This is a genomic window from Streptomyces sp. NPDC047971 (assembly GCF_040653355.1).
Lineage (GTDB): Bacteria > Actinomycetota > Actinomycetes > Streptomycetales > Streptomycetaceae > Streptomyces.
Genome location: NZ_JBEZNW010000050.1, coordinates 1 through 46068 on the forward strand (window position 1 = coordinate 1; position 46068 = coordinate 46068).

At 69.3% G+C, this 46068-nt stretch carries 53 protein-coding genes and 2 pseudogenes; 22 read left to right on the forward strand and 33 right to left on the reverse strand.

Annotated features, from left to right (window positions below):
- Window positions 1-178: 178 nt before the first annotated feature.
- The gene (locus tag AB0D99_RS31565; RefSeq protein WP_362370065.1) at window positions 179-967 is read right to left on the reverse strand and encodes an SGNH/GDSL hydrolase family protein; all 789 of its coding nucleotides are present in this window, start codon (window positions 965-967) and stop codon (window positions 179-181) included.
- A 158-nt stretch (window positions 968-1125) separates the two neighbouring features.
- Here AB0D99_RS31565 and AB0D99_RS31570 point away from each other — a divergent pair, with 158 nt between their 5' ends.
- Window positions 1126-1791 (forward strand): class I SAM-dependent methyltransferase, encoded by a 666-nt coding sequence (locus tag AB0D99_RS31570; protein WP_362370068.1) that lies wholly within the window; start codon window positions 1126-1128, stop codon window positions 1789-1791.
- 17 nt (window positions 1792-1808) lie between these two features.
- Here AB0D99_RS31570 and AB0D99_RS31575 read toward each other — a convergent pair whose 3' ends face one another.
- The 3 genes from AB0D99_RS31575 to AB0D99_RS31585 all read right to left on the reverse strand — a co-directional run bounded on the left by AB0D99_RS31575 (window position 1809) and on the right by AB0D99_RS31585 (window position 3150).
- Window positions 1809-2306, reverse strand: coding sequence for an NUDIX domain-containing protein (locus AB0D99_RS31575; protein ID WP_362370071.1), 498 nt, complete (start codon window positions 2304-2306; stop codon window positions 1809-1811).
- A gap of 89 nt (window positions 2307-2395) precedes the next feature.
- Window positions 2396-2647 (reverse strand): DUF3817 domain-containing protein, encoded by a 252-nt coding sequence (locus AB0D99_RS31580; protein ID WP_362370216.1) that lies wholly within the window; start codon window positions 2645-2647, stop codon window positions 2396-2398.
- 5 nt (window positions 2648-2652) lie between these two features.
- Window positions 2653-3150, reverse strand: coding sequence for a hypothetical protein (locus tag AB0D99_RS31585; protein ID WP_362370074.1), 498 nt, complete (start codon window positions 3148-3150; stop codon window positions 2653-2655).
- 80 nt (window positions 3151-3230) lie between these two features.
- On the opposite strand from AB0D99_RS31585, the gene AB0D99_RS31590 reads away from it, so the two are divergent.
- The 3 genes from AB0D99_RS31590 to AB0D99_RS31600 all read left to right on the forward strand — a co-directional run bounded on the left by AB0D99_RS31590 (window position 3231) and on the right by AB0D99_RS31600 (window position 4728).
- Window positions 3231-3572, forward strand: coding sequence for a helix-turn-helix transcriptional regulator (locus AB0D99_RS31590; RefSeq protein WP_362370077.1), 342 nt, complete (start codon window positions 3231-3233; stop codon window positions 3570-3572).
- Window positions 3569-4216, forward strand: a complete 648-nt coding sequence (locus tag AB0D99_RS31595) for a permease prefix domain 1-containing protein (protein ID WP_362370080.1) — start codon at window positions 3569-3571, stop codon at window positions 4214-4216. Before AB0D99_RS31590 ends, AB0D99_RS31595 begins: the two co-directional genes overlap by 4 nt.
- 188 nt (window positions 4217-4404) lie before the next feature.
- On the forward strand, window positions 4405-4728 hold the full coding sequence (locus AB0D99_RS31600) for a hypothetical protein (protein WP_362370083.1): 324 nt from the start codon (window positions 4405-4407) through the stop codon (window positions 4726-4728).
- Between the two features lie 9 nt (window positions 4729-4737).
- Here AB0D99_RS31600 and AB0D99_RS31605 read toward each other — a convergent pair whose 3' ends face one another.
- From AB0D99_RS31605 to AB0D99_RS31630, 6 genes and pseudogenes are all read right to left on the reverse strand, one after another.
- Window positions 4738-5328, reverse strand: a complete 591-nt coding sequence (locus AB0D99_RS31605; protein ID WP_362370086.1) for an SMI1/KNR4 family protein — start codon at window positions 5326-5328, stop codon at window positions 4738-4740.
- Between the two features lie 79 nt (window positions 5329-5407).
- A complete protein-coding gene (locus tag AB0D99_RS31610; RefSeq protein WP_362370089.1) occupies window positions 5408-6286 on the reverse strand; it encodes a hypothetical protein in 879 nt (292 codons plus the stop codon).
- A 143-nt stretch (window positions 6287-6429) separates the two neighbouring features.
- Window positions 6430-7770: a cytochrome P450 gene (locus AB0D99_RS31615; protein ID WP_362370092.1), complete on the reverse strand. Its 1341-nt coding sequence runs from the start codon at window positions 7768-7770 to the stop codon at window positions 6430-6432.
- Window positions 7771-8015: 245 nt separating this feature from the next.
- Window positions 8016-8240, reverse strand: a complete 225-nt coding sequence (locus tag AB0D99_RS31620) for a ferredoxin (protein WP_362370095.1) — start codon at window positions 8238-8240, stop codon at window positions 8016-8018.
- A 4-nt stretch (window positions 8241-8244) separates the two neighbouring features.
- Window positions 8245-8412 (reverse strand): annotated as a pseudogene (locus AB0D99_RS31625) (cytochrome P450); the annotation flags it as partial.
- Complete coding sequence (locus tag AB0D99_RS31630; RefSeq protein WP_362370098.1) at window positions 8413-9024, reverse strand: hypothetical protein; 612 nt, start codon at window positions 9022-9024, stop codon at window positions 8413-8415.
- 99 nt (window positions 9025-9123) lie between these two features.
- Here AB0D99_RS31630 and AB0D99_RS31635 point away from each other — a divergent pair, with 99 nt between their 5' ends.
- Complete coding sequence (locus AB0D99_RS31635) at window positions 9124-9453, forward strand: hypothetical protein (protein WP_362370101.1); 330 nt, start codon at window positions 9124-9126, stop codon at window positions 9451-9453.
- A 526-nt stretch (window positions 9454-9979) separates the two neighbouring features.
- On the opposite strand, the gene AB0D99_RS31640 is transcribed toward AB0D99_RS31635, so the two are convergent.
- Window positions 9980-10618 (reverse strand): hypothetical protein, encoded by a 639-nt coding sequence (locus AB0D99_RS31640; RefSeq protein WP_362370104.1) that lies wholly within the window; start codon window positions 10616-10618, stop codon window positions 9980-9982.
- Window positions 10619-10986: 368 nt separating this feature from the next.
- On the opposite strand from AB0D99_RS31640, the gene AB0D99_RS31645 reads away from it, so the two are divergent.
- Window positions 10987-12414, forward strand: a complete 1428-nt coding sequence (locus AB0D99_RS31645) for a TerD family protein (protein ID WP_362370107.1) — start codon at window positions 10987-10989, stop codon at window positions 12412-12414.
- Between the two features lie 1123 nt (window positions 12415-13537).
- Window positions 13538-14374, forward strand: a complete 837-nt coding sequence (locus tag AB0D99_RS31650) for a YihY/virulence factor BrkB family protein (RefSeq protein ID WP_362370219.1) — start codon at window positions 13538-13540, stop codon at window positions 14372-14374.
- A gap of 143 nt (window positions 14375-14517) precedes the next feature.
- Here AB0D99_RS31650 and AB0D99_RS31655 read toward each other — a convergent pair whose 3' ends face one another.
- On the reverse strand, window positions 14518-15150 hold the full coding sequence (locus AB0D99_RS31655) for a helix-turn-helix domain-containing protein (protein ID WP_362370110.1): 633 nt from the start codon (window positions 15148-15150) through the stop codon (window positions 14518-14520).
- 183 nt (window positions 15151-15333) lie between these two features.
- Between AB0D99_RS31655 and AB0D99_RS31660 the strand changes: the two genes are divergently transcribed.
- On the forward strand, window positions 15334-16671 hold the full coding sequence (locus AB0D99_RS31660) for an MFS transporter (protein ID WP_362370113.1): 1338 nt from the start codon (window positions 15334-15336) through the stop codon (window positions 16669-16671).
- Window positions 16672-17113: 442 nt separating this feature from the next.
- Here AB0D99_RS31660 and AB0D99_RS31665 read toward each other — a convergent pair whose 3' ends face one another.
- Together AB0D99_RS31665 and AB0D99_RS31670 are read right to left on the reverse strand one after the other, a co-directional pair.
- Window positions 17114-17719, reverse strand: a complete 606-nt coding sequence (locus tag AB0D99_RS31665; protein WP_362370116.1) for a hypothetical protein — start codon at window positions 17717-17719, stop codon at window positions 17114-17116.
- 619 nt (window positions 17720-18338) lie between these two features.
- Window positions 18339-18770, reverse strand: coding sequence for a hypothetical protein (locus AB0D99_RS31670; RefSeq protein WP_362370119.1), 432 nt, complete (start codon window positions 18768-18770; stop codon window positions 18339-18341).
- Window positions 18771-19123: 353 nt separating this feature from the next.
- Here AB0D99_RS31670 and AB0D99_RS31675 point away from each other — a divergent pair, with 353 nt between their 5' ends.
- Window positions 19124-19327: a DUF5708 family protein gene (locus AB0D99_RS31675; RefSeq protein WP_362370122.1), complete on the forward strand. Its 204-nt coding sequence runs from the start codon at window positions 19124-19126 to the stop codon at window positions 19325-19327.
- A 432-nt stretch (window positions 19328-19759) separates the two neighbouring features.
- On the opposite strand, the gene AB0D99_RS31680 is transcribed toward AB0D99_RS31675, so the two are convergent.
- The 6 genes and pseudogenes from AB0D99_RS31680 to AB0D99_RS31705 all read right to left on the reverse strand — a co-directional run bounded on the left by AB0D99_RS31680 (window position 19760) and on the right by AB0D99_RS31705 (window position 22760).
- The gene (locus tag AB0D99_RS31680) at window positions 19760-19900 is read right to left on the reverse strand and encodes a DUF2716 domain-containing protein (RefSeq protein ID WP_362370125.1); all 141 of its coding nucleotides are present in this window, start codon (window positions 19898-19900) and stop codon (window positions 19760-19762) included.
- Window positions 19901-20235: 335 nt separating this feature from the next.
- Window positions 20236-21072 carry an alpha/beta hydrolase gene (locus tag AB0D99_RS31685; RefSeq protein WP_362370128.1) on the reverse strand — a complete coding sequence of 279 codons (837 nt, stop codon included), beginning with the start codon at window positions 21070-21072 and terminating at the stop codon, window positions 20236-20238.
- Window positions 21069-21659, reverse strand: coding sequence for a TetR/AcrR family transcriptional regulator (locus AB0D99_RS31690; RefSeq protein WP_362370131.1), 591 nt, complete (start codon window positions 21657-21659; stop codon window positions 21069-21071). Before AB0D99_RS31690 ends, AB0D99_RS31685 begins: the two co-directional genes overlap by 4 nt.
- A gap of 259 nt (window positions 21660-21918) precedes the next feature.
- Window positions 21919-22093, reverse strand: a pseudogene (locus AB0D99_RS31695) (FMN-binding glutamate synthase family protein); the annotation flags it as partial.
- A 251-nt stretch (window positions 22094-22344) separates the two neighbouring features.
- The gene (locus AB0D99_RS31700) at window positions 22345-22554 is read right to left on the reverse strand and encodes a hypothetical protein (RefSeq protein ID WP_362370134.1); all 210 of its coding nucleotides are present in this window, start codon (window positions 22552-22554) and stop codon (window positions 22345-22347) included.
- Window positions 22551-22760 (reverse strand): hypothetical protein, encoded by a 210-nt coding sequence (locus tag AB0D99_RS31705; RefSeq protein ID WP_362370137.1) that lies wholly within the window; start codon window positions 22758-22760, stop codon window positions 22551-22553. The genes AB0D99_RS31700 and AB0D99_RS31705 overlap by 4 nt, the downstream gene beginning before the upstream one ends.
- 252 nt (window positions 22761-23012) lie before the next feature.
- Here AB0D99_RS31705 and AB0D99_RS31710 point away from each other — a divergent pair, with 252 nt between their 5' ends.
- The 3 genes from AB0D99_RS31710 (at window position 23013) to AB0D99_RS31720 (ending at window position 25662) form a co-directional block, all read left to right on the forward strand.
- Window positions 23013-23618 carry a dihydrofolate reductase family protein gene (locus tag AB0D99_RS31710; RefSeq protein ID WP_362370140.1) on the forward strand — a complete coding sequence of 202 codons (606 nt, stop codon included), beginning with the start codon at window positions 23013-23015 and terminating at the stop codon, window positions 23616-23618.
- 280 nt (window positions 23619-23898) lie between these two features.
- Window positions 23899-24297, forward strand: a complete 399-nt coding sequence (locus tag AB0D99_RS31715) for a hypothetical protein (RefSeq protein ID WP_362370143.1) — start codon at window positions 23899-23901, stop codon at window positions 24295-24297.
- A gap of 1020 nt (window positions 24298-25317) precedes the next feature.
- The gene (locus AB0D99_RS31720) at window positions 25318-25662 is read left to right on the forward strand and encodes a hypothetical protein (protein WP_362370146.1); all 345 of its coding nucleotides are present in this window, start codon (window positions 25318-25320) and stop codon (window positions 25660-25662) included.
- On the opposite strand, the gene AB0D99_RS31725 is transcribed toward AB0D99_RS31720, so the two are convergent.
- Window positions 25618-25863 carry a hypothetical protein gene (locus AB0D99_RS31725; RefSeq protein WP_362370148.1) on the reverse strand — a complete coding sequence of 82 codons (246 nt, stop codon included), beginning with the start codon at window positions 25861-25863 and terminating at the stop codon, window positions 25618-25620. The two genes, AB0D99_RS31720 and AB0D99_RS31725, sit on opposite strands and share 45 nt — an antisense overlap.
- A 107-nt stretch (window positions 25864-25970) precedes the next feature.
- On the opposite strand from AB0D99_RS31725, the gene AB0D99_RS31730 reads away from it, so the two are divergent.
- Window positions 25971-28595, forward strand: a complete 2625-nt coding sequence (locus tag AB0D99_RS31730; protein ID WP_362370151.1) for a helix-turn-helix domain-containing protein — start codon at window positions 25971-25973, stop codon at window positions 28593-28595.
- Window positions 28596-29143: 548 nt separating this feature from the next.
- Here the strand turns inward: AB0D99_RS31730 and AB0D99_RS31735 are convergent.
- A complete protein-coding gene (locus AB0D99_RS31735) occupies window positions 29144-29722 on the reverse strand; it encodes a TetR/AcrR family transcriptional regulator (RefSeq protein ID WP_362370154.1) in 579 nt (192 codons plus the stop codon).
- A gap of 51 nt (window positions 29723-29773) precedes the next feature.
- Window positions 29774-30178, reverse strand: a complete 405-nt coding sequence (locus tag AB0D99_RS31740) for a RidA family protein (protein ID WP_362370157.1) — start codon at window positions 30176-30178, stop codon at window positions 29774-29776.
- A 353-nt stretch (window positions 30179-30531) separates the two neighbouring features.
- Here AB0D99_RS31740 and AB0D99_RS31745 point away from each other — a divergent pair, with 353 nt between their 5' ends.
- Window positions 30532-30930, forward strand: coding sequence for a hypothetical protein (locus AB0D99_RS31745; protein ID WP_362370160.1), 399 nt, complete (start codon window positions 30532-30534; stop codon window positions 30928-30930).
- A 471-nt stretch (window positions 30931-31401) separates the two neighbouring features.
- Here the strand turns inward: AB0D99_RS31745 and AB0D99_RS31750 are convergent, their stop codons facing one another.
- The 5 genes from AB0D99_RS31750 to AB0D99_RS31770 all read right to left on the reverse strand — a co-directional run bounded on the left by AB0D99_RS31750 (window position 31402) and on the right by AB0D99_RS31770 (window position 35576).
- Window positions 31402-31743 carry a hypothetical protein gene (locus tag AB0D99_RS31750; RefSeq protein ID WP_362370163.1) on the reverse strand — a complete coding sequence of 114 codons (342 nt, stop codon included), beginning with the start codon at window positions 31741-31743 and terminating at the stop codon, window positions 31402-31404.
- Between the two features lie 12 nt (window positions 31744-31755).
- Window positions 31756-32100 carry a hypothetical protein gene (locus tag AB0D99_RS31755; protein WP_362370166.1) on the reverse strand — a complete coding sequence of 115 codons (345 nt, stop codon included), beginning with the start codon at window positions 32098-32100 and terminating at the stop codon, window positions 31756-31758.
- A 151-nt stretch (window positions 32101-32251) separates the two neighbouring features.
- Window positions 32252-33223 (reverse strand): AraC family transcriptional regulator, encoded by a 972-nt coding sequence (locus AB0D99_RS31760; RefSeq protein WP_362370169.1) that lies wholly within the window; start codon window positions 33221-33223, stop codon window positions 32252-32254.
- A 785-nt stretch (window positions 33224-34008) separates the two neighbouring features.
- Complete coding sequence (locus AB0D99_RS31765; RefSeq protein ID WP_362370172.1) at window positions 34009-34881, reverse strand: NAD(P)-binding domain-containing protein; 873 nt, start codon at window positions 34879-34881, stop codon at window positions 34009-34011.
- Between the two features lie 527 nt (window positions 34882-35408).
- On the reverse strand, window positions 35409-35576 hold the full coding sequence (locus tag AB0D99_RS31770; protein WP_362370175.1) for a hypothetical protein: 168 nt from the start codon (window positions 35574-35576) through the stop codon (window positions 35409-35411).
- Between the two features lie 399 nt (window positions 35577-35975).
- Here AB0D99_RS31770 and AB0D99_RS31775 point away from each other — a divergent pair, with 399 nt between their 5' ends.
- The 5 genes from AB0D99_RS31775 (at window position 35976) to AB0D99_RS31795 (ending at window position 39481) form a co-directional block, all read left to right on the forward strand.
- On the forward strand, window positions 35976-37349 hold the full coding sequence (locus tag AB0D99_RS31775) for an MBL fold metallo-hydrolase (protein WP_362370178.1): 1374 nt from the start codon (window positions 35976-35978) through the stop codon (window positions 37347-37349).
- Window positions 37350-37392: 43 nt separating this feature from the next.
- Window positions 37393-37755: a rhodanese-like domain-containing protein gene (locus AB0D99_RS31780; protein WP_362370181.1), complete on the forward strand. Its 363-nt coding sequence runs from the start codon at window positions 37393-37395 to the stop codon at window positions 37753-37755.
- The gene (locus AB0D99_RS31785) at window positions 37752-38498 is read left to right on the forward strand and encodes a sulfite exporter TauE/SafE family protein (RefSeq protein WP_362370184.1); all 747 of its coding nucleotides are present in this window, start codon (window positions 37752-37754) and stop codon (window positions 38496-38498) included. The genes AB0D99_RS31780 and AB0D99_RS31785 overlap by 4 nt, the downstream gene beginning before the upstream one ends.
- 79 nt (window positions 38499-38577) lie before the next feature.
- Entirely contained in the window at window positions 38578-39150 is a 573-nt protein-coding gene (locus AB0D99_RS31790) for a rhodanese-like domain-containing protein (protein ID WP_362370187.1), read from the forward strand.
- 31 nt (window positions 39151-39181) lie between these two features.
- On the forward strand, window positions 39182-39481 hold the full coding sequence (locus tag AB0D99_RS31795) for a metal-sensitive transcriptional regulator (protein WP_362370190.1): 300 nt from the start codon (window positions 39182-39184) through the stop codon (window positions 39479-39481).
- Window positions 39482-39669: 188 nt separating this feature from the next.
- Here the strand turns inward: AB0D99_RS31795 and AB0D99_RS31800 are convergent, their stop codons facing one another.
- The 4 genes from AB0D99_RS31800 to AB0D99_RS31815 all read right to left on the reverse strand — a co-directional run bounded on the left by AB0D99_RS31800 (window position 39670) and on the right by AB0D99_RS31815 (window position 42317).
- The gene (locus AB0D99_RS31800) at window positions 39670-40623 is read right to left on the reverse strand and encodes a hypothetical protein (RefSeq protein ID WP_362370193.1); all 954 of its coding nucleotides are present in this window, start codon (window positions 40621-40623) and stop codon (window positions 39670-39672) included.
- A 195-nt stretch (window positions 40624-40818) separates the two neighbouring features.
- Window positions 40819-41304 carry a DUF1772 domain-containing protein gene (locus tag AB0D99_RS31805; protein ID WP_362370196.1) on the reverse strand — a complete coding sequence of 162 codons (486 nt, stop codon included), beginning with the start codon at window positions 41302-41304 and terminating at the stop codon, window positions 40819-40821.
- Window positions 41305-41352: 48 nt separating this feature from the next.
- Window positions 41353-41778: a DUF4267 domain-containing protein gene (locus AB0D99_RS31810; protein WP_362370199.1), complete on the reverse strand. Its 426-nt coding sequence runs from the start codon at window positions 41776-41778 to the stop codon at window positions 41353-41355.
- A gap of 92 nt (window positions 41779-41870) precedes the next feature.
- The gene (locus AB0D99_RS31815) at window positions 41871-42317 is read right to left on the reverse strand and encodes a DUF1772 domain-containing protein (protein WP_362370202.1); all 447 of its coding nucleotides are present in this window, start codon (window positions 42315-42317) and stop codon (window positions 41871-41873) included.
- Window positions 42318-42405: 88 nt separating this feature from the next.
- Between AB0D99_RS31815 and AB0D99_RS31820 the strand changes: the two genes are divergently transcribed.
- Both AB0D99_RS31820 and AB0D99_RS31825 read left to right on the forward strand, forming a co-directional pair.
- Window positions 42406-42984: a TetR/AcrR family transcriptional regulator gene (locus AB0D99_RS31820; RefSeq protein WP_362370205.1), complete on the forward strand. Its 579-nt coding sequence runs from the start codon at window positions 42406-42408 to the stop codon at window positions 42982-42984.
- Between the two features lie 406 nt (window positions 42985-43390).
- Window positions 43391-43813: a hypothetical protein gene (locus AB0D99_RS31825; RefSeq protein WP_362370208.1), complete on the forward strand. Its 423-nt coding sequence runs from the start codon at window positions 43391-43393 to the stop codon at window positions 43811-43813.
- Window positions 43814-44223: 410 nt separating this feature from the next.
- Here the strand turns inward: AB0D99_RS31825 and AB0D99_RS31830 are convergent, their stop codons facing one another.
- Window positions 44224-45135 carry a LysR family transcriptional regulator gene (locus tag AB0D99_RS31830; RefSeq protein ID WP_362370211.1) on the reverse strand — a complete coding sequence of 304 codons (912 nt, stop codon included), beginning with the start codon at window positions 45133-45135 and terminating at the stop codon, window positions 44224-44226.
- A 105-nt stretch (window positions 45136-45240) separates the two neighbouring features.
- Between AB0D99_RS31830 and AB0D99_RS31835 the strand changes: the two genes are divergently transcribed.
- Window positions 45241-45597, forward strand: a complete 357-nt coding sequence (locus AB0D99_RS31835; protein WP_362370213.1) for a DoxX family protein — start codon at window positions 45241-45243, stop codon at window positions 45595-45597.
- Window positions 45598-46068 lie beyond the last annotated feature (471 nt).

The window sequence follows — 46068 nt, forward strand, 5'->3', positions numbered from 1 at the left end:
TCCCCCGTTCGGCCGCCTCGCCGCACCGTTGGGGCTCCTCCCCGGGTGCCGGTGCGCCCCCCCCCCGCCGCTGGGCGCCCCCCGCCCCACACCGCCGGCCGGACGTCTCGTTCCCGGGGGTGTCACGCCGCCGATGAGTGCACCGGCGTCGGCTCGGGGCGCTTCGTTCCCGGGGGTGTCACGCCGCCGAGTGCACCGGCGTCGGCTCGGGGCGCTTGGCCGTGCGGCCCTCCCCGGAGGAGCGGCCCCGGAGCCGACGGCCGAGCCACGGGCCCAGGAAGGACCCGACCCACCGCAACTCGTCGACCGCCGCCCGCGCGCCGGACCGTGGCGGGCCGGGACGCGCCGGGAGCGGGCGGGTCCACGCGTCGCTGCTGCCGGGCAGCTCCAGCGCGTCGGCGACCGCGGCGGCGATGCGTTCATGACCCAGCGGGCTGGCGTGGAGCCGGTCCGGGCTCCACAGGCGCGAGTCCGTGACGACGGGGTGTGGGTAGGTCTCGGCGACCGCGACGCCGTGCCGCCCGGCCGCCTCCCGGATACCGGCGTTGAGCGCGGTGACGCGGGCGGTCAGGGGCCGGGCCATCGGGATCATGCGCGCGGTGTCCGGGAACGTCACCGTGGCCACCCTCGCGCCCTGGGCGGTGAGTTCGGCGAACATCGCCTCCAGATGGCCGACCACCTCGTCGACGTCGAAGCGGGGCCGGAGCAGGTCGTTCATCCCCGCCACCACGGTGGCCACGTCCGGACGCAGCGCCAGGGCCGGTCCGAGCTGCTCGGCCCGCACCTGCCCGGCCAGCTTCCCGCGCACGGCCAGATTGGCGTAGGTCAGTCCGGGGCTGGTCTCGGCGATCAGCTCCGCGAGCCGGTCGGCGCAGCCGCGCAGCCCGGTGGTGTCGTCGCCGTCCCCGAGCCCCTCGGACTGGCTGTCGCCCAGCGCGACGTAACGCGTGTACGGACCGTTGTACATGGACGCTTCGCTCCTCCGTGACCCGCGTGTCCCGTCCGACGCCGCCGCGCCACGCGGTCGCGTCGAATGCAACACGTTTGTTATTCAACTCGTTGAATATAGCGTGAGGGGGGCGTCGAGCGGGACGCCGTGTCAGTGGCTGGTGCCAGCATCGTGAGATGACTGTCAGCCCCGCATCGATCAGCACCTACTGGGACGCCGCCGCCGCGGCCTTCGACGACGAACCGGACCACGGCCTGCGGGCCGCCGGCACCCGTGCCGCCTGGGCCCGGCGGCTGGGCGACTGGATGCCGCCCGGCCCGGCCGACGTCCTCGACATCGGCTGCGGTACGGGATCGCTCTCCCTGCTCCTGGCCGAGGCGGGGCATCGCGTGACCGGCGTCGACCTGGCGCCGAAGATGGTGGAGCGGGCCCAAGCGAAACTTGCTGCCGCCCGTCTCCCGGCGGGCTTTCTGACCGGCGACGCCATGGCGCCGCCGACCGGGGAGCGGCGCTTCGACGTCGCGCTGTCCCGCCACCTGCTCTGGACCCTCCCTGATCCGGTGGCCGCGCTGCGCGAGTGGATCGGCCGGCTCCGGCCGCGGGGTCGGCTGGTCCTCGTCGAGGGCCGCTGGCGGGAGTCGGGGCAGGGCGGCGCGTACGTCGCCGGGCCCGAGACGCTTCCGTGGTGTGGAGGGATCGGGGCCGAGGAGCTGGCCGAGACGGTCCGCCCCCTCGTCTCCCGGCTGCGCGTCGAGCGGCTGGACGGCGAGGGGGACGACGACCTGTGGGGCAAGCGGGTGGACGACGAGCGGTACGCCGTGATCGCCGAGGTCCGAGGGTGAGGTACCCGGACCGCGGGTCAGCGTGACGGTGTCACGCGGTAGCGGTGGAACGGGGCCTCGGTGAGGGGGAGTTCGGGGCGCCAGATCCTCAGAGCCTGGGCGGAGGGGGTGAACAGCTCCGCGGGGAGACGGTCGGTCGGGGTCCACTCCCAGCGACGGATCTTGTCCGGCTCCGCCACGGCCGGGGTCCCTTCGAAGGCCCGTACGACGGCCACCGCCGTCATCCGGGTCGGCTCCGTCGAGGTGAGCGTGTCGAGCAGGAACCCGATGACCTCGACGTCGGCGGCGGCGGCCATGAGCGTGGTCTCCTCGGCGAGTTCACGGACCGCCGCCTCCTCGATGGACTCCCCGGGGTCCACCTTGCCGCCCGGCAGCTCCCACGAACCCGTGGGGTGCAGCCCCAGGGGGACCCGCCCGCGCTCGTCGGTCACCACGACGCCCGCGCCCAGGGAAGCCTGCGCGGCCGGAGGGCGGGTGTTGCGGTGGGGCGCGGGCGGCTGCTCGGCGGCGGGCATGGCGGCTCCTCGTACGGACCGGGACGGATGTTCCTCCTCAGCCAACACCATCCGGTGCCGCCCGAGGCCGCCGAGGGGATCCGGTGCGCCTACCTCCCCTCCGTCCGCAGCCGTCGCAGAGCGAGCAGTCCGCCCACTCCGGGGACGACGGCGGCCCGACGGGTGCCCGGCGTACCGGCGTCGGACACCTGCCAGGCGGCCGCGATGACCACGAGATACGCGGTGCCGTGCAGCGGGCCGACGAGGCTCGACACGGCGGGCGTGTGCGCGGTGAGGAGGTTGACCAGCAGGGCCACGAGGGAGAACGCCTCGACCCCGGCGGCGATGCGCAGCGTACGCATGGTCGTCACGCTCCCGTGGTCGAACCGGGACGGACGATCATGAGGACGACGACGACCGCCCACAGGAGGTTGAACACCCCCGTGAGCATGGCCAGTCGCGCCGCGAGCGCCCGGGGCGCGCCGTCGGCGGCCATCTCCGGCCCTCCCACGAGCATGCGCTGCTGACGGGGCAGGATGGTGAGGGCGAGGATCGCCGCGGCGAGCGCCGTCAGTACCAGTGACGTGATCAGCCAGGCGTCGGTGAGCACACCGAGCTGAAGGGCGGTCGCGAGCCCGAAGACCGGAACGGCGACACCCACGACGGCGTAGCCGCGGCAGATCCGGTGCAGGATCGCGGCGACGGACGAGGCGCGGGTCCGTTCGCCGGGGGCATCGGTGCCGGCGTCCGTGCCGCTGGGCGCTGCCTCTCGCGCGAACCGGGGGAACATCGAGGCGGCCACGGCGATCGGTCCGACCGCCAGAATCGCCGCGATGACGTGTATGGACAGCAGCAACTTGGTCATGGGGGCCCTCCGGCCGTTCTCGATATGTTGGCTGCCAATAGATAGCACGTCTACTCTTCCAGTGTGTAGGCTGCCTACCTATGAGGGCGGATGCGGTGCGAGGGCACCTGGACGGACTCCTGCTGGCCGTGCTGGAGCAGGGGCCACTGCACGGATACGCGATCATCACCGCGGTCCAGCAGCGCAGCGGAGGCGCGCTCGATCTGCGGACCGGCACGATCTATCCGGCGCTCAACCGGCTGGAGCGGATCGGGCTGCTGAGCAGCAGCTGGGACTCGGTCGGCGAACGCCGACGGCGCTGCTACGCGCTCACCGACGCGGGCCGCGGCGCCCTCGCGGACGAACGGACCGCCTGGCGCGAGTTCACGGCGGCGATCGGCTCCGTCCTCAACCCCGCCGCCTCTCCCCGGCCCGCCACATGAGCGCCGCCGGTCGCCCCGGCGACCTCGTCGAGGCGTACGCCGCCGATCTGGCGGTCGCGCTGCACGGCCCGGCCCGGGCCAAGGCGCGACTGATCGAGGAACTGCGCGACGGGCTCGCCGACACGGCGGAGGCGTACACCCGTGAGGGAACGCCCTATGAGGAGGCGGTCCGTCGGGCGGTGCGGGAGTTCGGCACACCGGACGAGCTCGCGCCCGGGTGCCAGCGCGAACTGACGATCGCCCAGGCCCGGCACACCGCCCGGTCCGTCGTCCTCACCGCGCCCTTCCTCCTCGCCTGTTGGTACACGCTCTTCAGCAGCGGAACGGGAGCCGGCCAGCTCCTCGCGGTCTCGCTGGCCGGCGTCGCGGGCGTCGCGGCACTCCTCGCCGCGGCCATGCTGGCGGCCTCCGGCACCCTGGCCCGACGGCTCCCCACGCCGCACCGGCTGCCTCTCGTCGTCGCGTGGACCGGCACCACCGCGAGCATCGCGATGGCCCTGGCCACCCTGACGCTCGCCGTGGCGGCGATCCTGGCCGCCAACTGGCCCCTGATCGCGCTGGCCTGCGCACTGGCAGCGGCATCGCACGCCCTGACGGCCCCCTCGGCCCGCCAATGCCGCCGATGCGCCCGGCTGCCCGCCTGAGGGGTCGTCTCATGTGCTGCTGCTGGGTGGATTCCTTGACACGAGCACAGCGAGCTGGCGCAGTCGACGGCAGTACTGGGCTCCCAGAGGGTTGGTGTCGCCCTTGCCGGCATCGCCTGCACCCTCATCTGCTACCGCAGGCTCCATACGACTCCGGGCGTTTGGGAAGCTGCGCCATGATGGTCCGCGTGAGCGAAGAAACTGCGGTTGAGGCCGTATCACGCCTGTACCAAGAGTTCATGGAGTTGCCGTTTCCTCCCGGACTGGCTGGAGCGGACCGGGCTGGCTTCGACCTGGTGATGCTGGACTCGGACACCGCAGGCTGTGTTTTCACGTGGATCAAGAACGGCGGCGAGCTCGAAGCAAGGGGGAGAAGCACTCTGCTTCGCTGCATCGCCCGCCTAGACCGGGTCGTACCTCTCCTTGGCGAAGCGGACGCCCCTGAATACTGGCATCGCCTGAGCGTGATGGCTCAACTTGTCGCAGATTCCCCACACGTAGCCTCCGAATGAGATGACCTCTCATTCGTCCGCGAACCAGGAGCGGCCCTGAGCCCAGTGGGTCACCCAGCCCGTGAAGCCGGGGATGCCGGGCATCAGGGCGTCGGGCGTTTCGGGGCCGAAAGGCATCGCGCCCTCGCCGGCGATCTGCCAGACGTGACCACGATGCGGGCCGGTGACGATCAAGTGCCAATACATGCCGCAGCCGTCGGTGCCCAGCAGCAACGAGCCGTGGTCGAACACGGGGTCCGTCCGCGCCTCGAACTCCTCCACCGACAGCGCCTCCTCGTGGTCGTCCGCCTCCCACAGCCAGGCCGCGGTGAGCGGAAAGGGCTCGGCGAGCAGGCGGTCAGGGCGATCGGAGCCCCAGTCCGGCGGCGTCTGCGCGAGAGGCAGGAGGCCGTAGTAGGGCGGCCCGGCGCGCAGTCCGTCGCAGACCTCTGCCACGAACGTGCGGTACGGCTCCGGAAGCACGATGCCGTGCTCCACCTCGAAGGACCGCACCGCCTCCCAGCCGGCCGGCGGCGCGGCCTCGGGGTGGGACGCGCAGATCTGGCGCAGGGCGGCCAGCTCGACCGGGTCGCAGGTTTCCGTGTTCATGCCGGCCATCATGCAAGATCCCCCAGCGACGACCGTACGGTGGCTGGCAGATCCGCCCGAGCCGGTCACTCCTGCCGGCAGCCCCCATCCCCTACCGGCGGCTCTCGGTGACCACCGCCTCGACGAAGCGCTTCAGGCCCTCCGGGTTCGTCCCCAGGAACAGGTACGGTTCGATGAGCTCCAACTCCATGATCACGGGAACTCTCGACGAGTCGAGCGCCAGGTCCACGCGGGCGACCAGCGGCGTCTCTCCGCCCGGGACCACGGCCAACGCTTCCAGCGCCGTACGGAGTTCGGCATCGGTGGGCTGGTACGGAACGACGTCCGGATGCGGCGTCCGGGCGTTGTCGATCACGTTGGGCTCGGTCAGCACCTGCCCCTTGCGGATGGCGTGACTGAAGGCACCGGCGAAGAAGACCAGGGCGCGCTCTCCCTCCGCCACCAGCGGGAGGTACGGCTGGACCATGACGGCCCGTCCCTGGTCGAGCAGCATCCGGGCATGGGCGATGGCGTCCGCCTCCCGCCCGGGCTCGTAGCGCGCGGTGTCACGGGCGCCCAAGGAGACCGTCGGCTTCACCACGACCCCTTCGGGGGCATCGACGTACGCGGAGGGCACCTGCTCGCCGGGTTCGACGAACCGCGTGGGCACCACGGACACGCCGCGCTCCGCCAGCGCCGCCAGATACCGCTTGTCGCTGCTCCAGCGAACGACCCCCGCGGCGTTGTGCAGCCGGGTCGCGCGGCCCGTCGCCTCGGCCCACGACACGAAGTCGGCGAGCCGGTCCGCGTAGTTCCACGTCGACCGGATGACGGCCAGGTCGAAGCCGCCCCAGTCCACGGTGTCGTCCTCCCAGGACACCGCCTCCGCGGCGAGGCCGTCGGCCCGCAGCGCGTCCACGATCAGCGGAAGCTCCTCGTCGAGGTTCGCGTACTCCTGGCTCGTCACGATCGCGATCCTGGCAGCGCCCACGTGTTTCTCCCACCCGTCATGTCAGGTCCGTCCCTATGGGACACCAGTGTCATGGAGCCCTGTGCCGCCGGGCAAGATCCGACGGCGCGGCGGGACGGCGGCCCACGCCGAGGAACGCGCGTGTCACACCGAGGCGCACGGCCTCACGGGGAGACCGGGACCCTGAGCGGGGCGCGGAACGACAGCAGGTCGAGGACCGGTGGGGGAGGGGCGTCGGGGGTGAGGCGAAGGCCGGGGAAGCGGCGGGCCGCCGCGCGGAGGGCGACGGCCGCCTCCGTACGGGCCAGAGAGGCGCCCGGGCAGCGGTGACGGCCCACACCGAACGCCAGATGGTGACGGGCGTTGGCGCGGTACGGCCGCATCTCCTCCGGGGCGTCGAAGACCGCGGGGTCGGAGCCGCTGCCCATGAGCATCAGCAGGAGTTCCGCGCCGGCGGGGAGCCGTACTCCGCCGAGCTCCACCGACCGTTCGGTGACACGGCGCCAGGTGGTGACGGGAGGCTCACGGCGCAGCACCTCCTCGACCCACGCCCGCGCGAGCCCCTCCTCGTGTGCGGCGCGTTGCCAGATGCCCGACTCCTCGAGCGCGCCGCGCAGGACGGTGGCGATGAGCTGGCCGGTCGTCGACTGCCCGGCCACGAACACGAAGAAGCACGCGCCGACCGCCGTCTGCACGTCGAGCAGCTTCCCGTCGGGCAGCCTGTGGCGGACCAGCGCGCCGACGAAACTGTCCTCGGGTGCCGTCCGGTCGCTCACGACCGCGGTGAGCCACCGATGGAACTCGGCGACCAGAGTGGAGAGTTCGAGCTGGCGCTCGGGAGTCGGACGCCCCCAGAACAGTTCGAGCGAAGCGTCGCTCCAGCGGACCAGGGTCGCGGTGTCGAGTCCGTCGATGCCGAGCAGCTCCATCATGACCCGGCAGGGCAGGGTGTGGGCGAACGCGCCGAAGAGGTCGCTGCCGCCGTCTGCGTCGATCTCGGTCCCCACCGTGTCGAGCAGCTCGTCGGCGACCCGTTCGATCACGGGGACGGCCGCGGCGACCCGCTGGGCGTTGAAGAACCGGGTGACCACGCGGCGCAGGCCGGCGTGGGTCTCGCTGCCGTTGTTGGCGAGTGCGGGGCGGACCCGGAACCCCGCTCGGGCGAGCAGCCGGAGCGCCGGAACACCCAGCGGGGTGATGGCGTGCTGCGCGTTGTCGGGACGGAAGACCGCCGGGTCCAGCAGGACCCGGCGGATGTCGTCGTACCGGCTGACGAGCCACAGCCCGGTCGCCGGGTCGTGGTGGACGGGGGCCTCGGCCCGCAGCGTGTCGAGCCAGGGGTAGGGGTCGCGGACGAAACCCGTGCCGAACAGGTCGAGCGCCCCGAGCTCGCCGGTCGCCTCGTGCGGCGGGAGGAGCGAAGCGCCGGTCGTCCGACCGTACGGGCAGGCTCCGGCCGGATCGGTGGGGGACGCGGGCCCGGGCCCGCCGAAGGCGGCTGTCACGCTCGCGGACGCTAGCACGCGGCAGGGCACCTACCGGGCGGTGTGTGCGGGGGATCACTTCGGTATCCGCGCAGGCCAGATGAGGTTTCGCACCCGTACGAGAGGAATCCCGGCGAGTGATGGGCGCGCGGCCCCGACGGGGTCGCGCCCGGGTCGGCAGGCGGCCCGGGCGCGACGGCGGAACCGGGCGCGTCGGTGGAACCGGGGCGACGGCCGGGCCGGTCCGCTGCACCGGAACCGGTCCGCTACATCAGAGCCCGGCCCGCGGGACCTCGGGGCCCGGCGACGGCGATGGCGCTCGCCGGGCACAGCTCGGCGGCCTCTCGGGCGGCCGCTCGCCGCGCGGCGAGCGGGGTGGCCTCGAGAAGGACGACGCGGCCGTCGGCCTCGTCCTGGTCGAACACCTCGGGTGCGGTCAGGACGCACATCCCGGCACCCTGGCAGCGTCCGCGCACGATGCTCAGTTCCATGGCGCTACTTCCCGTCCCAGGTCACGGGGAGGCGGTGCACACCGTAGATGTTCATGTCCGTGCGCAGGGGCACGTCATCGGCCGGGACGGCCAGGCGCAGGGTCGGGAACCGGGTGAGGAGCGCGGGCAGGGCCACGCGCATCTCGACACGGGCCAGTTGCTGGCCCAGGCACTAGCCACCGATCTTCCAGCCGGGGGCGTGGGACAGCGCGTTGTCGTAGAGCTCCTGCGGGTAGGCATCGTCGACAGCGATGCCCGCCGCCCGCCAGGGCGCGGAGGCCGTGATCTGCTGCTTCAACTGCTCGGGGAGTTCGAGGGAGTCGGGGAACTCGGTGACCTCCTCCGGCGCGAGCACGCACGGCTCAGGCACGTAGAGGTCCTCGTCCGCGTCGAACGGCTCGGGCGGCGTGGCCAGCACGTCGGTGACATCTGCGGCGGTCCGCCAGGACAGTTCGATCGGAATGCTTGAGTCCGGTTCGTGCTCCGAAGGGCACCACAGGACCTGGAGCAGGTCGGTTCGCCCGGGCGGCCGCAGCAGGGGTATGTCCCGCGCGTACAACTGGGCCACGGGAACCAGGGGATGCGGGCCGTGGTGCCCGATGCGGCAGTCAGGCCAGGGTTGCCTTGTGGGCCACAGCAGGGGCCCGCCGATCGAGCTGTCGTGCACGGTGGGAGAGCCGGGACGTGGGTGCAGCCTGACCGCTGGGCGGGCCAGGGGAGCCAGCGCGGGGAAGATCGCGGCGATGTCGACCGGCCGCGACGGGGTGCTACGTGTGCGATCCATGGCACGATCTTGCCAACACCCTCTGACAGCGGGCCTCCAAGACTCCTGACGGAAGATCTCAAAGCCCCTGTTGGTGCGCGCGGTTGGTACTGTCCGACTGTGACTTTGACTGACCTGAGGGACGGCTTTCGCGATGACGACCAGCGGAAGTGCGTCCAAGCAGTCGTTCACAGTCGCCTCGCGGATGACCGGGAGCAGCAGGAGTGCCGCTACCTGATGCGTTTCTGGTGGCAGCTGACCATGCCGTACCAGGAAGTCTCGCTTGAGGAACTGCGCCTGAACGTGGGCAGGCAGAAGCTGGACGCCGTTGTGGAACTGATCAGCGCCATCCGGTCCTCCCACGACGAGATCGATGCGTGGCTTGCGTCTGCGCAGAAGACGTTCCCGGTGATTCAGGACCGCGGCTTCAGCCTGGACCGCGACGGCTGAGGCACGAGGTTCGTCAGGAGCCGTCAGCAGACCGAGCACCCGGCACTCTCAGACCAGCCGCCTGATCAGACTCCAAGTGCTGCACCAGGAGCTTGCGGGCCCCTGCTTCAACCTGAGCCCAAGCAAGGCGGCTAGGTAGGTTGACGCCACAGCGCAGGTCGCAGCGAAGGAGACCCCCGCCTGCTGCGAACCCGGCGGCGACGAGGGCCAAGAGAGCGGCAGGGACACGGGCCGTTCGGCTTCCGCTCGGATGGACACCTCGTGCACAGCGCTACGGCCCGGGTAGTGCGTCGGGTGATCAGCCACCGATACAGACTGTCACCTGTGGTGCATCATCCGGAGGAGGCTCCCCGGCGGTGCCGCCTCCATCAGCGAGGCGGCTGGCGGTGGGGCATGCCTGGGTAGCGGCAGGAATCGCGGATGGGCGGGACGGAGGATGCGCACCCCTGCCTGCCGCTCACATGGACACGCTGAGGGGCCGGCCTCCTTCTCTGCGAAGAAGGCCGAGGTCGGCCCCGCTGCCGATTCAGCCGCATCCATGGACCTCTCTTCTCACCTGACAGTGGAAGTATGGGCCGCTCAAGGTGACTCGTACGGGCATGGGCTTGCCTGCTCTGCCGCCCGTCACGGTCTGGCAGGTGTACTCCGGCATCTTCCGCTCGATGGGGACGAGAACGGCCTCGGGAATGTTGTTGCAGCGCACGAGATCGGGCAGGAAGTAGCCGTAGACGGCGTTTGCGGCACCGTCCCGCGTGAGGATCGCCATGCGCGGTTCAGCGCCCCACTTCACGTCGTTCGGAGCGTCCGGCTTGGTGTACGCGAGGATGTCCCACTCGATCTTCAGGCCCTCCCATGTGCTCTCGCACACCGCCTTCGCCCCTTCCCTCTGCTTCAGAGACGCAGGGCATCGGGCCGTTGTCGTCCCGTCCGTGTTGACCATGTCGAGGACCTTCTCGCGCAAGCCGAAGGCGACGATCTCGTGAAAGGCCGCACCTGGCGGCGGCGACGGCTGCAGTTCCCCCGTCGGTTCGGGTACCGGCTTCACGACCTTCTGCGGTAGCTCTGCATAGGCCGGCTTCGGCGTTGAGTCGTCGTCCGCGCCGGCTCCGCAGCCCGTAAGCAGCAGCCCGAGGCATCCGGCAGCCGCGATCATCTTCATGCGCATGACGGAAACAGTAGTGACAATGACGGACCCGCCTTGCGCCAGGTGGAACCGCGGCCATCAGGGTGGACACCCCTACGAACGTGCGGCTGCGGGTCACCGGCCGCCGGCGGAGCCGGGGTGGAGTGCGATCACCAGCAGATCGTCCCGCGGTCCTCTCCGCGAGAGCGGAGTGGCCGGTCAGCCGCAAGCTGATGCGCGCCGCCGTTTCCGGTGCACTTGGAGAAGTGGAGCGTGCCGGCGTTTCAGACGGTCAGCATTTCACCCCAGCCGGATCGTCGGTCGTATTCATCTCGTTCTCCTTCGCTGGGCGCCGCGCGTCCGCACCTGGGGTCTTGCGTAAGTTCGCCCATGGCGCGCAAGATCCGTTCATGCTCAGGGGATTGATCAAGGGAGACAACGCTTTCGTCCCGACGGCGGCACTGCGTGTCGCCGTCCGGAACGGCGTCGACGTCGCGGCGCTGCTCGTGACGGATCAGGGCCGGGTCCGGGGTGACGCAGACATCGTGTTCGACGGCGCTCCGGCGCACCCGTCGGGCGCGGTAAGGATGTTCGCCGGCGAGGACGGCACGGCGTGGCTGGAGACGGGCCTCACCTCGGTTGAGGAGGAGATCACCCGCGTCCTCGTCGTCGCGTCGACGGAGGAGGGCGCGCTGCGGGACGTGAGCGGACTCTCCGTGGAGGTCTTCGGGCCCGACGGCGCGACGGTCGTGGGGTACGAGGTGACCGACGTCGGCGGCGAGACGGCGATGGTCCTCGCGGAGCTGTACCGCCGATCCGGCGGCTGGAAGTTCCGCGCGGTCGGCCAGGGGTACGTGGACGGGCTGACGGGTCTCGCGGTGGACCACGGGGTGGACGTCGGCGAGGAGTCGCGGGAGGCCCTGGAACGGATCCCGAGGCCTGCCCCGCCAGCTGCCCCGGCTCAGGCCCAGCCCGCTGCTCCGGCCCAGGCCCCGGCTCCCGGCCTGCGCCTCACCCGGGACCAGCTCCTGGACATGACCCCGGACCAGATCCGGGCCCTGGCCGAGGCCCAAACCCAGGCCCGGGCCCAGGTGCACGCCCAGCCCCAGGCGCCGGCCCAGACCCAGCCGCAGGCCCCGCCCGCGCCACGGCCCGACCCGTCGGCCTGGACGTGCGGGCCCGTCTTCACGCCGCGCACCGTCACCGGCCGGGACAACGACGTCATCACCGTGAAGGATCTCCCGCCCGGCCCCGTCATGGTCGAACTGGCCGTGAAGGGCGGCGGCTACACGGGGCTGTGGCGCCTCGACGATGCCAACGCCAAGGGGCGTCCACTCGTCAACACCACGGAGAAGGACTTCCGGGGCCGGGTGATCGCCTCCGTCCCCGAGCACGGGCGGCTGCGCCTGCGGCTGGAGGCGAGCGATTCCTGGCAGGTGCGGATCCTGCCACTGGCGGAGGCCGGGCACCTGTCGAAGGACCCGCTGGAGAGCTGGGGACCCGACGTCCTGCTCCACACCCGAGGGACCGCCGACGTCACCTTCCGCTTCAAGGGCACCAGCAATTTCATCGTCTACCTCTACCGGTTGGCGGGGCACACGGACCCCACCACGCTTCCCAGTCCCGGAAGAGCCGCCGTCAATGAAATCGGCGCGCGCAAGGAGACCTTGCCGCTGCCCGAGGGCCCGCTCCTGGTCTACCTGTCCGTGGCGGACGGCCCCTGGGACGCGCGCCTGAAGGACGTGCAGCCCCACAGCACCGGCCAGGACGCCGACAGCCCGGCGAAACTGCCCGAGCCCCGCGGGGCACTGGGCTGGCTGCGCCGAGCGAGGCGCTGAGCGGGGCTGGTCGGACATGCCTGACGGGGCAGCGCCCGGACGCTGCCCCCACTCCGCCTCCATGCGGGTTCAGGCCGGATTGGCCACAACGTCGGCCATTCCTGTCAGCCGGCGTCCGCCTTGAAGGGGAGGATCGCACTCGCGTTCCCCCCAGGCAGCTGAGCGAGAGGACGGGTCCTGTGCTTGGGCAGGCGGGCCTTGCGGGCGGCGATCCGACGTGGCCGTCGACGTCATCTCCCTGCCTGCGTCCGCCCGTGCCGCGGCTGCGGCGAGCCGGGCCCGGGTCGCCGCAGGGAAGCCCGTAGAAGATGGTGGGAGATGTCCACGCCGCCCGCGACACATTCAGCGAGTGCTGACGCAAAAATCATCTCTCCCCGCTCGCTGTCGCAGCGCATGCCGACTCCGGCAGGCGACGACCCTGACCGGACGCCGGCCATACGTCGCCGACTTCGGGCGGACCGGACCGGTGGCGGCAGCAACGTGACGACGCCACCGCGTGGCTGCTCGACAACATGGCGACCTACGCAGGCAGAGCAGCTATTCCACGAACCACCACATCCAGTTCGCCGCCGACTACGCCGGCAACACCCCGCATGGTGGCCCGGTCGGAACGTGAGAGACATCCACGGTGGAACTGCAGCTCGCCCCGACGGTGCCGGCACAACGGCACTTCTCCGGCCGCCCCTGGTCACACGCTCGACACCGGCTCGCCGACCGTCGGCCCTCCGGCGATACCGTCGCCCGCGTCAACGGTGAGCCTGCCACCGCGCAGGTCAACGGCCCGCGGCACACGAGTATGTGCACGATGCCGCGCACCTCCCGACAATGAAGAGGTGCGCGCATGAGAAGGTATCGTCCGAATCCACTCCTGTGGTCGTCAGGTCTTCCTCCATCGCATGGCTGCAGGCCGGCACAACACCCACGGCCGCACGTGAAATTCCTACCGGCCTCACCCCACAAGCCCAGCCGCCGCGGCCCTGTACCGTCCGCACCCGCCCAAGGCCCAGCCACTGCACCGACCGGATAGGGAATGTCCGCCGAACTCGATCGCACGTCACCGTTGAGCGGACCCCGGCAGGTCGGCCACCTCTCGTGGGCGGCTCTGCGCCGCACTCCGGCGGCCATGTGGAACAACGACCTCACGGACGACGCGGCCGCACTGACCTACTACGCCGTCCTGACGGTTCTCCCCACACTGCTCGTCATCGTCCTGGCCTTCGGCCTTGTCAGCCCGGACACCGCGGAGACGTTCATCGTCCACGTCTCCCAATACGCTCCCGGACAGTCCGGAGCCGAACTCCACGACCTCCTCGTGCGCGCGTTCGCACCGAACTCCGCGAACTGGACACTGATGGCCGCGGGCGCAATCAGCGCTCTGTGGTCCGCATGCAGCTATCTGGCCGTCTTCCGTCGCGCCCTGCATCGTATCCACGGCCTCCCCGACCGCCGCTCGCCCTGGCGCAGAGCGCACCGCATCGTGGCCACCGCCCTGGCGCTGCTCGCTCTCCTTGTCGTCAGCGCACTCGTCCTGCTGCTGAGCGGACCACTCGCAGGACATGTCGGCAGCCTGCTGCACCTCGACACCACCGCGGCCTTCATCTGGGGCCTCGCCCGCTGGCCGCTGCTCCTGTGCCTCGTCGCAGGACTCGTCGTACTCGTCTTCCGTACCGGCCCCGCCCCGGCACACCGACGCCGTCACAGCTTCGCGGGCGGAGCGTTGGCCTCCGGGCTGTGGCTGACCGTCTCCGGCGGCTTCACGCTCTACAGCTCCGCACTCGGCACGTACAGCAGGCTCTACGGATCCCTTGCTGGAACCGTGGTCTTCCTCATCTGGCTGTGGCTGTCCAACCTCGCCCTGCTCACCGGCGCCCAGTTCATCGTCGAATTGCAGAACCTTCCGTCACGCCCCGTGCGCCCGGCCCTCGCGACAGGCGACAGCGGACGAGCGCCGAGCCCGTGAACCCGGAAGGAGCCAGAACGCTCCCCATGGCCCGCCGACGTGTCGTCCGGCGCCACGAAGAACTCCACGATGACCTTCACCCGGGGCGTCATGCCCGACTGTCTACAGCCCTGATCGGCCGGACACGTCCTGGACGTTGCAGGTCATGGCATCGCTGACGGTGGGTTCGTTGCCATCGGCGGGGTGGTGGTTGTGGACGCTCCGGCGCGGACGACGGCTTGGTCCCCTCGTGGACCGAACAGGTGCAGGATCTCCACGGCGCTCGTGTCAGCAGGGCCGAACCAATGAGGTTCGGTGGTGTCGAACTCGGCCACTTCACCGGGCCGCAGGGTGAAGTCCCTTTCCCCGAGGATGAGCCGTAGCCGACCGGCCAGGACATAGAGCCATTCGTAGCCCTCATGGGTGACCAACTCCGGCGGGCGGGGTGCCAGTACCTGCTTGAAGACCTGAACCCGGCCCGGATACTGCGTCAGGGGCACGAGGATGCTTCCGCGCTCCTTGTGCAGGGGCCGCAGGTGCACCCGTGGGTCACCGCTGGCCGGCGCAGCCACCAGCTGGTCGAGTGCGACGTGGTGCGCTCGTGCCAGCGGGATGAGCAGGTCCAGAGTAGGGCGCCGCTTGCCCGACTCCACCCGCGACAGCGTGCTGACCGAGATCCCGGTCGTGGCCGCGAGCGCTTCGAGCGTGAGTCCCCGTTCCCGACGAAGTCGGCGCAGCCGGGGCCCGATGCCATCGAGAACCTGCTCCAACTCTGCGTCCTTGGATCCTGTGTTCATGGATCCAGTTTTGCAGTGTTCGCAAAAACGATGGTCTGCGGCGGTCACCTCGGACGAGCCTTGCCGGGCATTGTTCCCGGACATCAGAGGTAGAACGTGACCGCGACCGCGACGACACACCCTGTTCAACTCGTGCTTAGTGCGCGCAGACGCTGGACGGTACTGGCCGTCTGCTGTCTGAGTATGTTCCTGGTGGGCCTGGACACCACGATCGTCAATGTGGGTCTGCCGGCCATCGGGCGCGGCCTGGAAGTCGACACGCGCGGTCTCGAATGGATCGTGGACGCCTACACCCTCGTCCTGGCCAGTCTCCTGATCTCCTCCGGCGCGCTGGCGGATCGCTTCGGACGCCGCCGGGTGTTCCAGTGCGGGCTGGCCGTGTTCGGCGCGGCCTCACTGCTCTGCGCGCTCGCCCCGTCGGCGGGCGTCCTCATCGCGGCCCGCGCCCTGCAGGGCGTCGGTGCCTCGATGCTCAGCCCCGTGGCGCTCGCGATCGTGGTGAACGTGATGCCGGACCCGAAGGAACGGGCGCGGGCGATCGGCATCTGGGCGTCGGTGTTCGGACTGAGCATGGCCGCCGGACCCGTCACGGGCGGCGCGCTGCTCGCAGCGCTCGACTGGCGGGCGCTGTTCTGGATCAACGCACCCGTCATCGCGGCCGCTCTGTTGCTCAGTGTGGTGTTCGTACCGGAGTCCCGGGCGCGGCGGGCTCGAAGGCTCGACCTGCCCGGCCAGGCCCTGCTGACCATGGTCCTCGCAGTCGTGGTCGGCGTCCTGATCGAAGGGCCGCGGGTCGGCTGGACGTCGCCCGTGGCGTTGACGGGATACGCATGGGCTGCCGTGGCGACAGCCGGATTCGTATGGATCGAGTCCCGCCGACCTGAGCCGCTGATGGACCTGCGGCTTTTCGGCCGCCCAGTCTTCAGCGGCGCCGTCGTCGGCGCGGTGGCGCTCTTCATCGCCCTGAACATGACCCTGCTGCTGAACACCCTCTACCTGCAGCACACCCGGGGATGGACGCCGCTGGCAGCCGGGGTGGCGACCTTGCCCTTGGCCGTCGGAGCGACCGTCTGCGCCCCCTGGTCCGGCCGCATGGTCGCCCGCACGGGGCCGCGGCTGCCACTGCTGCTTGCCGGCGGTTTCATCACAGCCGGCGGGCTCTGCCTCGTCCGGCTCACCCCGCACACGAACGTGCTCCTGCTTCTGGCCGCGTACGCGCTCATCGGCATCGGGTTCGGCTTCGCCAACGCCCCGATCACCAACACCGCGGTCAACGGACTGCCACCCACCCGTGCCGCTGTGGCCGGGGCGATCACCTCCACCGCACGGCAACTCGGCTCCGCTCTCGGCATCGCTCTCGCCGGCGTCCTGGTCGCGGCCACAGGCCCGACGGAGCTCGCGCACGCGTCCCGCCCGGGCTGGATCCTGGTCGCCACCTGCGGCGTACTGCTCTGTCTCGTGGCCCACGTATCGCAGCCGAAGGACGCCACCACCGGCCCCGCCTCCCCACCAGCGCGGTGAGCCGCGTGACTCACCGCAACGCGCCGTAGTCCGCCGAAAGGCCACCGCCTCGCAGCCTCACCTGGACCATCGAACCCGGACCGACACGCCCGCACACGCCGCCTACGAAGCACTCGCAGCCTGGCGCGACCCCACAACCTGGGCCACGGTTCTCACCGTCCACACGGACGACGGTGACGTCGGTCGTCGACCTCAAGCCCAGTCAGCCGGGCCCGCAGTGCCCGAGCGGACGGCCCGGGGGCCCTGCCGGCAAGCAGCCGGCAGGGCCCCCGCCGGCCGTGAGGAGCGGAACGGCGACGCGCGCCCGTAACCGCTTCGGGCCGCGGCTGACGCCCTGACACCCTGCACGCCGTTGCGGAACGCACTCCCTGCCCGGCACCGAGCCCATCTCGGGCGGGCCGGCTCCGATGGTCGGCGAGAAGCGGCGCCCGGGAGCCGCCTGTCACAGCCGCAATCCGGCCCGTCTGAGCGCGATCTCGCAGAGGTCGGTGATGACCTCCCGGTCCCCCTGGCGCCACGCGTCGGCGAGGCCACCCGCAGGGGCGGGAAGCGCGGCGAGGTCGCCCGGCGGTCCGGTGAGAGCACGCAGGGCGAGCAGGTCAGCGCCTCCGGGGGCGTCGAGAAGCCGTCGAATGGTTGCGCTGCGCCGGATCCAGAGCAGACGAGGCGGGAGCCACACCAGCAGGACAAAGGCCACGGGAATGACGATCAGAGCCGTCGCGGTGACGGTGGCCACGCGGCTGACCGTTTCCTGCAGCGATTCTCCGGCTTCGGCGAACCCGGTGCTGGCGTCGGCCGCGGACTGGAGCGGCTTCCGCAAGAGGCCGCCGACAAAAGGCACGTCTGACGCCGCGTCGCCTGCGTTGCCGAGTTCAGTGGCCAGGCTGTTGCCCGAGCTTTCGACTTTCCGCCCTGGCTCGGCCAGAAGCATGATCGTTTCGCGGACGGTGAGAGCAGCCCATACGGCAGCGGCGATCAGAAGTACGGCGATCAGGTCTGCGAGCACCTGAAGGTTCCGGCGTACTGGTGTCTGAGCGTAGAGGCGCATCGGCGGGGCTCCCGTTCGGGCCATGGCGGCGAGGAGGATCGACCACCGCTGGCCGCGGATCGGCCGACCGACCGTACGTCGGTCTCGACTCTCGCACCTCACTCCACAAGAAATCGGCCGTGACACGAGGCATGGCCGGCACTCGGTGAAGGAGGCCAAGAGAACCGTCCCCGGTCAGCACGCGCATTCACACCCCGACCCTGCTGCACGCCCGTACGGAGCTAAGCCCGCTACATCCCGATCGCGGACAGCCGCTCGATCCGCTCGGGGGGACAGCGCTGCGGCTGCGCTGATTCCGGACCCACGCGAGCTTGAGCCCCGGCTCCTCCTGGTCCTGTCGACGTTCGCCCGATGTCTTCTGGGCACGCCGAAAGTGCCCCTCACGCTCGGAGAACTGACGATTCGTCCTATGGGTTGTGCGGGCACTGCCGGCGCCGCTGGACACCACCCTCACGTGCTGCAGGGGCTGACTCGGTTTTGTGGCCGAGCTCTTCGAACAGGAGGATCATCGTCCGTCCCTGCCCAGCGGCGCCGTCGACGTCGGCCCGGTCGGTGGCCGACGCCATGACAGCCGTACGGGCCGTGATCCAGGCGCGAGAGTCCCGAATCCGGGGGTCGGCTACTCGACGCGGAGCCAGGGCTCGCAGTTTCCGGAGATCTTGATCTGTTCGTCCACGAGTTCGACTTCGAACGTCGCCATTTCACCTGCCGGGACGTAGCGGGACTTCACCTTGGCGTTCGGGTGAGCTGAGTCGTTGGCGATGCTGCATCGGCCTGCAGATGCGTTGACGGCGCCGAGAGTGGAATAGGTACCGGGGCACATGTCTTCGGGGACGCGATGGATGCCTTCCCCATACTGCCTGTCCGCGTCGGCCGGTCCGGGCCGGTCGGCACATTTGGCGGTTCCGTTGCTGTCTGCACCAGTGGGCGCCTGCGCTGCTCCGGCCGACGTACTGGTAGGTGGTGTTTCGGCCGTGTCCTGCGAGCCGCTGCAGCCGACGAGCAGCATGAGTGATGCCGCTGAGAGCGCAAGGCTGGTCCTTCTGATCATCAGAACTCCTCCAAGGAGCGGACGAGAACAGCGATTGCATTTCGTGGTTGATGCAGGAGTTTCTTCAGCGCCGCTGCTCCAGTGTGAGGACCGCCTTGGCGATTGACGACCTGCGGTGGGAACTGCAGGGCGGGATCTGAGGAAGGCCCGCATCAAGTCCCCGCCATATGGGGCGCATCTGCGAACACTCCTGCTCGGTGAGGAGGAGACGCCACATCCCTCGGTCCGACGAAGTAGGGGGACGCAACTCATCCCGCGGGCGGAGTCGCCCGTCCCGGACCGGCCCTAGCCTGACCAGTGAGTAGTGAAAAGGCCTGTGCGGCACACTCTGAGACTCAAGGAGACCGAGCACCGTGGCATCCCCCACCAAGAATTTCGCGGAAGGCGCCGTGCTGTTCGGCATCGGACTCGCACTCCGCCTGTTCACCGAGGATATCGAGATCCCCGTCTTCACACTCACGAAACTAGGTGTCGTACTGATGGCCATCGGCGGCATCGAGATCCTCTACGGCGTGTACCGGACAGCGAGCAGCAGGAGCGGCAAGTCCGGCTCCTGACAGATCTCGATCGCCGACCGGTTGCCCTTCCTCATGAAGCCCGTCTTGTCCAGGACCAGCGCCACGTCGGCCTCGCTCAGACGCTCGACCGGGTAGGGCAGCACCACATCACGGACCCGGGTCCGCATCCCAGGGTGCGGCGGCCCCCAACAGCCACTGTGTCGACCAAGGCGTCGCGGCACCGGCCTGCTCAGCCACCTGCCACCCCTTCTTGCGCGGCACGTCCGCCAGCAGCCCCCTCACCTAGGCGACTGCTGGCGCTCGCGGCTCTGACCGCTGGAAGCACCCAGGATCCCCAGCCCCAGGCCCGCCAGCTCCACGTCCCGCAGCTCCACCTGATCCGAGTTCACCACGATCAGTGCAGACAGGATGACCCTCGCGGTCAGTGCCCCTCGACCACCTCAACCAGGCGGTCGGACGTTTGTAGCCAGGCTAGTCGGGAAGCGTCGCCAGACTCCAAGTGACAGATGCGAAGGGCTCCTTGATGACTGGCTGTTCGCGCGGCTGGAAGCCGAACTCCTCGTAGAAGCGGTCCCAGATACGGCGCTCCTCGGCGTCGGACAGCTCAATCACGGGTTCGTCCACCACCTGTCGATGTACCAACCGGCCGGTAGAGAGGTCGCTGAGAGACCGTTCACGGAAGTGCGGACGGAACCAAATCCAAAGAGCTCCATCAATGGGCCCATCATCGAGACCGGAACCGACTCCTCCCGCCTCGCCAGCGCACGAGCAAGCGCCGATCACGCTGCAGTCAGCTGACCCGAGCCCCATGCTGATCCGCTACCCAAAGGGGCAGCGGATCAGCACGACAGCGGCCCAGACTCGAATCCCCATGTACGGCCAGTCGCAGATGTGACCTTCAGCGACCATCTTCGGTGGGAGCCGACCCTGATGAGTCTGATTCGGCTCTAGGCTCGGAACGCCTTCCGAAGGAGCTCGCCGAACTCGGCCGGGTGCGTAGTCAGGCCGATGTGCCCGCCGGGGAAGTGCAGAAGTTCCGTGCCGAGACGCTCGGCCAGGAATGCGGTCGGCCGGTAGGGCAGTTCGCCGCGCGAGTCCTGGCCGCAGGCGAGTACGAGCCGGTTCGACAGTGTCGCCAACCGGTGGATGTCCGGGGCGTAGGACATGAAGCTCGGCACGATGCGTCCGACGAAGTAGGGCAGGTTGGCCATCGTACGCTCGACTCGCGCCGCTGCCTGCGGTGGAAGTTCCCTCTCGGCCTGCGGCTCGGAGCTGCCGCCGTCCTTCTTGAGACCCGCAGCGAACACGGCCATCGCCGGCATGAGCCCCTCGGCATGGAACGCGGCCTGTACGCGTGCGATGAACGCACGGTGTTCGGGGGCGTCCGGCAGGACCTCCACTACCGGAGGCTCGTGTGACACGAGGCGTTCGATGCGTTCGGGATGGGCGGTGAGCAGGTGCAAGGCGGCGATCGCGCCCGAGCTGGACCCGAACACCCGGGCGGGCTCATCGGGCGACAGCAGTTCCAGTATCCGCAAGGCGTCGTCGGCGTGTTCGGCCACGCTCTGCTCGGCTTCGGGGTCATCGAGTGTGCTTCGGGACATGCCGCGCGGGTCGTAGGTCGCGACCCTGTACTCGGCGGCCAGGCCGTCGGCAATGCCGTCGAAGGAGGCGGCGCCACCCGTCCCTCCAGGGATCAGCAGCAGGAGCGGGCCCCGGCCTCGCACTTCGTAGTGCAGAGTCGCGCCGTTCACGCGAAGGGTGCCGGTAGTCGGGTCGGTCATGCGGAATCTCCTTCTTGGTCGGGCCAGTGCTCCAGGAGGGTGTGGAGGGCGTCGAGGGCACGGACCCAGGACTGCTGCGGCGAACGCGCATGCGCGAACCCGCCCGCCGCCTCCAAGGCGACGAAGCCGTGGAACGTGCTGCGCAGCAACCGGACCGCGTCAGTCAGGTCGGGTTCGGTCAGTCCGTAGCCGCGAAGCATGCCGTAGGTCAGCGCGACCGCACGCCGCGGCCCAGCCGCCTCTGCGGCCAGATCGGGGTCGATCCGGATCGGGGTCTGTGTTGCCATGTAGCGGCCCGGATGTTTGTGTGCGTACTCCCGCCATGCGTCGGCAAAGGCGACCAGCGCCTCCTTGCCCGCCCGCCCGGAGGTCGCCTCCGCGATGTGGATGGTCTTCTCGTCCGCCGCCAACAGCGCGATCCGTCCGCGCAGATCCTCCAGGCTGCGGACATGTGTGTAGAGGCTCGCATCCTTCACGCCGAGTCGACGTGCCACCTGCGACATGGTCACCCGGTCGAGCCCGACCTCGTCCGCCAGCTCGGCGCCCGCGATCGTCACCCGCTCCGCCGTCAGCCCCGCCCGCGTCATGCATCCTCCCGATCCTAGGGGTCCTAGGTTAAACCTAGAGATCCTAGGAATGCGAAATGGGAGGTGTCAGTCAGGCTGGTACTGCTGTTGCGGCTGGCTCACCGCACGCCGCATCGCCAGCACGTGGTGGCCAACGGGTAGGCGGCCGTGGACGCGACCCGTGCAGCCGTTCAAGAGACGCTGCCATCTGCTGGTGCGTCGGTGAGAGGGCTGCGACGAAGCTCCGCCGGGGCCTGACCGAGGCCCCGACGCGTTGAGGGGAGTCGAAGCTCATCGCCGAGAGGTTGAGCAGGGCCATGTCGTACGGCTGGGTGCAATCGGGGCCGCCCGCGCGGATCCGTGGCGGGTTGGTGGGCAGTGGGTGCGGTGCCATTGAGGGGGAGGTACTCACTGCCGGCCTCGTAGAGGTCGCGTTGGCTGCCGAACGGTTCCTCACCTGGACGTGCAGGTGAGGCGGCCACGCAATGCGGTGGTCCTGCCCGCCGGGGGCGGAGCTGGGCGGCCTGGGCGGGGCCGATGCCGTGCAGGGCATCGACCGGGAGCGGGCCGAGGAAGCTGTCGACGGCGCGGTGGTCGGGCAGGTGAAGCATCCCGGAGCGGCTCACCCGTGCGGAGGCGGTCGCGGCCGTCGCCCAGGTGTCGGCGACGCCGATGTGAGTGTCGACGCCGGTCTGCAGGAGCGCTCTCACCCGGAACTGCTGCGCGAGCTCGCCGGCATCACGCCGAACACGCGCAGCGCGCCCTTGACCTGTGCGAGTCCGGCGGTGGGTTGGAGCGGCTGGACGAGCGGGGTGAACCCGGCGAGGAGGCCCAGTACGAGCCGCTGGTTCTCGGGGGAGGTGTCCGGGCGGCACCGGACGTGCCACAGCGTGTGTGACGGCGACGGTCTGCTCATGCCGCGCTCCGGGTCTGCTCGCGCTCGGCGCGCACCAGGGCTACCAACTCCGCCCGGCCCGCCGCCGGCCTGGGCCGGGCCCAGTAGGGGTGGAAGTAGACGGCGGTCGACAGGCGCAGGAGGCGGCCGCGCAGCCGGGTGGTGGCCGTCGTGCCAGGCCGGGCGAGGACCTCGTACGTCGCGGCCCAGGATCGCTGGGCGGACACGAGATCGTCAGGGAATGCAGGGTGCCTCATACCCTTCAGTAGCTCACATGTTCGAATATGCTCGCAAGTCGCGACGCACCGCCCGACCTGCCGAGGCGTGACTGGGCGTTTCAGTTGCCCCTGAGCGTGTGTGCTTGGCCGGCTGAGCGTGATGGTCGGCCCAGGCCATTTCCTCGTTGTCCACAGCGCGGCCGATGAGTTTGTTGCTCTCGGTCGGTCCAAGCTGGTGATACGCCAGGAAAGGACGCTGCCATGTCAGAGCTTCTCGTCGATTTCATCACCTCCCTCGACGGCTGTGCATCGGGACAGGGATGGCCCGGGTTCTGGGGCCTTGAGGGCCCGGAATACCTCGCATGGCTCGGCGAACAGCCCGAGGCCACCTATCTGATGGGAGCGAACACTTACCGCCTGATGTCGGGCTTCGCCGCAGGTGAGGTCCCGAATGGCCAGGACGAGTTCAGGCCCGAAGAAGAGGCGTCCGTCGACGAGCTCACGCAAGCGTCCAAGGTGGTGTTCTCCTCCTCGCTCGAAGGGCCACTGACGTGGGCCAACTCCACGCTCGTCCGTGACGACGCTGTCGAGGCGGTCCGTGCCATGAAGTCGAGCGGATCGGGGCTCCTCAGCACGATCGGCAGCCTCAGCCTGTGCCGCTCCCTGCTACGAGCCGGACTCGTTGACCGCTTCCGGGTCGTGATCTTCCCGGTGATCACCGGGGCCACGGGCGAGGAACGCATCTACGACGGCTATCCGGACGTTGCCCTCGAGATGATCGAGCACCGCACCTTCGACGGCCGCATCCAGCTGGTCGAGTACAAGCCCCGCGTGCTCGAGCACCCGCCGCTCGGCGTCCCTGCGTGACGCCGTCCCCGTCCGCCGGTCTGGACGTGTGCCAGGCCGGCGTCGGCGGCGCGGAGCAGGCCCCTAGAGGGCCGTCGTCAGGACGCTAGCTGAGCGCTCCACCTGGCCGATGGGGCCAGCTGAAGCGCTCAGTCACACGAGGGGACCCCAGTCCTGTGCCACCGATCCTTGACCGATTGCCATCAAGGTTGGACCACTGCACGGTTCGTGCCATCGAACCTTGACCGCCCTGGTCAGGCCCTCACGGGGCGATGTCAGCCCCATGCTGGATGATCCCGTCATGCTGATTGCGACCAACGAGCGTGGCCACGTGGTGAAGCGCGCCACCAAGCCCGCCATCGGGACAATGCTGGCCAACCTGCGGCAGGGCAACGCCCACATGGTCGTCGAGCGGGTGGACAGGGAACGGCCCGGCGACTGGTACATCCAGGTCCTGCTGCGGGAGAACAACACCTACCAACTCGAATACCGGGACGGCTTGGCCGAGCAGCACTTTCAGACCATGACCGTGTCCCAGGAGAAGGTCCTGACGGCACTGCTCGGCTGGGCTGCGGCGAAGCCGGGCTGGCGGGACGCCTTCATGTGGAACAACATCGGCGAGCAGTTCAGCTCCAGCAACCAGGATGCACCTGAGCCTGCTGGCGCTGTGGGGCAGGCTGCGATGCCCGGGGCAGTCTGACCAGGGCGGTCGAGATTTGATGGCAGAACCGTGCAGTGGTCCAACTTCGGTGGCACAGGACAACCCCGGCCGGTCGGCAGACGCGCGGATCTGCGCCCCCCTCTGTGTGCCCTAAGGGGACGCCCAGCGGTGCGCCGCGATCGGGCGCTCAGGGTGGGTAGCGTATACGCGAGCCGATCAGAGCTCGGGAAGATCCAGGGGCACGCACGGGAAGGAGCCTTGCGTAGGCTCCGGGCAAATGCTCACCCCCATCCCCGCGACCCCGACTTTGATGTAGCTGCTGGAGAGATTAGGGATTTGCCCTCGGGCATGGTGCGGCTGTGGGTGTGGCGCTGTGTGCCCAGGCGGTGCCGGTGACGCCGATGATCGTTGCTGCCGCGAGAGCCGCTGCGTACAGGGCGATGGTCTTGCGCGTGGACCAGTCTCTCTTGCGCTGTGACACCTCCGACACGACGGACGGGTGAGGTTACCCAGGTGGCTTGGCGTTTCTTCGCACGTACGCGGGGCCACTGTCCTGTCTGCGCCTCCCTTCAGGACGGCCGGGTACGAAAGAGCCTCGAGCGGAGGTGAGCCGTGCCCACAGCGACCGACTGCGTTCGCCGGGCGTCCGCTCCGCGAGTGGGTTGCCGCAGACTTTCCTTGCCGCGCTGGCCGTGGCTCCCGTGGACGTCACCGTCGGTGCTGCGGCCGGCAAGCCTGCGCTGGCTGTTCCGCCCTCCTGCAGCGTGCAGGTGATGAGCGTAACGCTGTCGGCCCTGCGCGCACTCGCATCATCACTGAGACGACCATGGCCACGCTGGGGGAGCTGTCCGCAAGGCGATGATCGCTCTGGCGGACGCCGATGCATGGCGCGAGCCGGGCGCGATCGAGACGCAGTTCTAGGCGCACCCCCGGCGCGTGTCCGCGGACCCGGGCTACGACGTCGCCAAGTGCCGTCGACTGGATGTGGGCACTGTCGAGGCGTAGGTGGAGCATGAACCGGGGATCTGAAGGCCCGCATGAGAGCCGCTTTGCTCCGAGGTGCTCAGGACGGCTGATCACTCCCTGGGCCGTAGTCCCGGACACCCGCCGGTCCACCAGCCGCAGGGAGATCGCATCCACTGGAGATGTACGGGAGACCAGACGGTTCTCGACATCCTCGCGCGGGCCAGGCTGATCGCTCTCGACGGGGACACCGTCGACCTGGCCCACGAGGCCCTCGTTACCGCTTGGCCCCGACTGGACGCGGAGTCGCGGGGTGTGGGTTCCCCGGGCGGTAGAGCTGACAGGCCGTCGTCCCGCTGCCTGTCGGTGCATGTCGCGGAGGCGAAACGGCAGTTCCTAGACCAGCTTGAGCTTCTCCTCGACGAAGAGGACGAACGTTGAGAAGCCTACGAAGGTGCCGCCTCCATAGACCGCGCATTCGAGTCCTGTTGCCCCGTAGTGGCGGGAGACCATGCCCGCGATCAGGCCCCCGGCGAAGCCCGAGAGGACGCCGACGATGATCGCCAGTACCCGGGCGCGGGCGTGGAGTCGGTCCACTTCTCGTTGGAGGCGCTCGGTTTCGTTGGTCGACGCAGTTTCCATGTCCGTTACCCCTTGGTGTTGTCGGTGCCGATTCGGGCAGGCTCGGCCGGCCGGTCGAGTACCAGGGATAGCCTCTACAAGCGTTCATCGGGTTGATGTGAACAAGCATGAACGAGATCTTCAGGGGGCTGCGGGTGAGTGGAGCCGAGCTGTGGGGGCGCGACGCGAACGAAGAGCTGAGCGGGCGCCTGAGGCGGGCGATGACCGCTCAGAGCCTGACTCAGTCCCTGCTCGCCAGAAACGCGGAGCTTTCTGCGGCGGCGGTCAGTAACGCGCTCAACGCCGAGAAGGGACCCCCGTCGGTGCATTCCCTGAAGCAGCTCGCCCTCGCTCTGGGGGTTCCTGGGGATGAGCTGGCGGAATGGACGGATCTGCGGGACAGGGCGACACGGAATCCGCCCAGGCCAGTTCCTGCGACCGCACCTGCCGGGAGGTTCGATCGCTATCTTGCGGCTGCTGGGCGTGCCGCCCTCGAAGATCCGTACGCCGGTATCCTGCCCGGCGTCATCCCTCCTCTGGCGGGCGTACATCTGAGGCAGCAAGCCCGGCTGACCGGCCACAGCGCCCCTCACGCTCGGGGCGCGACCGAACTTCCGTACGACGGGGGAGCGGTGCCAGCGGAACAGATCCTGCTGCGCGGAGAATCTGGCATCGTGTCCGCGGGGCCGGGCGGTGGCAAGACGACCCTGTTGCGTACCCATCTGGCTGCGGCGGTTGGGCGCCTGCGCACCATGCAGGTGGTGGCCTCGATACCGGTCCTGGTGCCGGCCGCTGCCTTGACAGGTCTTCCGCTTACCCAGGCGATCGCCGAAGGTGCCACAGCCATGCTCGCTCCGCACGGATTGCCCGACAGGTTGCCCACAGCCTTCTTCCGCAAGCAGCCCAAGCCAGGCATGGCCTGGCTTGTCATGGTCGACGGCCTCGATGAGATCACCGACACCAGGACTCGGCGGAGGCTGCTGCAAACCCTTTCCCAAGCAATGCACGGTGATGAAGAGTTGTACCGGGTTCTGGTCACCACCCGCCCGTTGCCGGCGGAGGAGCTCGATGACCTCGGCGACCAGGTGCCTCACTACGAACTGCAGGCACTCGGCACCAAGGACCTGCCCGACTTCGCGTGCCGGTGGTTCGAAGCACTGCAGCTGCCTGATCCGGACTCGGACGCCGTGCGGTTCATCGGTGCCCTCGACCGCAGCGGGCTGCTGGATCTGGCTCGTACTCCGTTGATGAGCACCATGTTGTGTCAGCTGTATGCCGCGGACCCGGGGGGTGAGTTGCCCAGGGGGCGAGGTGCGATCTTCCGGCGTTTCGTCGATCTCCTTCACGAACGCCAGCATGGGTGGGACAGCAGCAGTGTCACGGAGCAGACGCGCATCATGTTGGCGCGGTACGGTCCTGACGCTCTCGCGATGGGCCAGCGCACTCTCGATCACCTTCCCACCCTGGTCACCTACCTGGCTGCCCAGCAGTACGAGGGCAAAGAGGAACCGGTCCCAGAAGCGCTGGCCTCGCAGCCTGAGGCGGCCCGTCCGGCGCGCGTGCCGAAGCGGGTATGGGCTGACTTCCTGACCGAGGCAGTTCGCCGCAGCGGGCTGCTGACCCTGCAGTCCGGCCGGTTCACCTTTTCTCACCAGACGCTGCGCGAGTATCTGGCGGCGCGCCACACCGTGCACGATGCAGACGCCGCGCGGCGGGTGCTGTCCGGCCTGCTCGACAACGGCTGGTCCCGCCCCCGCCCGTGGGCGCGCAGGATCTGGAGTCTGCCGAGCAGCATCAAGGACTCCTACGGAGGGTTCCTTCTCGACATCTGTGCGGAACTGGGCGTGGACACGGCGCCCGTCCTCCATCGGCTAGCGGCCCATGGCGGGACAGACGGTTGCTTCTTCGTTCTCCGTCAGGCAAACCTTGGCACTCTGGTGCCGGAACGCGTCATCGCGGCTGCCACCGAATCCCTCGCCTCGTTCGTTCACAACGCTCCGGCCAGTATCGATCCCTTCGAGTTCTTCGCAGCAGCCCGGGAGTTGGCGGAAACAGGCGATCCACGCGGCCTCGATGCCCTTGCCGCCACAGCTGACATCGGGCTCGGCCGGAACGCGATCCAGCGCTGGCTGCTACCACGACTCAGGCATCTGTATGACGCAACACGTGTCACGGACAGTTTCATCCGTATGGCCTCAGCACGAGAACTTGCCAGGCTGGGGGATCCTCGCGGCCGAAGCCTGCTCATCGAGCTTCTGGAACATCCCACCCATCTCGACTTCGCAGATCGGTACGAAGTGGCGGGGCATCTTGCCGAGCTCGGCGTGCACCACGCTCCCGAGATTCTCGCTGCCCAGGCGCACGACCCCGAACTGGACGGCCGGTACCGCATCGAGGCGGCTCATGCTCTGACGGAGCTCGAGGACCAGCGTGGTCTGGCCGCCCTTCTGTCATGCGTAGCCGACTCCGGCCGCGCGGGCGCCGAGCGAGTCGAGGCGGCACTGAGAATCACCATGGTCAGGCAGCACCGGCGGGACGGTTGGAACACCATGGCAGCGCTGACGAACGATCTCACTCTCGACGGCCGTCACCGGGTCGATGCGGCATGGCACCTCGTGCAACGCAACGACACACGTGGTGAAGACGCCCTCGTGACGCTGAGCAACGACCGGGCATTGTCGGCCTCCGCCCGTTGGCGAGCGATCCGGGGTCTGAATCGCCTGGGCATCCCCTGGCCGAGTGACAAGCCCTGATGTCGGCTCCACGAGTACCGCTGCCGCACCGGTCCGAGCCCCCACTCGCGACGCCGCCGACGCCACTACCGCACGGATGACCACCGACGTCGCCGACCTTCCTTGCCGCGCCCGCTACCCCGAAGCGGTCGGCCGGTGACTGCGACGCACCCTGGGAAAGTCCAAGGGAAGCCTGGGCAAGCCGTCCTGAACACCGGCTTGACCACCCGGCCGGTGGCGCTCCGGCGAGGCGGCGTCGGGCAAGGCCGTCCCCGGGCTCAGCTGTGTGAGGTTCTCCCCAGCGAGGCCCAGTCCAACTTCATCCCGCTCGGGGCAGTCCGCCCTGACGACTCGGAGACGCCGACGGCCGGCTGAGCCGGCCTTGGCTGTGGCCCGGAGGTGGTTGATGACGTCAGGGACGGCGTCCTTCGGTCAGCAGTGCGGCTGCACTTCGGCATGAAGGTCGTGCGCTGACCGCTCCCCGCCCGTGACCAGCACGAGTCGATGCGTTTCCGAGCGGCACCATCCAACGCGGTGTGGGCGCGCGACGGCCGTGAACTGATGCAGGCTCAGAGGCTGGCGAGGGTGCTCTCCACGGTGTCGAGAAGGACCCGCCTGTCGCGGTGTACCCGGGCGAGGATGCGCAGGCCGTAGCACGTGCTCTGGATGCGCCGGGCCAGGGCGTGGAGATCCCCGTCGGCACGGATCTCGCCGGCGTGGCGGCCATGGGAGAGGGCGGTGTAGAGCGCGTCCGCGACCTTGTCGAAGCTGCGCGCAGCCAGGTCCTTGATGTCCTGGTCGTGTGCGGAGGCTTCGACGGCGGCGTTGATCGTGAAGCACCCTCGATGCCCTGACTCGTCCAGATCCGTGTCGACCGCCTGGACCATCAGCCGGCGCAGACGGTCCTTCACAGGAGCCGGGCCCTGGAGGAGCGCGACTTGTTCGGCGGTGTTGGTCTCGTGGTACAGGTTGAGCGCGCGCAGATACAGCGACCGCTTGTCGCCGAAGGCGTTGTAGAGGCTTGAGGGCCCGAGACCGGTGCCGGCGCAGAGGTCGCGCGTCGACGTCCCTTCGTAGCCCAGGCGCCAGAAGGCCTCCATGGCGGCACGTAGGGCGCGTTCCTCGTCGAATTCTCGGGGCCTTGCCATGGGCTCAGCCTACGTCGAGCTCGGCCGAACCCCGGCGACGGGCCCCTCGCGTCAGGCCACGGCTCCGACCGCTTCGATCTCGATCATCCAGTCCGGATCCGCGAGGGCGGTGACCTGGATGAACGTCTCGGCGGGGAAGGGGTGCTGGTACTGCTCCGCCCGGAGGGCCGCGAAGAGGTCTTGGTGGGAGATGTCCGTGACGAAGACGGTGAGTTTGACTGCCCGGTCGAGCCCTGAGCCCGCTCGCGCAAGAACGGTGGATACATTGGCCAGCGCCTGCCGAGCCTGCGTGGTGAAGTCACCACCGACCGTGGTGCCGTTGCCGTCGACAGGCGCCTGTCCCGACGTGAAGACGAGACCGCCGACCCGAATGCCGAGCGATATCCCGGCCGCTTCGTACCAGTCGGGGTCTGCGGTGACGCGGACGCGGTCGACCGGAGTTGAGGGCGAGGCCATGGTTGCTCCTTGTGCGCGTGCTGCCTGGAAGCGGTGCGAGCGTCGAACTGCCCGTACAGGGCTGTACGCACCTTAACAGGTTTTGAATCGAACGCTTCAGAATGAGATTCGTTGTCGCCGCTGAGGACTTCGAGCTCCGAGGGGGGCCTGGCGCTGCACCGGGAGGAGTAACTGTGGCTGCGGCAAGCCCGATTGAGCCGCCGTTGTCACGGATGCGGCCGGCGGTCTGCTCGCTCCGCCGCCCCCGGCGTAGGTGGCTAGCCTGGGCGTCGGCTGTTCCAACGAGGACGACCGGGAGCAGGGGCCGGAACAACGTCCTGGCCGAACCCATTCATCGCTCATACGATCGCGGCATGTTGAATACGGGGTGTCGTGTCGCTCTCGGCGTGGTGGCTTCCAGCGCCTTCTTCTGGGCAGTCGCCGGGGCCGTTGACCTCGGACTGGAGCGAGTCCAAAGAGGGTTCGCCCTCCCTGACGGCGGAGAGTGGTACACGCTCGCCCTGTTCGTCGGCTTCATCGTGGCCTACTTCAGCGTGGCCTCCCTTACCGATACGGCCGTTGAGCGGTACGCAGCACTGGTCCCGGCGGCGGGTGCCGGCTTCGGTGTCATCTCGTGCGTGCTCATGGGCCAGCAGACACGCCACTGGGCCGGCGCCGCCGTTATGGCACTGATCGGTTCCGCCTTGCTGCTCATGGTTCATCTACGGAATCGCCCAAGGCGTGCCCGGCTTGATGCAGGCGCGGCTGAGTAGGGGAGTCGATGCGACGAGGTGCTCAACTACAGCCGAACGGCGGTCACGCCCCGGCTTCATGGCTTTCTGGCAGGGGAATGGGATGTCCTTCCGCGCGGTTGGGTCCGGGGGAATGAACCAGTTGTGTGCCTGCGGAACCCTCGTCACGAGGCTGTGTTCCCACTGCTGCCTACCGTACGAACTTCATCTCTCAGCCGGCCGCGTCCCCACCGTTCGCACTTGCGGCGGAAGCGGCCCGCTCCTACGCCTCGCCGACATTCCCACGCCTGCCGGGCTGCCCGGGAGCTGCTGAAGGACTACTGGCTCTGGGCTGCCGAGGCGGCGGCCGATCTCTCGAACGCGATGCCGTACGCCGCCGTGCCGGCCAGGCACGGCCTCGGGGACACCCGATCTCGGTTCGTGGCGCGTGGCCCCGCGAGCGCCCGCCGAGAGAGGCGGACGCTCGCGCTGTGACGGCCGGGCGCGGATGCCTCAGTGAGAGGAACGGGTCTCGATGCCGGCGCTGGAGAAGAGGGTGAGCGGCGGGCAGAAGACCTTGGACACTCCACTGGTCTTCCAGGTCGGGGCGGTACGGGAGACGAGATTCCCGCCGTGCATGGGGTAGCAGAGCACGGTCGCCCGGTAGCTGCCCCCGTTGCTTCGGCTGCACTTGGCGTACGATCCGTTGTCGTACGAGCCGTACTCGCAGCCCGTGGGCCAGCCCATCACCGTTACATCCCCCGATGCGGGCGCGGCCGAGGCTGAGCCGTGGAAGCCGAGAGCCGCGGTCGCGGTCACCGCCGTGGCGGCCAGTACGCGCGTGATCCTGCTCATGTCTGCTACTCCTCAGGTCTTGTTGAGTACGGAGGTCTCGACGCCGGCGGACTGGGCCTTGGATTCGTTCTGGCAGTACGCGTAGGAGATGCCGTTCTGCCGCCACGGGCCCACGTATTCGACGATCTTTCCGTTGGGGTACTTGCACAGGACGAGACCCCGATACGAGCCACCGTTGTGGTCGCGGCACTCGGCTGCCCCGCCCCAATCGCGCATCCGCTCGTAATGGCAGTCGGCAGGGCGGCCCAACGCCCCTGCCGTCGCCGGTGTCCCGGTGCCCAGTACGAAGGCTCCGCTCAGCAGCACTCCGAATGCCGCGGGAGCGACGGCCCGTCGTATGCGTGTGCTCGTCGACACGATGCTTCACCTGCTTTCATTTGGTCGGGTGCGCGCAGAGCCGGCCTCTGGCCGGGGCGACTGGAGTCCCCGTTCTGCGCGCGTCACCGATCATGCCGAGCCGGGCCGCGGCGGTGTTGGCGCTGAGTCCCCGCTTGTTTGGCGCTCGGTCTCATGTGCGGGGCGCGCCGCCGAGCGACCGCTGTCGGTGCTCGCGGGGCGACAGTCCGTACGCACAACGGAAGGCGCGGGTGAAGTCGCCGGCGCGGGGGAAGCCCCAGCGAACGGCGACAGTGTGGATCGGGGTACTGCGCAGAGCGGGGTCCGCCAGGTCGTGATGGGCCTGCTCCAGACGGCGGGCGCGGATCCAGGCGGAGAGCGTCTCGCCTCCGGACTGCTCGGTGAAGACGCGGTGCAGATGGCTGAGGGAGATGTGGTGAGCGGCGGCGATCGTGGCGGGCTTCATTTCGGGGTCGTGCAAGTGCTGGCGGACGAACGCCCGAACGCGCTCGGCCAGCGCTCGCCGGTTGGTCTCCGCCGGTAGGGCGAACTCGTCGTCCAGAGCGTGGGAAAGGCAGGCGGACACCAGGTCGAGCACGGTCGTGCCGAGTCGGGGAGCGTCGCACGGGCGCAGGACATCGGCCTGCCGGCCCAGGCCGACGAGGAAGTCGGCCAACAGGGCGCCCGTGCCCTCCCGCGCCGAGAAACCCCGCCCGCTCATCTTCCGTATTTGCTGCGGCGGCAGGGGGAGTAGCTCCCTGGGGAAGTCGACGCCGACGCCTGTGACGGCGCGGCATTCGCCGGTGTCTGGTGCCCCCTCGAGGAAGTGGAGGTCGCGTGGGCCCAGCGGCGTCGTCTGCTCGCCGTCGTACGTGAGAGTCATCCGCCCGTCGAGCAGGAACGTGAGCTGACAGCGCTCCAGGTCGGGCTGCCGGGCGGTGCGGACTCCCCTCCAGAGGCGCGCGGGCGCGTACGAGGCGTGCCACACGGTCACCGGACCCAGCTCCATACGGCGTAACTGCGACTCCAAGGCGGAGGCGTGGGCGCCGGCGACGTCGACCTTGCGGTCCTGGAACATCAACTCCCGCCAGCAGTTGAACCTGTCCTCCGGCATGTCCTCGCTCCGGAACACGGTTCCGATCATTGCAGTGGCCCTCCGTCTCCCGCCGGGTTCGTCGCACCCCTAGACGGCTGAAGCGACGGGCCATGTGACATGTGCGGCTGTCGCGAGCGTCACAGCGTCGCCACGCGGACTACGAGTCCGGCTGCTCGGCGGCTGGCCTGGTCCCCGCAACCTGCCCGCGCCGTGCGCGCAGGCGGGTGGGGCTCGTCGGCCGTGGCGAAGCGACGCACGCTTCCTCCAACGGGATGTCACCGTCAACGGGCGGCCCGTTTCGGCCCCCGTCATCCCACCATCTCTGACAGGGCCGCACCGTGTTTCGGTCGCGCGTTCTCTTGGTGAGGTCAGCTGACATGCCCCGCCACGGGGCCTCATCGATGCTGTTCGTCCTGGTGAGGCGGCAGTAGCCCCCAAGGGGCCTGCAACCTACCGGCGGTTCGCCGTGCAGCCCGGCTCGGAGGGTGGGGCCGAAGGGTACAGGTCAGCGTCCCTCTGCCCTCCGACCGTCGGAAGGCAATGGTGGTCATACCGAGGTTCGACGATGTGGCCGGGACGTCCACGATGGTCGTCCAATGGGGCAAGCTCGTCGTTGGCTCCGGCGAGGCTGACTTCGAGTCCTTCGATCTCGACGGGCGGTCATGCTCTCCGAGGCATCCGCTCACACGGCGCGCCGAGGTGTTGTCCACCTCGCCGGCCGCGCCTCGATGCGGCGAGAATCCCCTGTGCCGGGCGGTACCGAAACCTCCGACGACACCGATCACGAGGCTGGCCCGCTGAACAGGATGTGCCCCGATCACGTCGCGGAGCGATCAATCGGATGTCCTGAGGCGTCGCACCGCATCGGGTGCGGTGTAGCGGGTCAGGCCCTCGGCGAGCTGCCTCTCCAGTGTCGCTGCGGATTGCTCGAAGTAGTCGGCGCGCACTCCCGCGTCTCGGGACGCGTGTGCCATGTTGCGTACGCTGGCCAGCACCACATCGAGTCCCTGGGCGAGCACCGGTTCGGCGTCCGAGTCGACGTCGGCGGCGAACGCGTGCATCACCTGCGACATGTTCGTCAGCCAGGGAACCAGGAGATCCGTGAAGCCGGCCGCGCTGCCCTCGCTGTGTGAGGTGGCCATGGCCAGCGAGTGGAAGAAGCCGTCGAACATCACGTTCATCGCACTCAGCAGGGCCAGGTCGTAGAGTGCGGCCATGCCCGCGTCGACGCCGAGGTATTTGGCGGCACCCAGGGCCTTCAACGTGTCTTCGTGTGCGTCGAAGTGTCGCTTTGGGCCGCTGTAGAGGACAGAGGCCCGCGAGGTAGCGACCGTCGAGGGAACCGCCATGATCCCGCCGTCCAGATAGGACGCGCCGTGGCCGGTCGCCCAGGCCTCCGCCTCCCGGGCCTGCGCCGGTGTTCCGTTGGTGAGGTTGACGAGCGTACGGCCGTGCAAGGAGCCTTCGGCGGGCCGGAGCACCGCGCCCGAGACGGCGTAGTCCAGAAGGCAGACCAGTGTCAGCGGGCTGGCGAGGACGGCCTCTTCGACCGTCGCGGCGCGTTGGGCGCCAAGCGCCACCAGTTCATCCGCCTTGGCGGCGCTGCGGTTCCACACGGTCGTGGGATGACCCGCGGTGACCATGGCGCCGGCCAGCGCGCGTCCCATCTCACCGAGACCGATGACGCTTACCGTTGTCCTGCCCATATGTGCTCCCCTGCATCTTCTCAGCGATTGATTGGCCCTCCTTACCCTCAGGTTGATCCCGACCTCCCGACAAGTACGCACTAAATAGTGAGTACTTACCTACGGGTGTGTAGGTGAGGGCCGCGCTGTGCCACGAGCTTGCTGTAAGGGGACGGAATCCGGCGGTTCGCACGACCGAAAATGATGCCGACGTGTCGTCGCGAAAGGACTGGATGAAGCTGAGCGCAGGCCCCTGTGTTTCGTCCAGGCTGCCGGGCCGGTGCTGGGTGGGTCTGGCAGTGTGCGCCGTGAGCGAGACCGTGCCCTTTCGCGGCCGGCCGTTGCGACCGTGCCCGCGGAGCGACTTCTGTGGTCTCCCGTTCGCGATCGACTCGGTCGATGAGCGTGACTGCCCCTGTATTGAGCAAACGCAATAATCCGTGGATGAGTTGAGCGTGACCAGCGGGCCCGGCTTCGACCGACTATCCGCCGCAGTCTCCCAGCGGCCCGCCTGGCGCGGGGTAGAAACCCGAGAACGCGAATGAATTCTACGTGCTGCGTTCCCGGATGGAGTTCGCCGATGACTGGTGCTTGAGACGTTTCTTACGGTGCGGTGAGGGCTGGGTGGCTTCGGAGAAGCCCGACTCGTCCAGCGCCGAACCAAACAGGTTCTCGGCAAGGGTCCCCGCGTACGCAGCAGCTTTGGTCTTCGACACGCCAGAACCTCAACGGTCAGCACATCGGCCGGACAGCGCCTGGTGATCTGAGGCGGAGAAGCGTCGGCAGTAGGCGGCGACGTTTCCAGCTGTTGGCGAGCCTGTAGGGCAAGTGGGATCGAGTCGAGCAGCTCTTCGCCCTGCTCGTCAGTCTCGCCGCCAGTGGGCCGGACGATCCGTCGGTGGGCCTGCCCTCGTGAGGCCGTCGGGGCTTCTGTCCGACGGCCTGGTCGCGCAATTCTCCCGCGCCGTTCGGTCTCGACAGGGGGTGTCGGGTGCGGGGGGTCGGCCGCGCTGAGCATGACCGCTCGCACCATCCAAAAATACCCCCGGGGGTACCCGTGCTACGCTCGATCTATACCCCCGGGGGTAAATGTCATCGCCGAAAGGAGCACCCGCGTGTTCTTCATTGACACCATCGAGACCGAGGGCCTGGGGAACCGGAGCTACCTCGCCGGCGGCGTCGCCAACGCCGTCGTGGTCGACCCGCCTCGCGACATCGACCGCGTCCTATCGGCGGCAGCTGTACGTGGGGTGCGGATTTCCCACGTGGTGGAGACCCACGTCCACAACGACTACGTCACCGGTGGCCTGGACCTGGCCCGCCTGACCGGCGCCGCGTACCTCGTACCGTCCGGCGCCCACGTCTCCTTTTCCCATGTCCCGGTCTCGGACGGCGACACCGTGGGCGTCGACGAGGGCGTCACGCTGCGGGCGCTGGCCACCCCCGGCCACACCCCCCACCACACCTCCTACGTTCTGGAGGAGGACGGCCGGGTCGCAGCGGTCTTCACGGGAGGTTCGCTGCTGATCGGCTCGGTGGGACGCCCCGATCTGGTCGAACCCCGCCTGACCGAACAGCTGGCCCGCGCTCAGTACGCCTCCGCCAACCGCCTGGCGGCCGAGCTCCCCGACGAGACACCGGTGCTGCCCACCCATGGATTCGGCAGCTTCTGCTCCTCCTCCCAGGCCGAGGGTGACGCCACCACCATCGGCAAGGAGAAGACCGCCAACGACGCCCTGGTCAAGGACGTCGACTCCTTCGTCGCCGACCTCCTGGCTGGCCTCGAGGACGTGCCCGCCTACTACGCCCACATGGGTCCGGCCAACGCCGCCGGCCCCGCCCCGGTCGACCTCGGAGCCCCGCCCCTGACCGACGCCACCGACATCGCCCGTCGGCTGGCCGCCGGGGAATGGGTCGTCGACCTGCGCAGCCGTATCGCGTTCGCCGAAGGGCACGTCGCGGGCTCGTTCAACTTCGAGGCGGACGGGAAGATCGCCACGTACCTGGCCTGGATGATCCCCTGGGGAAAACCCGTCACCCTCCTCGCCGACTCACCCGCCCAGCTCGCCGCTGCCCAGCGCGAACTGGTCCGTGTCGGCATCGACCGCCCCACCGCCGCGGCCACCGGCACCCTGGCCGACTGGATACCCGACGGCCACACCCCCCGGTCCTTCCCCCGCGCCACCTTCGCCGACCTCGCCGCCCAAGCACCCGGCCCCGACACCGTGATCCTCGACGTCCGCCGCGACTCCGAGCGCGCCAGGGGCTTCATCACAGGATCCGCCCATGTCCCCGTCCACGACCTCCACCGTCGCCTGGCCGATGTCCCGGCCGGAACCGTCTGGGTCCACTGCGCGGGCGGGATGCGCGCGGGAATCGCCGCCTCCCTCCTCGACGCCGCCGGACGCGACGTCGTCGCCATCGACGACTCCTTCGACGCCGCGACGCCCGCCGGCCTGACCCTCACCACCGACGACCGCACCCCCTGACCCCGTCCCCCTACCTGCCCACACCGACCTGGAAGGAAGGCGCATGTTCTCCCTCTTCCGCCGCGGCGCCGCCCGCGTCACCCCCGCCCAGGCCCACCAGCGCACCACCAATGGCCCCGCCGTGCTCCTCGACGTGCGTGAACGGGCCGAATGGAACACCGGACACGCCCCCGACGCCGTCCATGCCCCGCTCTCCCGCCTCCTGACCGGCGCCTCCCTGCCCCCGGCCGCCAAGGACAAGCAGCTGGTGGTCATCTGCCGATCCGGGCACCGGTCCCAGCAGGCCGCCCAACTCCTGACCAGCCGCGGCGCCCAGGCCGTCGACGTCAAGGGCGGCATGTACGCCTGGGCCGCGGACGGGCTCCCGGTCGTCGACGAACGCGGAAGCAGCGGCCGGATAGCGTGAGCACGCTCCTCCTCGCCCTCACCGCCGGAGCCGTCATCGGACTGGCCCTCGGGGCACTGGGCGGCGGCGGCAGCGTCCTGGCCGTCCCCGCCCTGATCTACCTCCTCGGCTTCACCCCGGCCGCCGCGACCACCGCCTCCCTGATCATCGTCGCCGCCACCTCGGCCACCGCCCTCTACCGCCACGCCACCTCCGGCAACGTTCGCTGGAAGACCGGCGCCCTGTTCGCGGCGGCCGGCATCCCGCCCGCCATCGCCGCCGCCGCCCTCTCCACCCGCGTCCCCGAGGCGGTACTGACCGCCGCGTTCGCGGTCATCGCAGCCCTCGCCGCACTGGCCATGTTCAAGCCCCGATCAGCCGAGCGGCAGCCGCGCCCCGTCCGGCCCGCACACGCCGCCGGAGCGGGCGCCGGACTCGGGGCGGTCACCGGCTTCCTCGGCGTCGGCGGCGGCTTCCTCGCCGTCCCCGCCCTCGTCACCGTCCTCGGCCTGCGCATGCGTACCGCCGTCGGCACCAGCCTCCTGGCCATCACCGTCAACTCCCTCGCCGCACTCACGGCCCGCGCCGGCACCCACACCCCGCTCCACTGGGCGGTCATCGCCCCCTTCACCGGCGCAGCGATCCTGGGTGCCTGGGACGGCAAACGCCTCGCCGCACGCGTCTCCGGACCTGCCCTCCAGCGGACTTTCGCGACCGTTCTGCTGGCCGTCGCCGCCCTCATGCTCGCCGACGTCCTCCACTGACCCGACCACAATGGACCGAACGCCCACCCATCCCCGCCGCCCACCACCTCACCCCCCAACAAGGACGGAACACCGCACCATGACCCACCCCCGCACCCTCGACGCGCACCAGGCCCACAGCCGCCTCCACGAACTGATCGTCCTGGACGTCCGCACCCCCAGCGAATACGCCACCGGACACATCCCCGGCGCCCTCAACATCCCCCTCGACCACCTCACCCGAGCCCTGCCCGACATCCGCAAGGCCGCCGACCGCGGCGACATCCTCGTCGTCTGCGCATCCGGCACCCGATCCGAGAACGCCTGCAAGAGCCTCACCGACGCCGGAATCACCACCGCCACCCTCATCGGCGGCACCACGGCCTGGACCGACGGCGGACACACCCTCCACCACCCCGAAGGTGCCACCCGCACCTCGTGGAGCATGGAACGCCAGGTCCGCTTCACCGCCGGCGCCGTCGTCCTGACCGGCCTTGCCCTCGGCCGCCTGCGCCCCGCCTTCCGCCTCGCCTCCGCAGGCATCGCCGGCGGCCTGGTCTTCTCCGCCCTCACCAACACCTGCGGCATGGCCGCTCTCCTCGCCAAGCTTCCCCACAACCGCCCCGACCAGGGCGATCTCGATGCCACCCTTGCCGCTCTCCGCGACCACTGACCCCCCTCCACCTCATACCCCCTGGGGTACCATGGAGGGAACGAGCGAAGCCCAGGAGGCACCGGTGAAAGTCGACGAAGACTCAGTCAACGCAGTCCTCAACCGCTTGCGCCGCGCTCAGGGGCAGCTCGCGGGAGTCATCGCCATGATCGAAGCCGGACGCGACTGCAAGGACGTCGTCACCCAGCTTGCCGCCGTCTCCCGAGCCCTCGACCGCGCCGGCTTCAAGATCGTCGCAAGCGGCATGCGCCAGTGCATGGCCAACGCCGACGAAAGCCAGGCTCCCATGACCGAGGAAGAGCTGGAGAAGCTCTTCCTCGCCCTCGCCTGACCCGTGGATTCCCGCTGCGGCCCGGCCCCGACCCTCGGGGCCGGGCCGCAGCGCTCCCAGGAATGCACGGGAGTCGAGTCGGTACGAAGACCCGGTCGTCTTTCAGGAGAACCCGGCCAGTGGATCCGGTGGAGGCTGTCGGTGAGGTGTCGCGGGCACTCGCGCGGGCAGAGGGGACCGGGACGGGTTCAGCAGTCGTAACGGTGGGTGTACGGGGTGTCGGGGCAGGCCCGGCAGACGAAGAAGTACATGCCGCCGACGTCGCCCAGGCCCATGTGGTGCCCGAACGTGGGAAGAGCGGCGGGGTCGGCCTCTGCCTCCCAGGAGGGGGGCGCGGCGAGGTCCTGGCGGAGGTCGCGGTCGTCCAGGGGCAGCCAACGACCCATGCCCGGCTCGGTCGCGGTGACACTGAGGAGGTGCTCCATGCGGGTGCCGCAGCCTGCGCAGTCGGGCCAGTCGGGCGACTGTGTCCATCCTGGGTAGCCACCGACCTTGCTCTGCTGCGTGGTGGCCACCTCGAAGTAGCTGAAGCCGTGTTCCTCTTCCAGGGCTTCGAACCGCTCCTCGAGCAGCTCGCTGAGCCCTTCCGGCAGATCCCAGTTCGGGTACTCCGCAGCCGGTGTGGGGGACACCGTGCACCGGCGCGGCACGTAGTCCTCCTCGGCTGTGTGCGGGACGGGCGGTTCCCTGCCAGCGGCCTTGGCGGCCGTCTGCGCCGCGCTGCGCCAGTGGAGGCTGGGGTTGGCCGCGTACTGGCCGTCCTCGTGGACCAGTGGACACCAGAGGATCTGCAACAGATCGGTACCGGTGGGGAAGACGAGACCGGGCACGTCCCGTGCGTACAGCTGGACTATCGGGACCATCGCGACCGGCTCGGGCCCGACGGGCGCGGCGAGCGGCTTGTAGTGATCCGGCTCGGTGCACATCGGCCAGGGTTCGTCGGCGGGCCACAGCAGTGGCCCGCCGATGGAACTGTCGGCTGTGCTCGGCTGCCCCGTCCGGGGGTAGAGGAGGGTCGCCTCGCGGGCCATACCGGCCAGCTCCGGAAAGACCGCCTCAACGTCGAACGGAGTCGGCGCCAGCGGCCGTGGCGTGCCAGGCCAGGACGGGGCTGCGCGCTGCTGCGCGTGTCCTGACGACATGGCATCTCCCGCTGCTGGCGATCTCGTGAGCCCGACCCTAGTTGGCGCCGCTGACAGCCGACGGGCCCACCCTGCCCCGCTGATGATCCCGTCACCGTTGCTCAGGTGTGCCTGTCGGGTGTGGGTCTGAGAGCGTCTGCACGGTGGTGGTTGGGGTCCCTCTGTCGCCTGCCTGAGACGCGGGATCCAGGCTGATCAGGTTGTTTTGCTGGGGTCGGGTTTGGCGTTTTGGCGATGCAGGGCCAGCAGGATCAGTAGGGAGAAGGCGGCGAACGCCGTGCCTGTGCGGGCGTGGTTGAAGGCTTCCCAGCGATTCAGGATTTCGGCGTGGTCGTGGGGTGCTGTGGTGGCGGCCCATTGCTTGATCCGGCCGTTGATGGGGACGTTGCCGAGCCGGGTTATGAGGAACGATGCGAGGGTGAGCAGGCTGGCGGCGCCGGCGAGCCGTCGTGGGGTGCCGCGGGTCATGATGGCGAGTGTGGCGGTGCTGAGTGCGGACAGTGCCATGGCGCCTTGCATGGTGATGCCGTTCATTTCCATCAGCTGTGTGTGGAAGGACAGTCTCGTCTCAAGTGGCACGGCGTCGAACGTGGGGACGAGGTTGGCGGCGCCGTAGCCGAACGCGCCTGCGAGGGCACCGGTGGACAGCAGGGCAAGACCTGTGGCGAGGGGGACGCGCATGGGGACTCCTTGGCGGCTCGAGTGTGGCGGGGTGGCGGCGGGGTGGTGTCAGGCGGGTTGGGGGGCGGGAGTTGTCGTGGTGGCTGCGGTGGTACGGGTCTCGTGCATGATCAGCAGGCCGTTGATCACCATGAGTGTTGCGGTGAGGCCGTGGACGGCGAGGGCGGTTGCAAGGGAGCCGTGGTGGGCCAGCACGTTGGTCATGTCGCCGTAGGCGGCGAGTGCTTCGACCAGTAGTGCCCAGCCGAGTGCGCGGCGGTGGCCTGTTATGAGCAGGATGGCCAGGACGAGGGCCAGGACGACGTCGCGGGTTCCTTTGATGATGAGGAAGCCGTCGCCGTCGCCGGGCGGCCAGTTCGGCAGGCCGAAGCCTGGCGCGATCGTCTGTGGGGCCAGGATGTACTGGGTCCCGAACCAGAGGATGAAGAGGATGAAGAGGGCGGCCAGGGCGGTGTTGATCTTCTTCAGTGTCATTGTTCCTTCTCCGTGTGGGTTGTCGTCGGCTGGGCGAGGCTGTCGGTGCGGTCGATGGACGGGGGAGTTGCGGTGCGGGTCGGGGTGGTGGGTCAGGCGAGGGCGGCGACGAGCAGGGTGAACGCGGTGACGATGACGGCGACTCGGACGTAGTGGTAGCGGTTCCAGCGCTGCAGTTGCTCCTTCCAGTCGGCGGGCCGGTTCTCGGGGGTCCAGGTCTTGTTGCGGTTGTTGATCGGGACGAGCAGCAGGATCGACATGACCACGCTGAGGATCAGCAGTCCGGCGGCGGTGGCGACGAGTGCGGCGCCGTGGTGCTGCCATCCGGTGACGGCCCAGACCGCGATGAGGACGAGCGAGCCGATGTACCAGAACGGCATGAGGGTGCCGAGCATCCGGCCGCCGTGTGCGTGGCCGAGCTGGCCGCTGTCCTCGGGGAGCGCGTCGAGGATCCGGCTCATGATGAAGGCGACGGAGAACTCCACCCCCACCATCAGTCCGACGACGACGGTGGTGACGACTTGGAGCGTGTCGAGCATGACGACCCCCTGGATCTAGCGCTGCTAGGTGATGAGGCAACGCTAGTACTGCTAACGCTTGATTGTCTAGCGATGCTAGAATTCGTGTATGTCAGTCAAGGAACGCAAGGAGCGCGAACGGGCGGAGCGTGAGCGCCTCATCGTGGCGACGGCCCGTGAACTCGCCGAGCAGCAGGGCTGGGACGCGGTCACCACCCGCCGTCTCGCCGAGCGCATCGAGTACAGCCAGCCCGTTCTCTACAGTCACTTCCGTGGCAAGCGGGAGATCATCGGCGCCGTCGCCCTGGAGGGTGCCACCGAGATGGCCGTGGCGCTGCGGGCGGCGACCTCCGCCGCGGTCGGCCCGCGGGAGCGGGCCGGCGCTCTCGCCCGCGCCTATCTCGACTTCGCCGCGCGCAATCCGGCGGTGTATGACGCCCTGTTCCAGCTCGACGGTGGCCTGGCGTACGCACGGGAGGACACCCCTGAGCCTCTGAAGGACGCCTTTGCCGCCCTGCTCGAGTCCCTCACCGAGGTGGCCGGCGACGGCGTTCATCCGGGGCTGTTCACCGAGGTCTTCTGGGCCGGCCTGCACGGCCTGGCCACCTTGACCCGGGCGGGGCGGCTGCCGCCGGAGCTCATCGAGCCGAGGGTGGAACTGCTGGTGGACCGGCTTGCCGTGGTCTGACACGGCACCCCGACGCGGCTTCCCGGCATGGCTCCTAGGCACGGGTCCCAGGCACGGGTCCACGGCGGGCAGGCGCCCGGACCCCGTTGCCTGTCTGCGGCGGTGCTTCCCGTCACTCGCCTCTACGCGGCGCAGCCGTGGGCTGCAGGGCCCGTCACCGTGGCGGGCACCTTCCCCGGAAGGTGTGATGCAGCATCGATCACGACCCGATACGCGTTTTTGCCGCCGCGTCACTCGCCGGGCTGGCCAACGGTCCTGATCCGGGATCCTGTGCGCGTGCTCATGGGGGATATCTGTTCTGGCTGGGGGTGTTCTTGGTGGCGCTGGGTTGTGTGCGGGGTTCCGCCGGTGCGGTGGATGCCTGGTCTGGGCAGTTGGTGTCAGGGGCGGGTGAGAGGATCACGAGGTGCCTCTGCCTCAGCCTGATGATCTGACCTCGCTGGTTCTGCGTACCGATTTCGGTGACGAGTGTGCCTGGGATTCGGTTCGAGCTGCACTGGATGCGGCGGACGAGTACTCCCATGCCACGTATGTGAGCGATTTTCGCTTTGCCGGTGTCGGGGTCCGTGACTTGATGACCGAAGAGGCTGCTGCTGACGAGGACGAGCAGGTCGTCTACGTGTTTCTGGCGGACGCGGTCACGATGGTGGATCCGGGTTGCCCGCTTCTGGCCGTGGATCTCTCGGACGAGCCTGGGCGGACGTTCAGGGTTCCTGCTCAATGGTTTCCGAACATTTCGGCCAACCTCAGCATCGCCAACATGGACTTTGCGGAGTTCGCCGATGCCGCTGATGGATCAGGGACCTTCTGTGGTTTTGACGAAGGCTGATGCCTTTCGTCGCTGATGTGCGGGCGCGGAACGAGGTTGCGGAACTGCCTCCGCGGTACGGGGCTGGCCGGCCGGTCTTTCGGTGGGTACCGGCGGGTCCGGTTGTGCGGTGGTTGGACGTGGTGTGTTGTTCCGGTCGCCGGTCATCGGCACCAGCCAAGGCCTGCTGCGCTGTGAAGGTGTACGCCAGGACCTGCGGGACCACGGTTGTTCACTCCGTCCCCGCCCCCGTACCCACTGCGGGCTCCGGCCCGGGTGGGTCCGCGCCCGCTCCGCTCGGCCGGTGAGGACGGTGCGGGTCGCTTCGGTCGGCCTTGATGTACATGACGTTGACGGGCATCCGGTTGTGGAGTGGTTCCTGGTTCGGGGCTGTCCGTCGGTGTTGCGTTGCGTCGGCGGGACGTGGTGCCTCAGGCTGTGGTCGGCGGTCCGGGTGGCGTCTGGTCCAGGCAGCAGCGGACGAAGTCCTGGACGACGGGGTCGGTGTCCGCGGCGGGCGGCCATGCGACGCCGACGCTGGTGGGGGCGATGCCGATGACGGGGCGGTAGACGACGCCGGGGCGCGGGTAGAAGCGGGCGGCGGATTCGGGGGCGAGGGCGATGCCGTAGCCGTTGGCGATCGCGGTCAGCCAGTCGTCGGGGTTCTCGGTGACGGCGCCGATGCGGACAGGGTGGCCCTCGCGCTCGTCGGCGGCCAGCCAGTAGTCGTGCCACGGTCCGGTCTCGGGCGGGGCGGCGACGAAGGGTTCGTCCCAGAGCTCGCGGAACGGGATCGCGTCGCGGCCGGCCAGTGGGTGTTCGTCGGGCAGGACGACCCACCGGGCTTCTGTCAGCAGCGTTTCGGTGCGCAGGTCGTCCTGGCCGGGGAAGGGCAGCCGGAGGAGTGCGGCGTCGACGTCTCCGGTGGCGAGTCCGGCGGTCGGGTCCGACCAGGGCGCCTGGCGCATGTCCACCCGCCAGCCGGGCCGGCGGGCGGCGAACGCGGCTGTGATCCGTGGGGTGAGTTCGTTGGCGGCGCTGGCGAGGAAGCCGACGCGCAGGACGCGGGAGGCGCGGGAGGCCGCGCTCCGGGTGTCTTGGCGCAGCCGGTCCCATGCGGTGAGGAGCCCGGGGACGCCGGCGGCGAGGGCGCGGCCGGGTTCGGTGAGCGTCATGCCGGCGCGGGAGCGGGTGAAGAGTTGTACGCCGAGCAGGAGTTCGAGCTGCCTGATCTGCTTGGTCAGCGCCGGCTGGGAGATGAACAGCCGTTCCGCGGCGCGAGTGAGGTTGCCTTCCTGTGCGACGGTGTCGAAGTAGCGGAGCAGTCGGGTGTCCACATCCATGCCGTCAGGTTATGGATGCAGGTATTGGACCTGCAACGGCCGGCGCGAGGAGGGTGGTGGGCGGGGGTGGGATCCGCCCCGGCGTTCTGCTCCTGGAGGTTTGCCGTGTTCGCCGTGTATGCCGTCGTGACCGTTCTGACCGCTGCCGCGCTCGGGTACGGCGCGTATCTGGACTTCGTCGGGCACGAGTCGATCGCGGCGATCGCGGACCGGCTGAGTGTGCCGCGGTCGTGGATGGTGCCGTTGGGTGGGTGTCTGGCGGCGGGCTCGTTGGGGCTGCTGGCGGGCTTTGTCGTGCCGTTGATCGGGATGGCGGCCGCGGCGGGTCTGGTCCTGTATTTCCTTGGGGCGGTCGGCGCGCATCTGCGCGTGGGTGACCGCGAGCTCGGTGGGGCGGTCGGTTTCCTCGGGCTGTCCGTTGCGGTGCTGGTCCTGGGTGTCGCTGTGCACGGTGGGTACTGAGTGGCGTGATGCCGCGGGCCCGGCTGGCCCTTCGTCGTCCCGTCGGGGGGGTGGTGAGAACGAATTCACCTCGGCACGGGATGGGAAGCGCTTCCGGGCGGCTCGTGGCTGTCGATGGCGCGAGTGGGCGGGGGGTCCGGCTCCGGGCGGTTCGGGAGGGCCGGGCTGTGCCCTGTCACACGTTCTGGCGGGTCGTCGTCTTGGAGGGGAGCGGCGTGGTGGCCTGCCTGGGCGGGAGGCTGCTGGGTGGTGGGCTGCCGGGTCCGGCGTGGGTGCGGCATGTCGTATCCCGGGTGGCGGGACTTTCCGCGGGCTGGGAGGGGCCGCCCGGACTGCCTGGTGGGGTGCGGGCTCGACGGGGTTGTGGTGGGTGGGTGGGTGTGGGGTGGGTGTGGTTGCTTCTTTGGGTGTGTTTTGGGGTCCATTCGCATTAGTGGGGTGGGTGTGTGGGGTGTTTGTCGTTTTGTATGG

Coding starts and splice junctions, on each gene's coding strand:
- AB0D99_RS31565 (WP_362370065.1), bottom strand. CDS start 967: ATGTACAACGGTCCGTACACGCGTTACGTCGCGCTGGGCGACAGCCAG.
- AB0D99_RS31570 (WP_362370068.1), top strand. CDS start 1,126: ATGACTGTCAGCCCCGCATCGATCAGCACCTACTGGGACGCCGCCGCC.
- AB0D99_RS31575 (WP_362370071.1), bottom strand. CDS start 2,306: ATGCCCGCCGCCGAGCAGCCGCCCGCGCCCCACCGCAACACCCGCCCT.
- AB0D99_RS31580 (WP_362370216.1), bottom strand. CDS start 2,647: ATGCGTACGCTGCGCATCGCCGCCGGGGTCGAGGCGTTCTCCCTCGTG.
- AB0D99_RS31585 (WP_362370074.1), bottom strand. CDS start 3,150: ATGACCAAGTTGCTGCTGTCCATACACGTCATCGCGGCGATTCTGGCG.
- AB0D99_RS31590 (WP_362370077.1), top strand. CDS start 3,231: ATGAGGGCGGATGCGGTGCGAGGGCACCTGGACGGACTCCTGCTGGCC.
- AB0D99_RS31595 (WP_362370080.1), top strand. CDS start 3,569: ATGAGCGCCGCCGGTCGCCCCGGCGACCTCGTCGAGGCGTACGCCGCC.
- AB0D99_RS31605 (WP_362370086.1), bottom strand. CDS start 5,328: ATGATGGCCGGCATGAACACGGAAACCTGCGACCCGGTCGAGCTGGCC.
- AB0D99_RS31620 (WP_362370095.1), bottom strand. CDS start 8,240: ATGGAACTGAGCATCGTGCGCGGACGCTGCCAGGGTGCCGGGATGTGC.
- AB0D99_RS31630 (WP_362370098.1), bottom strand. CDS start 9,024: ATGGATCGCACACGTAGCACCCCGTCGCGGCCGGTCGACATCGCCGCG.
- AB0D99_RS31640 (WP_362370104.1), bottom strand. CDS start 10,618: ATGCGCATGAAGATGATCGCGGCTGCCGGATGCCTCGGGCTGCTGCTT.
- AB0D99_RS31645 (WP_362370107.1), top strand. CDS start 10,987: ATGCTCAGGGGATTGATCAAGGGAGACAACGCTTTCGTCCCGACGGCG.
- AB0D99_RS31650 (WP_362370219.1), top strand. CDS start 13,538: ATGTGGAACAACGACCTCACGGACGACGCGGCCGCACTGACCTACTAC.
- AB0D99_RS31655 (WP_362370110.1), bottom strand. CDS start 15,150: ATGAACACAGGATCCAAGGACGCAGAGTTGGAGCAGGTTCTCGATGGC.
- AB0D99_RS31660 (WP_362370113.1), top strand. CDS start 15,334: ATGTTCCTGGTGGGCCTGGACACCACGATCGTCAATGTGGGTCTGCCG.
- AB0D99_RS31665 (WP_362370116.1), bottom strand. CDS start 17,719: ATGCGCCTCTACGCTCAGACACCAGTACGCCGGAACCTTCAGGTGCTC.
- AB0D99_RS31670 (WP_362370119.1), bottom strand. CDS start 18,770: ATGATCAGAAGGACCAGCCTTGCGCTCTCAGCGGCATCACTCATGCTG.
- AB0D99_RS31685 (WP_362370128.1), bottom strand. CDS start 21,072: ATGACCGACCCGACTACCGGCACCCTTCGCGTGAACGGCGCGACTCTG.
- AB0D99_RS31690 (WP_362370131.1), bottom strand. CDS start 21,659: ATGACGCGGGCGGGGCTGACGGCGGAGCGGGTGACGATCGCGGGCGCC.
- AB0D99_RS31700 (WP_362370134.1), bottom strand. CDS start 22,554: ATGAGCAGACCGTCGCCGTCACACACGCTGTGGCACGTCCGGTGCCGC.
- AB0D99_RS31710 (WP_362370140.1), top strand. CDS start 23,013: ATGTCAGAGCTTCTCGTCGATTTCATCACCTCCCTCGACGGCTGTGCA.
- AB0D99_RS31715 (WP_362370143.1), top strand. CDS start 23,899: ATGCTGATTGCGACCAACGAGCGTGGCCACGTGGTGAAGCGCGCCACC.
- AB0D99_RS31725 (WP_362370148.1), bottom strand. CDS start 25,863: ATGGAAACTGCGTCGACCAACGAAACCGAGCGCCTCCAACGAGAAGTG.
- AB0D99_RS31730 (WP_362370151.1), top strand. CDS start 25,971: ATGAACGAGATCTTCAGGGGGCTGCGGGTGAGTGGAGCCGAGCTGTGG.
- AB0D99_RS31735 (WP_362370154.1), bottom strand. CDS start 29,722: ATGGCAAGGCCCCGAGAATTCGACGAGGAACGCGCCCTACGTGCCGCC.
- AB0D99_RS31740 (WP_362370157.1), bottom strand. CDS start 30,178: ATGGCCTCGCCCTCAACTCCGGTCGACCGCGTCCGCGTCACCGCAGAC.
- AB0D99_RS31745 (WP_362370160.1), top strand. CDS start 30,532: ATGTTGAATACGGGGTGTCGTGTCGCTCTCGGCGTGGTGGCTTCCAGC.
- AB0D99_RS31750 (WP_362370163.1), bottom strand. CDS start 31,743: ATGAGCAGGATCACGCGCGTACTGGCCGCCACGGCGGTGACCGCGACC.
- AB0D99_RS31760 (WP_362370169.1), bottom strand. CDS start 33,223: ATGATCGGAACCGTGTTCCGGAGCGAGGACATGCCGGAGGACAGGTTC.
- AB0D99_RS31765 (WP_362370172.1), bottom strand. CDS start 34,881: ATGGGCAGGACAACGGTAAGCGTCATCGGTCTCGGTGAGATGGGACGC.
- AB0D99_RS31780 (WP_362370181.1), top strand. CDS start 37,393: ATGTTCTCCCTCTTCCGCCGCGGCGCCGCCCGCGTCACCCCCGCCCAG.
- AB0D99_RS31790 (WP_362370187.1), top strand. CDS start 38,578: ATGACCCACCCCCGCACCCTCGACGCGCACCAGGCCCACAGCCGCCTC.
- AB0D99_RS31795 (WP_362370190.1), top strand. CDS start 39,182: ATGGAGGGAACGAGCGAAGCCCAGGAGGCACCGGTGAAAGTCGACGAA.
- AB0D99_RS31800 (WP_362370193.1), bottom strand. CDS start 40,623: ATGTCGTCAGGACACGCGCAGCAGCGCGCAGCCCCGTCCTGGCCTGGC.
- AB0D99_RS31805 (WP_362370196.1), bottom strand. CDS start 41,304: ATGCGCGTCCCCCTCGCCACAGGTCTTGCCCTGCTGTCCACCGGTGCC.
- AB0D99_RS31810 (WP_362370199.1), bottom strand. CDS start 41,778: ATGACACTGAAGAAGATCAACACCGCCCTGGCCGCCCTCTTCATCCTC.
- AB0D99_RS31815 (WP_362370202.1), bottom strand. CDS start 42,317: ATGCTCGACACGCTCCAAGTCGTCACCACCGTCGTCGTCGGACTGATG.
- AB0D99_RS31820 (WP_362370205.1), top strand. CDS start 42,406: ATGTCAGTCAAGGAACGCAAGGAGCGCGAACGGGCGGAGCGTGAGCGC.
- AB0D99_RS31830 (WP_362370211.1), bottom strand. CDS start 45,135: ATGGATGTGGACACCCGACTGCTCCGCTACTTCGACACCGTCGCACAG.